The 55191-nt window shown below is 71.2% G+C and carries 54 protein-coding genes and 1 tRNA gene (2 of these 55 running past the window's edge); 22 read left to right on the plus strand and 33 right to left on the minus strand.

Annotation, left to right across the window (positions count from 1 at the left end):
- Positions 1-576: the 5' portion of a histidine phosphatase family protein gene (locus tag OG230_RS06875; RefSeq protein WP_328909226.1), read on the minus strand. It extends 135 nt beyond the left edge of the window; only the first 576 of its 711 coding nucleotides appear in the window; the start codon lies at positions 574-576; its stop codon lies off the left edge, out of view.
- A gap of 66 nt (positions 577-642) precedes the next feature.
- On the opposite strand from OG230_RS06875, the gene corA reads away from it, so the two are divergent.
- Entirely contained in the window at positions 643-1629 is a 987-nt protein-coding gene (corA, locus tag OG230_RS06880; protein WP_328909227.1) for a magnesium/cobalt transporter CorA, read from the plus strand.
- An 18-nt stretch (positions 1630-1647) separates the two neighbouring features.
- Here corA and OG230_RS06885 read toward each other — a convergent pair whose 3' ends face one another.
- Entirely contained in the window at positions 1648-2436 is a 789-nt protein-coding gene (locus OG230_RS06885; RefSeq protein WP_328909228.1) for a ferritin-like domain-containing protein, read from the minus strand.
- 240 nt (positions 2437-2676) lie between these two features.
- A complete protein-coding gene (locus OG230_RS06890; RefSeq protein ID WP_328909229.1) occupies positions 2677-3726 on the minus strand; it encodes an LLM class F420-dependent oxidoreductase in 1050 nt (349 codons plus the stop codon).
- A 141-nt stretch (positions 3727-3867) separates the two neighbouring features.
- Between OG230_RS06890 and OG230_RS06895 the strand changes: the two genes are divergently transcribed.
- The gene (locus OG230_RS06895) at positions 3868-4851 is read left to right on the plus strand and encodes an aldo/keto reductase (RefSeq protein ID WP_328909230.1); all 984 of its coding nucleotides are present in this window, start codon (positions 3868-3870) and stop codon (positions 4849-4851) included.
- Complete coding sequence (locus OG230_RS06900; protein ID WP_328909231.1) at positions 4848-7187, plus strand: helix-hairpin-helix domain-containing protein; 2340 nt, start codon at positions 4848-4850, stop codon at positions 7185-7187. The genes OG230_RS06895 and OG230_RS06900 overlap by 4 nt, the downstream gene beginning before the upstream one ends.
- Before the next feature lie 78 nt (positions 7188-7265).
- Here the strand turns inward: OG230_RS06900 and OG230_RS06905 are convergent, their stop codons facing one another.
- Positions 7266-7925: a hypothetical protein gene (locus OG230_RS06905; RefSeq protein WP_328909232.1), complete on the minus strand. Its 660-nt coding sequence runs from the start codon at positions 7923-7925 to the stop codon at positions 7266-7268.
- Positions 7926-7972: 47 nt separating this feature from the next.
- Here OG230_RS06905 and OG230_RS06910 point away from each other — a divergent pair, with 47 nt between their 5' ends.
- Positions 7973-8161 carry a DUF5703 family protein gene (locus tag OG230_RS06910; protein ID WP_185301746.1) on the plus strand — a complete coding sequence of 63 codons (189 nt, stop codon included), beginning with the start codon at positions 7973-7975 and terminating at the stop codon, positions 8159-8161.
- A gap of 70 nt (positions 8162-8231) precedes the next feature.
- Here the strand turns inward: OG230_RS06910 and OG230_RS06915 are convergent, their stop codons facing one another.
- From OG230_RS06915 to OG230_RS06925, 3 genes are all read right to left on the minus strand, one after another.
- Positions 8232-9002 (minus strand): chaplin, encoded by a 771-nt coding sequence (locus OG230_RS06915; RefSeq protein WP_328909233.1) that lies wholly within the window; start codon positions 9000-9002, stop codon positions 8232-8234.
- A 139-nt stretch (positions 9003-9141) separates the two neighbouring features.
- A complete protein-coding gene (chpH, locus tag OG230_RS06920; RefSeq protein WP_328909234.1) occupies positions 9142-9375 on the minus strand; it encodes a chaplin ChpH in 234 nt (77 codons plus the stop codon).
- A gap of 144 nt (positions 9376-9519) precedes the next feature.
- Positions 9520-10884 (minus strand): M20/M25/M40 family metallo-hydrolase, encoded by a 1365-nt coding sequence (locus OG230_RS06925; protein ID WP_443051507.1) that lies wholly within the window; start codon positions 10882-10884, stop codon positions 9520-9522.
- A 142-nt stretch (positions 10885-11026) separates the two neighbouring features.
- On the opposite strand from OG230_RS06925, the gene OG230_RS06930 reads away from it, so the two are divergent.
- Positions 11027-11114, plus strand: a tRNA-Leu gene (locus OG230_RS06930).
- A 197-nt stretch (positions 11115-11311) separates the two neighbouring features.
- Here the strand turns inward: OG230_RS06930 and OG230_RS06935 are convergent.
- Positions 11312-12361 (minus strand): rhamnogalacturonan acetylesterase, encoded by a 1050-nt coding sequence (locus OG230_RS06935; RefSeq protein ID WP_328909236.1) that lies wholly within the window; start codon positions 12359-12361, stop codon positions 11312-11314.
- Between the two features lie 200 nt (positions 12362-12561).
- Here OG230_RS06935 and OG230_RS06940 point away from each other — a divergent pair, with 200 nt between their 5' ends.
- Positions 12562-13713, plus strand: a complete 1152-nt coding sequence (locus tag OG230_RS06940) for a right-handed parallel beta-helix repeat-containing protein (RefSeq protein WP_328909237.1) — start codon at positions 12562-12564, stop codon at positions 13711-13713.
- 61 nt (positions 13714-13774) lie between these two features.
- Here OG230_RS06940 and OG230_RS06945 read toward each other — a convergent pair whose 3' ends face one another.
- The 3 genes from OG230_RS06945 to OG230_RS06955 all read right to left on the minus strand — a co-directional run bounded on the left by OG230_RS06945 (position 13775) and on the right by OG230_RS06955 (position 16089).
- On the minus strand, positions 13775-14614 hold the full coding sequence (locus OG230_RS06945) for a pectate lyase (RefSeq protein ID WP_328909238.1): 840 nt from the start codon (positions 14612-14614) through the stop codon (positions 13775-13777).
- 105 nt (positions 14615-14719) lie between these two features.
- Positions 14720-15544 (minus strand): hypothetical protein, encoded by an 825-nt coding sequence (locus OG230_RS06950; protein ID WP_328909239.1) that lies wholly within the window; start codon positions 15542-15544, stop codon positions 14720-14722.
- Entirely contained in the window at positions 15541-16089 is a 549-nt protein-coding gene (locus OG230_RS06955; RefSeq protein WP_328909240.1) for a SigE family RNA polymerase sigma factor, read from the minus strand. Before OG230_RS06955 ends, OG230_RS06950 begins: the two co-directional genes overlap by 4 nt.
- A gap of 212 nt (positions 16090-16301) precedes the next feature.
- On the opposite strand from OG230_RS06955, the gene OG230_RS06960 reads away from it, so the two are divergent.
- Together OG230_RS06960 and OG230_RS06965 are read left to right on the plus strand one after the other, a co-directional pair.
- Positions 16302-18236 carry a rhamnogalacturonan lyase gene (locus OG230_RS06960; RefSeq protein WP_328909241.1) on the plus strand — a complete coding sequence of 645 codons (1935 nt, stop codon included), beginning with the start codon at positions 16302-16304 and terminating at the stop codon, positions 18234-18236.
- Between the two features lie 136 nt (positions 18237-18372).
- On the plus strand, positions 18373-19311 hold the full coding sequence (locus tag OG230_RS06965; RefSeq protein WP_328909242.1) for an RluA family pseudouridine synthase: 939 nt from the start codon (positions 18373-18375) through the stop codon (positions 19309-19311).
- A 170-nt stretch (positions 19312-19481) separates the two neighbouring features.
- On the opposite strand, the gene OG230_RS06970 is transcribed toward OG230_RS06965, so the two are convergent.
- From OG230_RS06970 to OG230_RS06985, 4 genes are all read right to left on the minus strand, one after another.
- Positions 19482-20111: an MBL fold metallo-hydrolase gene (locus tag OG230_RS06970; protein ID WP_328909243.1), complete on the minus strand. Its 630-nt coding sequence runs from the start codon at positions 20109-20111 to the stop codon at positions 19482-19484.
- Positions 20111-21196 carry an S-(hydroxymethyl)mycothiol dehydrogenase gene (locus OG230_RS06975; protein WP_328909244.1) on the minus strand — a complete coding sequence of 362 codons (1086 nt, stop codon included), beginning with the start codon at positions 21194-21196 and terminating at the stop codon, positions 20111-20113. The genes OG230_RS06970 and OG230_RS06975 overlap by 1 nt, the downstream gene beginning before the upstream one ends.
- Positions 21197-21313: 117 nt before the next feature.
- On the minus strand, positions 21314-22957 hold the full coding sequence (locus tag OG230_RS06980) for an amidohydrolase (protein WP_328909245.1): 1644 nt from the start codon (positions 22955-22957) through the stop codon (positions 21314-21316).
- A gap of 55 nt (positions 22958-23012) precedes the next feature.
- Complete coding sequence (locus OG230_RS06985) at positions 23013-24569, minus strand: APC family permease (RefSeq protein ID WP_443051577.1); 1557 nt, start codon at positions 24567-24569, stop codon at positions 23013-23015.
- 51 nt (positions 24570-24620) lie between these two features.
- On the opposite strand from OG230_RS06985, the gene OG230_RS06990 reads away from it, so the two are divergent.
- A complete protein-coding gene (locus OG230_RS06990; RefSeq protein ID WP_328909247.1) occupies positions 24621-25352 on the plus strand; it encodes a TetR/AcrR family transcriptional regulator in 732 nt (243 codons plus the stop codon).
- Between the two features lie 15 nt (positions 25353-25367).
- Here the strand turns inward: OG230_RS06990 and OG230_RS06995 are convergent, their stop codons facing one another.
- Complete coding sequence (locus OG230_RS06995) at positions 25368-26069, minus strand: FadR/GntR family transcriptional regulator (RefSeq protein ID WP_328909248.1); 702 nt, start codon at positions 26067-26069, stop codon at positions 25368-25370.
- Between the two features lie 131 nt (positions 26070-26200).
- Between OG230_RS06995 and OG230_RS07000 the strand changes: the two genes are divergently transcribed.
- Entirely contained in the window at positions 26201-26710 is a 510-nt protein-coding gene (locus tag OG230_RS07000) for a gluconokinase (protein ID WP_328909249.1), read from the plus strand.
- An 11-nt stretch (positions 26711-26721) separates the two neighbouring features.
- Complete coding sequence (locus OG230_RS07005) at positions 26722-28119, plus strand: GntP family permease (protein ID WP_328909250.1); 1398 nt, start codon at positions 26722-26724, stop codon at positions 28117-28119.
- On the opposite strand, the gene OG230_RS07010 is transcribed toward OG230_RS07005, so the two are convergent.
- The 4 genes from OG230_RS07010 to OG230_RS07025 all read right to left on the minus strand — a co-directional run bounded on the left by OG230_RS07010 (position 28120) and on the right by OG230_RS07025 (position 32124).
- Positions 28120-28791: a cytochrome b/b6 domain-containing protein gene (locus OG230_RS07010; protein WP_328909251.1), complete on the minus strand. Its 672-nt coding sequence runs from the start codon at positions 28789-28791 to the stop codon at positions 28120-28122.
- Positions 28733-29458: a molybdopterin-dependent oxidoreductase gene (locus tag OG230_RS07015; RefSeq protein WP_328909252.1), complete on the minus strand. Its 726-nt coding sequence runs from the start codon at positions 29456-29458 to the stop codon at positions 28733-28735. Before OG230_RS07015 ends, OG230_RS07010 begins: the two co-directional genes overlap by 59 nt.
- 75 nt (positions 29459-29533) lie before the next feature.
- Entirely contained in the window at positions 29534-31102 is a 1569-nt protein-coding gene (locus tag OG230_RS07020) for an APC family permease (protein WP_328911330.1), read from the minus strand.
- 35 nt (positions 31103-31137) lie between these two features.
- Positions 31138-32124 carry a hypothetical protein gene (locus OG230_RS07025; RefSeq protein ID WP_328909253.1) on the minus strand — a complete coding sequence of 329 codons (987 nt, stop codon included), beginning with the start codon at positions 32122-32124 and terminating at the stop codon, positions 31138-31140.
- 202 nt (positions 32125-32326) lie between these two features.
- Between OG230_RS07025 and OG230_RS07030 the strand changes: the two genes are divergently transcribed.
- The gene (locus OG230_RS07030; RefSeq protein ID WP_328909254.1) at positions 32327-32761 is read left to right on the plus strand and encodes an ASCH domain-containing protein; all 435 of its coding nucleotides are present in this window, start codon (positions 32327-32329) and stop codon (positions 32759-32761) included.
- A 36-nt stretch (positions 32762-32797) separates the two neighbouring features.
- Here OG230_RS07030 and OG230_RS07035 read toward each other — a convergent pair whose 3' ends face one another.
- Positions 32798-33910 (minus strand): hypothetical protein, encoded by a 1113-nt coding sequence (locus OG230_RS07035; RefSeq protein WP_328909255.1) that lies wholly within the window; start codon positions 33908-33910, stop codon positions 32798-32800.
- A gap of 125 nt (positions 33911-34035) precedes the next feature.
- The gene (locus OG230_RS07040) at positions 34036-35691 is read right to left on the minus strand and encodes an FAD-binding dehydrogenase (protein ID WP_328909256.1); all 1656 of its coding nucleotides are present in this window, start codon (positions 35689-35691) and stop codon (positions 34036-34038) included.
- 150 nt (positions 35692-35841) lie between these two features.
- Here OG230_RS07040 and OG230_RS07045 point away from each other — a divergent pair, with 150 nt between their 5' ends.
- The 5 genes from OG230_RS07045 to OG230_RS07065 are packed head-to-tail and all read left to right on the plus strand — an operon-like array spanning position 35842 to position 38608.
- Positions 35842-36471 carry a TetR/AcrR family transcriptional regulator gene (locus OG230_RS07045; protein WP_328909257.1) on the plus strand — a complete coding sequence of 210 codons (630 nt, stop codon included), beginning with the start codon at positions 35842-35844 and terminating at the stop codon, positions 36469-36471.
- Between the two features lie 55 nt (positions 36472-36526).
- Complete coding sequence (locus tag OG230_RS07050; RefSeq protein ID WP_328909258.1) at positions 36527-37300, plus strand: glucose 1-dehydrogenase; 774 nt, start codon at positions 36527-36529, stop codon at positions 37298-37300.
- A 50-nt stretch (positions 37301-37350) separates the two neighbouring features.
- The gene (locus OG230_RS07055) at positions 37351-37860 is read left to right on the plus strand and encodes an NUDIX hydrolase (RefSeq protein WP_328909259.1); all 510 of its coding nucleotides are present in this window, start codon (positions 37351-37353) and stop codon (positions 37858-37860) included.
- A gap of 44 nt (positions 37861-37904) precedes the next feature.
- Positions 37905-38297 (plus strand): YidH family protein, encoded by a 393-nt coding sequence (locus tag OG230_RS07060; RefSeq protein WP_328909260.1) that lies wholly within the window; start codon positions 37905-37907, stop codon positions 38295-38297.
- Positions 38297-38608, plus strand: coding sequence for a DUF202 domain-containing protein (locus tag OG230_RS07065; RefSeq protein WP_328909261.1), 312 nt, complete (start codon positions 38297-38299; stop codon positions 38606-38608). Before OG230_RS07060 ends, OG230_RS07065 begins: the two co-directional genes overlap by 1 nt.
- Before the next feature lie 56 nt (positions 38609-38664).
- On the opposite strand, the gene OG230_RS07070 is transcribed toward OG230_RS07065, so the two are convergent.
- Positions 38665-39600, minus strand: a complete 936-nt coding sequence (locus OG230_RS07070; RefSeq protein WP_328909262.1) for an NADP-dependent oxidoreductase — start codon at positions 39598-39600, stop codon at positions 38665-38667.
- A 67-nt stretch (positions 39601-39667) separates the two neighbouring features.
- On the minus strand, positions 39668-40957 hold the full coding sequence (locus OG230_RS07075; RefSeq protein ID WP_328909263.1) for a glucarate dehydratase family protein: 1290 nt from the start codon (positions 40955-40957) through the stop codon (positions 39668-39670).
- A 143-nt stretch (positions 40958-41100) separates the two neighbouring features.
- Here OG230_RS07075 and OG230_RS07080 point away from each other — a divergent pair, with 143 nt between their 5' ends.
- Positions 41101-42123: a phosphotransferase family protein gene (locus OG230_RS07080; protein ID WP_328909264.1), complete on the plus strand. Its 1023-nt coding sequence runs from the start codon at positions 41101-41103 to the stop codon at positions 42121-42123.
- Positions 42124-42131: 8 nt separating this feature from the next.
- Positions 42132-43346, plus strand: coding sequence for an acyl-CoA dehydrogenase family protein (locus OG230_RS07085; RefSeq protein WP_328909265.1), 1215 nt, complete (start codon positions 42132-42134; stop codon positions 43344-43346).
- 100 nt (positions 43347-43446) lie between these two features.
- Here the strand turns inward: OG230_RS07085 and OG230_RS07090 are convergent, their stop codons facing one another.
- On the minus strand, positions 43447-44781 hold the full coding sequence (locus OG230_RS07090; RefSeq protein ID WP_328909266.1) for a M28 family metallopeptidase: 1335 nt from the start codon (positions 44779-44781) through the stop codon (positions 43447-43449).
- 468 nt (positions 44782-45249) lie between these two features.
- Here OG230_RS07090 and OG230_RS07095 point away from each other — a divergent pair, with 468 nt between their 5' ends.
- Positions 45250-46281, plus strand: coding sequence for a helix-turn-helix transcriptional regulator (locus tag OG230_RS07095; RefSeq protein WP_328909267.1), 1032 nt, complete (start codon positions 45250-45252; stop codon positions 46279-46281).
- Positions 46282-46366: 85 nt separating this feature from the next.
- Here the strand turns inward: OG230_RS07095 and OG230_RS07100 are convergent, their stop codons facing one another.
- From OG230_RS07100 to OG230_RS07125, 6 genes are all read right to left on the minus strand, one after another.
- On the minus strand, positions 46367-47938 hold the full coding sequence (locus OG230_RS07100; RefSeq protein WP_328909268.1) for a class I tRNA ligase family protein: 1572 nt from the start codon (positions 47936-47938) through the stop codon (positions 46367-46369).
- Between the two features lie 320 nt (positions 47939-48258).
- Positions 48259-48591 (minus strand): glycosyltransferase, encoded by a 333-nt coding sequence (locus tag OG230_RS07105; protein ID WP_328909269.1) that lies wholly within the window; start codon positions 48589-48591, stop codon positions 48259-48261.
- A gap of 170 nt (positions 48592-48761) precedes the next feature.
- Positions 48762-48908, minus strand: coding sequence for a hypothetical protein (locus OG230_RS07110; RefSeq protein WP_328909270.1), 147 nt, complete (start codon positions 48906-48908; stop codon positions 48762-48764).
- 86 nt (positions 48909-48994) lie between these two features.
- Positions 48995-49588 (minus strand): TetR/AcrR family transcriptional regulator, encoded by a 594-nt coding sequence (locus OG230_RS07115; RefSeq protein WP_328909271.1) that lies wholly within the window; start codon positions 49586-49588, stop codon positions 48995-48997.
- Between the two features lie 37 nt (positions 49589-49625).
- On the minus strand, positions 49626-51293 hold the full coding sequence (locus OG230_RS07120; protein WP_328909272.1) for an AMP-binding protein: 1668 nt from the start codon (positions 51291-51293) through the stop codon (positions 49626-49628).
- Positions 51290-52054: an SDR family oxidoreductase gene (locus OG230_RS07125; RefSeq protein WP_328909273.1), complete on the minus strand. Its 765-nt coding sequence runs from the start codon at positions 52052-52054 to the stop codon at positions 51290-51292. Before OG230_RS07125 ends, OG230_RS07120 begins: the two co-directional genes overlap by 4 nt.
- 174 nt (positions 52055-52228) lie before the next feature.
- Here OG230_RS07125 and OG230_RS07130 point away from each other — a divergent pair, with 174 nt between their 5' ends.
- Positions 52229-53494, plus strand: a complete 1266-nt coding sequence (locus OG230_RS07130) for an exo-beta-N-acetylmuramidase NamZ family protein (RefSeq protein ID WP_328909274.1) — start codon at positions 52229-52231, stop codon at positions 53492-53494.
- Between the two features lie 182 nt (positions 53495-53676).
- Positions 53677-54288 carry a hypothetical protein gene (locus OG230_RS07135; protein ID WP_328909275.1) on the plus strand — a complete coding sequence of 204 codons (612 nt, stop codon included), beginning with the start codon at positions 53677-53679 and terminating at the stop codon, positions 54286-54288.
- 18 nt (positions 54289-54306) lie between these two features.
- Here the strand turns inward: OG230_RS07135 and OG230_RS07140 are convergent, their stop codons facing one another.
- Both OG230_RS07140 and soxR read right to left on the minus strand, forming a co-directional pair.
- A complete protein-coding gene (locus OG230_RS07140; protein WP_328909276.1) occupies positions 54307-55083 on the minus strand; it encodes a hypothetical protein in 777 nt (258 codons plus the stop codon).
- 79 nt (positions 55084-55162) lie between these two features.
- Positions 55163-55191, minus strand: the end of a protein-coding gene (soxR, locus tag OG230_RS07145) for a redox-sensitive transcriptional activator SoxR (protein WP_328909277.1). 487 nt of this gene lie beyond the right edge of the window; 29 of the gene's 516 nt are visible here — the last part of the coding sequence; the start codon falls outside the window, past its right edge; it ends in the stop codon at positions 55163-55165.

Genomic DNA, 55191 nt, shown 5'->3' on the forward strand with positions numbered 1-55191 from the left:
GAGCCGGGTGTAGCGGATCGCGGTGACCGAGCAGGGATCGGCGTGGACCCGCTGGAAGAGGTCGAGATGCATCCCGAGCGCGTCGGCGACAAGCGACTTGATGATGTCGCCGTGCGAGCACATCACGTACGTCGCGTCGTCGCCGTGCTCGGCCTCGATACGGGCGTTCCAGTCGCGGACGGCGTCGACCGCCCTGGCCTGCATCGCCCGCATGGACTCGCCGCCGGGGAAGGCGGCGGCGGAGGGGTGCTGCTGGACGACGGCCATCAGCGGCTCGTCGGCCAGTTCCGCGAGCTTGCGTCCCGACCAGTCGCCGTAGTCGCACTCGCTGATCCGGTCCTCGGTGCTGAACGGCAGGCCGGGACGGGCGTCGAGCAGGGGCTGAAGCGTTTCGCGGCAGCGCTCCAGCGGACTGCTGACGGCGGCGGCGAGAGAGAGCGCGGCCAGCCGCCCGGGCAGCGCGGCAGCCTGTTCGGCGCCGCGTTCGTCCAGGGAGACACCGGGGGTGCGGCCGGCGAGCACTCCCGCGGTGTTGGCGGTGGAGCGACCGTGGCGTACGAGGATCAGCGTGGGCATGGAAGCCAGCGTAGAGGGCAGCCGGGCAAAGGTGCGGAGCCGACGGAGGCAAGGAAGAATGCGCGCGTGATTGTCGACAGTGCCATCTACCGGGACGGGCGTCGTACCGACGGCCCCGCCGACCTCTCCCACGCCCTGGACGAGGCACGGGCCACCGGGGACGCGTTCCTCTGGATCGGGCTCCACGAGCCGACGGAGAAGGAGTTCGCGCTCGTCAGCAGCGAGTTCGGGCTCCACCCGCTGGCGGTCGAGGACGCGCTGCGGGCCCACCAGCGGCCCAAGCTGGAGGTCTACGACGACTCGCTGTTCGTCGTCATCAAGCCGGTCGTGTACGAGCCGGAGAGCGACACGGTGAGCGCCGACGAGCTGATGGTCTTCATCGGTGATTCGTTCGTCGTGACGGTCAGACACGGCGAGAGCGCGCCCCTGGCGGCCGTACGCCGACGCCTGGAGTCCGAGCCCGAGGTGCTCAAGCACGGCCCCACCGCGGTGCTGTACGCGGTCAGCGACGCGATCGTGGACCACTACATCGACGTGGCCGCGGAGCTCCAGGTGGACCTGGAGGAGCTGGAGACGCAGGTGTTCGCGCCGAGCGGCACCGTCGACGCGTCGAATCCCGCGGCCCGCATCTACACGTTCAAGCGCCAGGTGCTCGAGTTCCGCCGGGCCACCGGTCCGCTGACCTCGCCGATGAACCGCCTCGCGAGCGCGGGGGTGCCCTTCGTCCACGAGCACGCGCAGCCGTTCTTCCGGGACGTGAGCGACCACCTGACGCGCGTCAACGAACAGGTGGAGGGACTGGACCGGCTGCTGTCGGACATTCTCTCGGCCCATCTGGCGCAGATGGGGGTGCGCCAGAACGACGACATGCGGAAGATCTCGGCGTGGGCGGCCATGGCCGCTGTCCCGACCATGGTCGCCGGCGTCTACGGCATGAACTTCGACCACATGCCGGAGCTGCACTGGGTGTGGACGTATCCGGCGGTGGTCGTGCTGATGGCCGGTGCGGTCTTCGGCCTGCACCGCCTGTTCAAGCGCCGCGGCTGGCTCTGAGCCCGCCGCCGCGCGGACTCAGGCGAACTCGGGCTCGACCGTGGCGGGGCCGCCCAGGGCGTCGCGCCGCGAGGGGGCTTCCAGCGTCACCATGCGGCGCCAGCCGATCAGCCGCTCGTACGCGTACACGGCGTGGATGCCCGCAGCCAGCAGCGCCGACTTGGCCCTGGGCCAGCGCAGGAGCGCGCCCATGTTCGCCATCACGGCGAGGCTGACGTCCCGGTAGACCCGGATCTCGGCGTGGGCGCACTCCCGCAGGGTCCGCTGGATCGCGCGGCCGTGCCCGGCGCGGGCGAAGCGCAGCAGCTCCTCGTGGCAGTACGCGAGGTGGTTGTCCTCGTCGTTCGAGATCATCTTCACCGCGCGGCCGAGATCGGGGTGGTCGGCGAAGTGCTTGCGCAGCAGCTGCATCTGCTCGGAGGCGCGCTGCTCGGTGACCCTGCTGTGCGCCAGGTAGGTGATGACGTCCTGCTCCGAGAGCGGTTCGTCGCGCTTGAGCCGGTCGTGGGAGAGCCCGATGCCCTGTTGCTCCAGAAGCATCGTGTAGTCGGTCTCGGAGGGGACGTCCGACGGCCTCAGCCCGCGCTTCCTCAGCAGGGCGTTGAAGATCCGGCCGTGCTTGTCCTCGTCGGCGCCGTGCCGGACGATCTTGGGAGCCAGGTCCAGCTGGCTCGGGGGGACGAGCGCCGCGATTCGGCCGTTCTCCCAGCCGCCCTGGGCCTCGCCGCCGGCAGCGATGGAACAGAAGAGCCGGTACGCGTCGTCGTCGTCGAGAATCTCCTGGAACAGACTTTTTGCCGAGAGCATCACTGCCACCTCCGTACCTGTGTCCGCAGAGACAAAGTCAAATGCGGTACGGGGAAGTAGGCAACACGAGAACCGCCCGGCGGAGGCCGAACGGTCACCGTGCGAAACGAAGTGTCTCCGTTGCGTAACCGAGCGGCACGTGGCGCGTTGTTCCACGTAACGGCCGTGGCGGGGAAGACCCCCGAGCCCCCACCACGGCCGTAGTGCTGCCCCTGGACCGCCCGGACGGGGCGGACGGGGTTACGCGAGGCCGGCGCGCTCCAGGGCGTCCGTGCCGGCGCGCAGGGCCGTGATCCGCTCGTCGAGCGTGAAGCCCGCGGGAGCGAGGGTCAGCGTGGTGACACCGGCCGCCTCGTACGCCTGCATCCGTTCGGCGATCCGCTCCACCGAACCCAGCAGCGTGGTCTGGTCGATGAGCTGGTGCGGTACGGCGGCGGCTGCGCCGCTCTTGTCGCCCGCCAGGTACTTGTCCTGGATCTCGGCGGCTTCCTTCTCGTACCCCATGCGCTGGGCGAGCTGGTTGTAGAAGTTCTGCTTGCGGCTGCCCATGCCGCCGACGTACAGCGCGGTGTACGGGCGGAACATGTCGGCGAGGCCCTTGACGTCGTCGCCGACGGCGAGCGGCAGCGTCGGGCAGACGTCGAAGCCCTCCATGGTCTTCCCGGCCTTCTCGCGGCCCGCCCGCAGGTACTTCAGGGCGGTGTCCTCGAGGTGCTCGGCGGACGGGAAGATCAGCAGCGCCCCGTCGGCGATCTCGCCGGTCTGCTCCAGGTTCTTCGGCCCGATGGCGGCGATGTACAGCGGAATGTGCTCGCGCTCCGGGTGCACGGTGAGCTTGATGGGCTTGCCGGGGCCGTCGGGCAGCGGGAGCGTCCAGTGCTCCCCCTCGTACGAGAGGCGCTCGCGCGACATGGCCTTGCGGACGATCTCGACGTACTCGCGGGTGCGGGCCAGCGGCTTGTCGAACTTGACGCCGTACCAGCCCTCGGAGACCTGCGGGCCCGAGACGCCGAGGCCGAGCCGGAAGCGGCCTCCGGAGAGCGAGTCGAGGGTGGCCGCGGTCATCGCGGTCATCGCGGGCTGCCTGGCCGGGATCTGCATGATCGCGGAGCCGACGTCGATGGACTCCGTCTGGGCGGCGACCCAGGACAGCACGGTGGGGGCGTCGGAGCCATAGGCCTCGGCCGCCCAGCAGACGTCGTAGCCGAGCCGGTCGGCCTCCTGGGCGACGGCGAGGTTGTCGCCGTCCATTCCCGCTCCCCAGTAACCGAGATTGATGCCGAGCCGCATAACCGCTCCCATACTGATCAGTAACGTCCCTGTGGTTCCGGACTCTAGCGCGCGGGACCTCGCTCCGGCAGGGCCCGGCCCCTCGTCACGTTGTCCACAGGCTTCCACTCCATGGGGTGATGGCCAGTAATCTCAGCGCCCATGGAGCAGAGGCATCTCGGCCGTACCGGCCTTCGCGTGTCCCGGATCGGGCTCGGCACTCTCACCTGGGGCCGGGACACCGACGAACACGACGCCGCCGACCAGCTCAAAGCCTTCTGGGACGCGGGCGGCACGCTGGTCGACACGGCCGATGTGTACGGCGGCGGGGAGGCCGAATATCTGCTCGGGCGATTCGTCGACAGCCTGGTGCCGCGGCAGGATCTGGTCATCGCCACCAAGGCAGGCAGCGTGCCCGATCCCTACCGCCGCTTCGACGGATCGCGCGGCCATCTGCTCGCCGCGCTCGACGCCTCGCTCGACCGTCTCGGCACGGACTACGTGGACCTGTGGCAGATCCACGCCTTCGATCCGGTGACCCCTCTCGAAGAGACGCTCCACGCCGTCGACCTCGCGGTGTCGTCCGGACGCGTCAGATACGCGGGGGTGTCGAACTTCTGCGGCTGGCAGCTCGCGAAGGCGGCCACCTGGCAGCTCGCGGCTCCCGGCATACGCAGTCGGCTGGCGAGTACGCAGATGGAGTACTCGCTGCTCCAGCGGGGCGTGGAGCGGGAGGTGCTGCCGGCCGCGCTCGACCTGGGAGTGGGGCTGCTGCCCTCGTCCCCGCTGGGGCGTGGCGTGCTGACGGGCAAGTACCGGCTGGGCACCCCCTCGGACTCGCGCGGCGCCTCGGAACACCTGGCTCCGTTCGTCGAGCCGTATCTCGACGACCCGGCGAGCCGCATCGTGGACGCGGTGGCCACGGCGGCCGAAGGACTCTCCACCACCGCGCTCCACGTGGCACTCGCCTGGGTGCGGGACCGCCCCGGAGTGGTGGCCCCGATCATCGGCGCGCGCAACGCGCAGCAGCTCACGGAGGCTTTGTCAGTGGAGGCGCTTAGTCTTCCTGACGAGATCTGCCAGGCGCTCGACGACGTGTCGGCGCCCGTGCACCGCTATCCCGACCAGGACTGGAGCACGCTGTGACTGCGCTTCCCCGGGGGGAAACCCCAGGCCCCTCGGCCGAAGACACCGAGGAGGGTGGCCTCACCGCCGCCGGTACCCCGGCCGCCGACGACTCGGCCGACGTCTCCGGCGACGTTTCCCGTGAGGACTCCGGAGCGGACGGCGCCCCGGACAACGACGCGGAAGCCGACTCGGACGACGCGGAAGCCGAGAGCCCCGGTCCGGAGGCCGCCGGTGCCGCCGAAGGCACCGAAGAGACCGCTGCCGGTACCGAAGGAGCCGGAGAGGCGAAGCCCGAGCTCTCCGAGGCCCAGGCCGAGCTCGCCGCCCAGCGCGAACTGCGCGAGCGCATCGAGAAGCGCAAGGCCGAGAAGGAAGGCCCCATCCCCGCCGGTACGAAACTGAGCGGCACCGCCGCGGATCTACTGGCCGCCGTGCGTGCCGTCGAGAGCGGCGAGAAGGCCGGCGCGGCGTTCTACGACGCCCCCGCATCGCCTCCCGCGCCCAGCCGCGCCGCCCAGCCCACCACCCCCGCACCCGCGCGGCCCCGGGCACCCGAACCGTCCCGCTCCGCGCAGGGAGCGTCGCCCGAGGCCACGGCCGCGGCGCAGGCCGTGCTCGCCGAGGGCGGGGCGCCCGAGGCGCTGGCACGCCCGGCGGCCGAGACCCTCGGGGAACAGGCCGCGGACGTCCTGCGCGAGGACCCCTGGCAGTTGCTGGCCGTGCCCGGAGTCCGTCCCGAGCAGGCCGACGGATTCGCCCGCGCCCTGCTGGGCGCCGGATGCGGACCGGACGACGAGCGGCGCACCGCGGCGCTCGTCGGCTGGCTGCTGGAGCGTGCGGCGCTCCAGGGCCACACCGCGCTGGACGCGTCGGCGGTACGCACGGCCCTGGCCGAACGGGCGGTGACCGACCCGGACGCGGCCGTGGAGCATGCCGTGGCCGAGGGTGTGGTGCTCCTCTTCGAGGAGGGCATGGACCCCACCGGGTCCGCCGCCCCGGCCGAGCCCGACGAGGACGACCAGGCCGAACAGCCCGGCGAGAGCGCCGGGGAGGACGCCGACGACGCACAGCAGCCGGGTCCGGTGCTGCTGGGACTCGACCGGTACGCCCTGGCGGAGGAAAGCCTCGCGGACGGTCTGGCACGCCTGTTGAACGCCTGCGAGAAGGGTGCCGACTGGTCGCAGGCCGCGTCCGCCGCCCCGTCCCCCTCCGCTGCCGAACTCATCCGTACGGCCGCCACCGGCGGCCTGGTCGTCCACTCGGGCGGCGAGACGGCACGGGCCGAACCCGCGGCCCTGATCGCGGCGGCGAACGGACTGGGACTCCGGGCCGTGGGAGCGGCCCACAGCGTGGACGGCCGCCGACGGCTCGCCGAGGCGGTGGGTGATCCCCTGTCGGCGGTCACGCTCTCCGGACTGCTCTCCGGGACGGAGGGCCCGGGCCGGGACGAGGAGGGTGCGCTGGCGCTCGATCTGCTGGTGGTGCTCGACGCCCCGCAGCTGGACGTGGAGACCGCCGCGATCCTGGTGGAATCCCTCGCCGACGGCACCCGGCTGGTCCTGAGCGGCGACCCCGGAGTGCTGGGTTCCGCCGGCGCGGGGCGGGTGTTCGCCGATGTACTGGCCTCCCGCGCCTGCCCGCAGGTGGTGTCCCGCACCCCCGACCCCGGTCCGATCGGCGAGCTCGTCTCCGGCATCGGCATCGGTGAGCTGAGCCAGGTCGAGGCTCCCGGCAGGGAAGTCGTGATCGTTCCCGTGCGCGACGCGGGCGAGGCGGTGCACCGCACCGTGCAGCTGGTCGCCGACTCGGTCCCCCGGGCCATCGGAGTGCCCTCGGCCGACACCCAGGTGATCACCGTGGGGCACGGCGGCGCCGCCGGCACCAGAGCACTGAACACGGCGCTCAAGCAGCGCCTCAATCCGGGCCCCGGACGGTTCGCAGGCTTCGACCCGGGCGACCGCGTCGTCCACGTCCCCGCGCCCGGCCGTACCGTCCCCGGTTCGGTCGTCTCGGCCGACGCCGAGGGCCTTCATCTGGACTGCGCGGGCACGCCCGTGGTCGTGCCCCAGGACCGGGTCGAGTCGTCCGTCCGGCACGGCTGGGCGCTCAGTGCCCACCAGGCGGCCGGCATGCGCTGGCCCGCCGTGGTCGTCGTGCTGCCCGGGGACGCCGCGCAGGGGCTGAGCAGGCCGTGGGTCTACACCGCCTTCAGCCGCGGTGAGCGCCATCTCTCCGTCGTCCACGGCGTGGACCAGGCCCTCCCTCGCGCCGTGGCGGAGATCCCCGCCCAGGAGCGGACCACGCGGCTGCGCCCCCTCCTGGAGGCGCTGCCGACCCCGGACGCCTCGTCCTAGGACCGGTCCGGACGGCCCTGTGGCCCCGGTGCGTCGCACCGGGGCCACAGGAACCGCACACGCCGCGCCGGGTGGCGGTCAGGAACTGTCGGCCGTCAGGTCCTCCAGGTCCTCGTCGAGGTCGTCCTCGTCGAAGACCGAACTGACGTCGAACCGGCACACCACCAGCTGCGGATCGGCCTGGTCGAAGGGGGCTCCCAGCCACTCCCCCGGCTCCGGAAGCTCGTCGGCGGCGGCGACCCAGAGCGTCGAGTCGCCCTCCTCCAGGCCGAACTCCTTGTGCCGCGAGGCGATCTCGTCCGCCTCGTACTCCCCGAAGATCACACCGAGCGCGGCATGGACGCTCGTACCGACCACCCCGGCGACATCGCCGCCGCGCTCGTCCGGGTCGAGGTCGGCGAGCCGCTGCGCCTGGGCGAGGAGCCTCGGAGGCTCCGCCACGGCGTAGTCGCGCCGGATCAGCACACTCAGCGCATGGGGCTCGTCCGGGCCCGCGTAGGGCGGCAGTGAGTCGTCCGCACCGGGAATCTCGAAAGGGGTGACCTCGTCGTGACGGTCGTAGAGCAGTTCGTCGTAGACCTCGGCCGCAGCGGCCAGTGCGTTGAACGCTTCGTAGACGGCGGGATCGTCGTCCCCGGTACGGCGTTCGACCGCGTCGAGGTGACGGTCGAGCGCGGTTTTGACCGCTTCAGCGGCGGCGCGTACCTCGGCAGCGGTGGGCTGCGCAGCATCAGACATGGTGCAGACGCTATCCGTACACGGGCTCTGCCCGCACAATAGATGCGATGCCGGAATACGAATTTGTCGACGTGTACGTGCCGCGCGGGGTGTCCCGCAAGGAAGCGACCCGCCTACTCACCGACCATGCCGAGTACGGACACTGGGAGTTGGACCGACTCACGCTGCGCCTGGACGGCAGCCGCAGAGTGCGGTTGCGGCGACGGATCATCCGCCAGCTACGGGCTACCTGGTGAGGCGGAGCGGGCCGCGCGGAGTCGCGCGGCCCGCTCCTTCTCACACGTGTACGCCGGTTTCGTCGTGCCGTTACGCGGCGCTGCGGGAGCGGCGGTAGAGCACCGTGCCCGCGCCCGCGAGCAGCAGGCCCGCGCTCGCCGGGATCAGCAGGTCGAGCCCGCCCGCACCGGTCTGGGCGAGCTGCTCGTCCGCGATGATCTGGGTCTCCGGAGCGTTGGGCTCGGAGGGACCGTTCACGGGCGGGTGGACCGGCTTGCCCGGGGTGACGGGCGTCTCCGGGTTCTCGGTCGGCGGGCTGACCTGCGCGTCGTTGCCGCAGTCGTTGCCGAAGACCGGGTTGAGCAGTCCACCGATGGTGACGCTGTTGCCGCAGACGTTCACGGGAATGTCGATCGGGACCGCGATGTGGTTGCCGGAGCCGATGCCCGGCGAGCCCTTGGCCTCTCCCTCGGCCGTGGCCGAGGGGGCGCGGTGCCGGCCGGTCCCCGGGCTCCCCGCGGTCCGGTCGGTCTCGTGGGCGGTGGATCCGTCCGCGGCGGGGCCGCCGGAGCCGTCGCCGCCAGGAGCACTGTCGTACGCGTCCTGCTCCGCGCCCGCCGATCCGTTTCCGCAGTCGTTTCCGGCTGCCGGGTTGAGCAGTCCGACGACGCTGACCGAGTTGCCGCAGACATTGACCGGTACGTCGATCGGGACCTGGACGGAATTCCCCGACAGCACCCCCGGGGAATTCGACGCGGAGCCGGCCGCTCCCGCGTCGGCGTGTGCGTAACCCCCACTCAGCGCGAGCACTCCGCCCGCCGCTGCCATGGTGATCAGGCCCTTACGTGTGACCTGTCGCATAGGTTCGTTTCCTGCCTTCTGCCTTCCGAAATACCCCCGGACGCGACCGCGCGAGGGCCGAATGCCCAGCGGCCCCGGAGTGCATGGCGCGCACTCCGGGGCCGACCGAGCTCAAACCCTTACGGGTTGACGATCAACGTCACGCGTTGACGCAGGTGTTGCCGAAGGCGGGGTTCAGGAGCCCGATCACGGAGACGGTGTTTCCACACACGTTCACCGGGACGTGGACGGGGACCTGGACGACGTTGCCCGAGAGCACGCCGGGGCTGCCGATGGCAGCACCCTGGGCGCCCGAGTCAGCGGCGGCCATACCCGCACCCGCGAGCACGAGACCACCGGTAGCGGCCGCGATGGCGGCAACCTTCTTGATCATTATTCCTCCTAGTTGGCAATGCGGTCCCAGCCGCGGACCGCATCACTTGTAACGAGGAGTACCTATGGGGGCTACGAGCGCCTGCCCGCTTTCACTCTTTCTGGTTATGTACGCACAGGCAGGCGAATCCCCGCGGAATTGGCTTCAGGAGTTGTCGATGAAGCGGTCGAGCACGCGCACCCCGAACTTCAGCCCGTCGACCGGGACACGCTCGTCGACACCGTGGAACATCCCCGCGAAGTCGAGCTCCGGCGGCAGCTTCAGCGGAGCGAATCCGAAGCCCCGGATGCCCAGGTCGTCGAAGGACTTCGCGTCGGTGCCGGCCGAGAGCATGTACGGCACGGCACGGGCGATCGGGTCCTCGGCCACCAGCGCCGTCTGCATCGCGTCGACCAGGGCGCCGTCGAAGGTGGTCTCCAGCGCCTTGTCCGCGTGCACGTCCTCGCGCTTCACGTTGGGGCCGAGGATCCGGTCCAGGTCGGCGAGGAACTCCTCCTCGTACCCCGGCAGGAACCGCCCGTCCACGTGCGCGGTGGCCTGTCCCGGAATGACGTTGACCTTGTAGCCCGCACCGAGCTGCGTCGGGTTGGCGGTGTTCTGGAGGGAGGCGCCGATGAGCTTGGAGATGCCGCCCAGCTTGGCGAGCGTCTCGTCCATGTTCTCGGGGTCGAGCTCGGTGCCCAGGGCGTCCGAGAGCTCGTCCAGGAAGTGCCGCAGGGTCTTGGTCACCCGCACGGGGAACTTGTGCCGCCCGAGGCGCCCGACGGCCTCGGAGAGCTCCGTGATGGCGTTGTCCTTGTGGATCATCGAGCCGTGACCGGCGGAGCCGTCCACGGTCAGCTTCATCCAGTGCATGCCCTTCTGGGCCGTCTCCACGAGGTAGAGCCGCAGCTTCTCGTTGACCGTGAAGGAGAACCCGCCGACCTCGCTGATGGCCTCGGTGACGCCCTCGAACAGTCCGGGGTGCTTGTCGACGAGGAATCTGGCGCCGTAGGTGCCGCCCGCCTCCTCGTCCGCGAGGAAGGCCAGGACGATGTCGCGCGGAGGCTTGCGGCCACTGCGCATGCGGTCACGGACGACCGCGAGGGTCATGGCGTCCATGTCCTTCATGTCGACCGCGCCGCGGCCCCAGACGCAGCCGTCCGCGATCTCGCCGGAGAACGGGTCGTGCGTCCAGTCGGCCGCGTTGGCCGGCACCACGTCGGTGTGCCCGTGGATCAGGAGCGCGGGCCGGGACCGGTCCTCGCCCTCGATGCGGGCCACGGTGGAGGCGCGACCCTTGTGGGATTCGAAGATCTGCGGTTCGAGCCCGACCTCGGCGAGCTTCTCCGCGACGTACTCGGCGGCGAGCCGCTCCCCCGGCCCCGAGTGGTCCCCGTAGTTGCTGGTGTCGATCCGGATCAGGTCACGGCAGAGGTCCACGACCTCGTCCTCGCCGGAGACGGTCCGCGCCGTGTTGGTCTCGCTCACGCTGCTTCCTTCCACTGTCGCTGTGGTGCTCCCCCACATCCTCCCGCGCCCGCCCCGTGGGCCCAAGGGCGCCCACCCGGGCGTCCGCCCTTCGCGCCGCCCCTGGCGTGATCGAGCACCCCCGAATGTTTGCTATGGTTTTCCACGTCGGAACGGGCCGGGCCCGCGAGACAGACACCTTGTCCGGGTGGCGGAATGGCAGACGCGCTAGCTTGAGGTGCTAGTGCCCTTTATCGGGCGTGGGGGTTCAAGTCCCCCCTCGGACACCACGGGTAATCCGCGGGTTACCGGAGAGTGCTGGTTGAGATTCGTCTCGACCAGCACTTTTTTGTTGTCCTGAGTGGGCTGCTTCGTGGGCTCCCGGCACAAGCCCCCCTTCGGACACCCGCAGGACGAATCACCGGTCGGGCTTCCGGGATCACCGGTGATTCGTCGCCCACCCGGCCTGATGGGCCTCCCGGGTGCGTCAGCGGATCGCGCGCCGAGGAACGAGCCCCTGGGCGCCTAGTTCGTCCAGGACGAGTGCGGCGTACTCGGTGGCCCCGCGCGTGGAGGTGTGGGTGTTGTCGCGCCGCTCGTTGTAGAGGTAGAGGGCCTTGGAGCCCTCCGGGCCGAGCTCCTCCACCCGCGCCCTGGTCAGGGCGGTGAGGTCGACGAGCGGGGTGTCGTGCTCGATGGCGAGCGCGCGTATCTCGGCGGGCAGGTCCACCCCCAGGCCGTTGACGAGGAGCGCGGTGCCGTTGTCGAGGGTTCCGTCGGCGTTGAACCAGCGGCGGACGATCGGCGTGACGAGGACGGGCTGCCCGCCCTCCGCCCGTACACCCCGGATCATCGCGGTGAGGTTGGCGCGGTAGGTCTCGCGGTCGGTCTGCTTGTCGTTGTGGGCGAGCTGGATCAGGACGAGGTCGCCGTGGCCGATCCGGGACCGGAGTGCGGGGAAGAGCGCCGGGTTGTCGAGGAAGGACTGCGAACCCTCCCCCGAATCGGCGTAGTTGGCGACGGTCAGCCGGTCGGTGAGGTACTGGGGAAGCTGTTGCCCCCAGCCGGAATAGGGGTCACCGGGCTGGTCGCAGACGGTGGAGTCGCCCGCGAGGAGGATCTGCGGCGTACGGACCGGAGTGACACGGAGCGCGGCGAGCTGCGGGGCCGTACCACCGAAGGTGAGGTCGAGCCCGGGGCTTCCGGCGGGTCCGGTCGGCTCGCCCTCCGGGTCGCGCACATCCACGGTGAAGCTGCGGCGCACGGTCCGGCCCGCGGCGTTCGGGGTCTCGGCGAGCATGGTTCTGCGCGTCTCGGCAGTGACACCCGTGGAACCGGCCTCCACGCCGCCGCCGAGAAGCGCCGAGACGCGGTAGGTACCGGGGGCTACGTCGAAGTGGCAGACGAACGGTGCGGTGCCGGTGCAGTGGCCCAGGCCGGTCGGGTCACCGTCGGCCCGTGCGGGGGCCGCGGTCAGGGCGGTCAGGGCGGCGGCCGTGGTGCAGGCGGCCAACAGGGCGGAAGCTGCTCGGCGCATGGAGGCGCTCCTCGGATCGAAGTCGGATTGAATGGATTCAACCGCAGGACCATACGACGAGTTGGTAAGCGCTATCTACAGGGCGGCGTGCGGCAACTCATCCGGTGACCGGTGGCGACAAGGGGATGGAGGCCGCCCTGCGGACGCGAGAAGCCGGGCCGCCTCCGCGCCAGCACCTCTCCAGGAAAGGACCGACTGCCGTGAGCAGCACCGGACGCCACCGCAGGACCCGTACCGTCGCCATCGCCGCCGCTGTCGCCGTCACGGCGGGCGCGGGAGGCGTCTGCCTGGGCCTCGCCCCGGATGATGCCGATGCCGCGGGAAGCACCGTCGTCGTATCGACGACCGCGGCGCTGCAGAGCGCGGTCGCCGAGGCCACGGCCGGCACCGTCATCCAGGTCCGCGGGGGTACGTACTACCCCACCGGCACTCTGAAGAGCACGGCGAACGGCACCTCCGCCGCGCGGATCACCCTCATCGCGTACGGCGGCGAGAAGGTGCGGATCGACGGCTCGAAGCTGGCCGCCGGATCCTGGCTGGCCGGGATCTACGGCGACTACTGGACCGTCCAGAACGTCACCTTCCAGAACTCCCCCGCTCAGGGCTTCGTCGCGACCTCGTCCGTCGGCGGCCTCTTCAAGAACGTGGTCACCGCGAACAACGGCGACTCCGGATTCACCCTGCGCGGCGACGGCACGACCGACAACCTCGTGCAGAATCTGGACAGTTACGGCAACTACGACGCCGCGAACCACGGCCAGAACGCCGACGGACTCGCCGTCAAGTTCGGTTCGGGCGAGGGCAACAGGATCACCGGGGCGCGTCTGTACAACAACGCGGACGACGGCATGGACCTGTGGCAGTTCGCGGGCCCCGTCACGATCGAGCACACCTGGGCCTTCGGCAACGGCAGGAACCGCTGGAACGACTCCGCCTTCGAAGGCAACGGCAACGGCTTCAAGCTCGGCGGCGGCGGTGCGGTCGCCGCGCACCGGGTGAACAACAACGCGGCCTGGGACAACACGCTCCACGGCTTCACCGAGAACAGCAACCCGGGCCAGATCCTCCTCAACCGCAACACCGCGTACGCCAACAAGGAATCCGGCTACTACGTCGCGACGGGCAGGGCCAGGCTCGCCGGGAACCTCGCCGTCGCCAACGGGGCAGGCCCGGCGGAGCTGGGCGGTTCCACGGTCTCGGCCGCCAACAACTGGGACGGCGGAGTGGCGACGCCCGCCTTCAGGTCCACCGATGCCGCCACCGTGTACGGCGCCCGCGGGACGGACGGATCGCTCCCCGCGACGGCCTTCCTGACCACGGGCAGCGACACGATCGGATCGACCATGAACTGAGTGGCACGCACCGCAGCGCCCCCGCCGGGTCCCGCCGGCGGGGCGCGCGAGTGTCATGCGATTACTGGTAGCTGATGTCCGAGGCCGTGAAGCGGCAGTACGTGCCGTCGGGGCCCGTACCCGTCTTCGGCGGCTCGGCGCCCGTGTTGTTGCCGGTGAACCGGTCACAGGTGGCGATCTTCTTGCTGCTGTCTCCGTGGATACGGATGTTGCGCAGCGCCGCCGTGTCACCGTAGTTGGTGTTGATGCCGACGATCGACTTGCCGGGGGCGGTGATGTCGACGTCGTTGACGATGATCGTCCGCTTGTACTGCGTCGAGCAGTTTCCGCAGGAGCGGACCAGCTTGCCGAAGTCGGACACCTGGAACTTGGTGACGACGAGCTTGCCGGCTCCGTTGAACTGGAAGACCTTGTCGGACGCCTTCCTGGCGCCGCCGCCGTACACCGTGTAGACGGAACCGGCGGACTTGCCCTTGAAGGTCGCGGCGTCCTCGCCGACGTCCTCCCACCAGACGTTCTGCAGCGTGCAGCTGCCGGCGCAGTGGATGCCGTCCGCGGCCGGGGAGCCGAGGACGACGTTCTTCAGGACCGCGCCGTCCTTCAGCTGGAATATCGGGTCCTGACCCTCGTCCTGGCCGTCGCCGCCCAGCTCTCCGCTGCCGTAGAAGCGCTTGAGGCCGCCGTCGTACGTGCCCGACACCTCGATCGTCGCGGACACCGCCTGCTGGCCCTTGGGGGTCGGCCAGGCAGCGGCGGCGCCGGCCGGCGACAGCATGACGTTGGTGGCGATCGCGGCACCGGTCAGCCCGACCGCGGCGGTCAGTGCCCCGATGGCGCGGCGCCGCGTCAGGCGCCGCTTGCGTCCCTTGCGCAGTTCGGATCGTCGACTCAGTTGACTCATGTGGTCCATTCCTCGGGTGTGGGGGTGACCTCTCGTTCACTGGTCGCCGCCGCCCGGCCCCGGGGTTGCCGCGGAATCGAGAATTCCTGGCGGCGCCCCCGGGCCTCAGTCCGAGGTCGGTGCGAAGTCGCCCCGCACGTCGTCCCGTTCGACCGGAGAGCCAGCGGCGGCGGCCTCGACCGCGTACACGTCGTCGCCCGCGTCCCGCTGTCCCTCGGCGTGGTTGTACTGCCCGGCGAAGACGTGCGCACCGGCCGGCACGGTCCGTCCCGGCCTGAGGGACCATCGGTAGACAAGGAAGCCGTCGTCCTCGTCCACCGACACGTCGAAGTCCTCGGAGGGCAGCGAGCGCCAGTTGCCGGTGTCCGCCACCCCGCCGGTCCGTGCGATGCGCAGCTCGACGGAGAGCGAGGTCAGCGGCTTCTTCGCCTTGACGGTGACATTGCTCTGCGCCCACTGCGAGCTGCTGCCCGGGTCGATCGAGCCGTCCGCCCACAGCAGGTCCGCAGCGGACGGGCTCGGCGAGGGCTCGCTCTCCGGGGTGACGGACGGGCGCTGTGTGTGCGGAGTCCTGGTCGGCCGCGGCGTGGGCGGGGCCGGCGGGCGGGACGTGCGGCGGGGCTCGGGGGTCGCCGACGGAGTCGTCGGTGCGGCCACGGGGGCGGTGGTCGTCGCCACGGTCTGCGGGCGCGGGTCCTCGTCGCTCACGGCGGAAGCGACGGCGTACCCGCCGACGGCGAAGAGGCCGGCCACGGACGCGGTCGTGCTCACGACACGCAGCCAGGACATCGCCGGCCTGTGGTCCCGGTGCGCCGCCGGGACCTCGCGTCCGCTCATGCCACGCTCCACCCGGGCACGCATGCGCTCCCGGTCGGGCCGGTGCAGGTACGCCGCGCCCCGCAGGCGGCGGCGCAGGTCGTCGTCCTTCATGCTGTCCTCCCTCCCGGGGCCGTGGCCCGGACCCGTGCCACTCCGGGGAGCGGGGTCAACTGCCGCTGCAGTTCGGCCATTCCCTTCGAGGTCTGGCTCTTCACCGTACCCACCGAGATCCCCAGCGCGAGAGCCGTGTCCTTCTCGGAGAGGTCGAAGGCGTGCCTCAGAACCACGCAGGCACGCTTGCGGAAGGGCAGTCCGCTCAGCGCCTTCTGTACGTCGACCACGGCAGGTACGTCCGGACCGTCCGTCACCTCGCTCTGGTTCGACCAGAACAGCGTGACCCTTCTGCGTTCGCGCACCGCGCCACGGATGCGGCTCCGCGCCATGTTGGCCACCACTCCACGGGCGTACGCGACGGGATACTCGGCGGCGCGCATCCGGTCCCAGCGGCGCCAGAGCGCGAGCAGGGCATCCGCTGCCAGGTCGTCCGCACCGGCGGCGTCGCCGGTCAGCAGGTGCGCGAGGCGCGAGAGTTCGGCGAAATGTGCCTCGAAGAAGGCATCGAACTCCCTGGTCGCGTCATCCACGGCCGCACACATGGGCACCTCGCTCACCCGAACCTGCGCTGTTCGTTATTTCGTACAACATCTGGAATGCCGAACGGCGAACGATAGGGGCGTGCACATCAGAGGTCAAACAGCCGACGGGGCACCGCTGTCCGGGCTGCGCCGACTCGGCAGGGGCGGCAACCTTCCGGCGGCCGGCGGCGACCAGGAGACGTATCCCCCACACCGAGGACGACGAGGTCACCATGTCCGGATCCCCGCATGTCTCCCGCCGGCGCCGCCGCCGGGGCCGCACGTTCGCCGGCGGAGTGCTCGCCGCCGCGCTCACCGTGACGGCGGGCGTTCTGGCGGCCGGCCGGCCCGCCGGGGCGGTCCAGGAGATCTCCGCGCCCGCCAACAGGGCCACGGCGGCCCTGGCCGCCGCCCGCGTGGCCGAGAAACTGGACCGCGGGCCGGTCGCCGTGCCCGCGAGCGGGGGCGTGCTGGTCACCTGGCGCATGCTCGGCAGCGACCCGGAGAGCGTGACCTTCCGGCTGTACCGCGGTTCCGCGCTGATCGCGGAGACCGGAAAGACCAACTTCCTCGACACGGAGGGAGGTTCCGGGTCCTCGTACGAGATCCGGGCCGTCGTGAACGGTGTCGAGCAGCCCGGCGAGAAGACCGGTGTCTGGGCCTCGGGCCGTCTCGACATCCCCCTCGACAAGCCGGCGGGCGGAACGACCCGGGACGGCGTCGCCTACACCTACTCCGCCAACGACGCCTCCACCGCGGACCTGGACGGCGACGGCGCCTACGAACTGGTGCTGAAATGGGTGCCGTCCAACGCCACGGACGTGGCCAACTCCGGTACCTGTACGGGGCCGACGGTCTACGACGCGTACGAGCTGAGCGGCAAGCGGCTGTGGCGCGTCGACCTCGGGACGAATGTGCGCAGCGGTTCGCACTACGACTCGTTCCAGGTGTACGACTACGACGGCGACGGCAGGGCCGAGATGGCCGTGCGTACCTCCGACGGCTCCAGGGACGCGGCGGGCACGGTCATCGGCGACCCGGCGGCCTCGCACCTCGCCGCCGACTGCGCGGTGCTGAGCGGGCCCGAGTTCCTGTCCGTCTTCGACGGGCGGACCGGCAGGGTGATGGACTCCGTCCCCTTCGCGCCCGCCCGGGGCGCCGTCTCCGACTGGGGCGACACCTGGGGCAACCGGGAGGGCCGGCTGCTCTCCGCGACCGCATACGTCAGCGGTTCCGCACCGAGCATGATCTTCAGCCGGGGCATCTACGAGCGCATCGCGATCGCCGCGTACGACTGGAACGGCACCGACCTCACCCGCCGCTGGACGTTCGACACCAACAGCTCCACCAACGCGGGCAAGGGCTACGACCGGCAGGGCAACCACAACCTCGCGGTCGCCGACGTGGACGCGGACGGCAAGGACGAGATCGTCTACGGCGCCATGGCCGTCGACGACAACGGAAGCGGGCTGTGGACCACCGGGCTGGGGCACGGCGACGCCCTGCACGTCGGCGACCTGGACCCGGCCCGGCCCGGCCTGGAGTCCTTCAACGTGCACGAGCACACCGACGCCGCCTACGGCTACGAGATGCACGATGCGAAGACCGGCCGGATTCTGTGGGGCACCCGGACCGGAACCGATGTCGGGCGCGGCATCTGCGCGGATCTGACCCGGAGTTACGCGGGTGCCGAGTGCTGGTCGAGCGGCGGCGGGTTCTACGCGGCCGACGGCACGAAGATCGGCGACGCGGTTCCGTCCTTCGGCGGCGCGGCCTCGTACAACTCCGCCATCTGGTGGGACGGCGATGCCAACCGTGAGCTCCTGGACCACCGCTGGTCGGGCACGGCGGGCTCCGGCTACGCCCAGGTGCTGAAGTACGACGGCTCCACCGACCTCAGCCGCATCTGGTACGACCAGGACGCCAAGTCCAGCAACTGGACCAAGGGGAATCCCGCCCTGTCGGCCGATCTCCTGGGCGACTGGCGCGAGGAGATGCTCTGGCGCAACGCGGACTCCACCGCGCTGCGGCTGTACACCACCCCGCACCCCACCGAGTTCCGGCTGCCCACACTGATGAGCGACCCCGCCTACCGGCTCGGGGTGGCCTGGCAGAACACCGGGTACAACCAGCCGCCGCAGGTCAGCTACTACCTCGGCACGAGGTAGTAGCACACGCGGCGCGCGCGGGGGCCGCGGCTCATTGAGATGATGGGCCGTAGCCACACCCCGCCCACGAGAGGGACAGACCAGTGACCGCCCCAGCCGGCCGGAGTCCGCACCGCGAGCCTTCCGGCAGCTTCCGGTGAGGGGGCGCGCGAAGCCGCCCGCCGCCCCGCTGCCGCAGCGGGACGGAATCGATCCGGTGCGCATCCGGCTGCCGGACGACCCCGAGGCCGTGCGCGGGACGGTCCGGGATCATCTGCTGGCGCGGTTCGGGGCCGCCATCGGGGCGGAGCGGGTGGACGCGATGTTCGCCGAGGGGCGGTTCGTCGGGGCCGACGGTGTCGCGGTGGGGGCCGACGAGGCGTACACGGCGGGCCGGTTCCTCTGGTTCCACCGTGACTTCGCCCCGGAGGAGCCCGTGCCGTTCCCGGTGGGTGTGGTGTACCGGGACGATCATCTCGTCGTGGCCGACAAGCCGCACTTCCTCGCCACCACCCCGCGCGGACGGCACGTCACCGAGACGGCGGTCGCCCGTCTGCGCCGTGAGCTGGGGGCCGAGCGGCTGCAGCCCGCGCACCGGCTGGACCGGCTGACCGCGGGCCTCGTCCTGTTCGTCGTACGGCCGGAGGAACGGGGCGCGTACCAGACGCTGTTCCGGGACCGGCTCGTACGCAAGGAGTACGAGGCGGTGGCACCGTACGACCCGCGTCTGGTCTTTCCCCGGACCGTACGCAGCCGGATCGTGAAGGAACGGGGGGTGATCGCCGCCCGTGAGGAGCCGGGTGAGGAGAACAGCGAGACCCGGATCGAACTGCTGGAGCACCGGGAGGGGTTCGGGCGCTACCGGCTGCTTCCGGCGACCGGGCGGACCCATCAGCTGCGGGTCCATATGAACGCGCTGGGGCTGCCGCTCCTCCACGACCCGGTCTACCCGGTGGTGGAGGAGGAGAGCGGGGCCGACGACTACACCCAGCCGCTGCAACTGCTGGCCCGGGTGCTGGAATTCACCGATCCGGTCACGGGCGGGACGCGCCGCTTCGAGAGCGGGCTGCGGCTCTCCGCGTGGCCGGACCGGTGAGCGCGGACCCAGGGCCTCTCGTTTGGATCATGCCGGGCTCGCGTGCCCTGGCGCGCGCATCCGCGGCGTTGTCGTCGGTCGCCGACGCTCCGCGTCGACTCCCTCCTCCGCCTTGCAGCTGCCCGCACCGGACCCCGCTCCCTGATCCGGCCTGATCCAAACGAAAGACCCTAGTGGCCGCGGGTGATCCACTCCTGGAGGTGCGGTGCCTCCGCGCCGATGGTGGTGGTGTCGCCGTGCCCGGTACGGACGGTGGTCTCCGCGGGCAGGGCGAGCAGCCGGTCCCGGATCGACGCGACGATCGTCGGGAAGTCGGAGAACGACCGGCCGGTGGCGCCCGGTCCGCCCTGGAAGAGCGTGTCGCCGGTGAAGACGGTGCCCAGCTCGGGGGCGTACAGGCAGACCGCTCCCGGCGCGTGACCGGGGGTGTGCAGGACCTGGAGGCGGATGCCCGCGATCTCCAGCTCCTGGCCGTCCGCGAGCTCGCCGTCGGGCGCGCGGTCCGGGTGGGTCTGCTTCCACAGCGGGAGGTCGTCGGGGTGCAGCAGGACCGGTGCACCGGTGGCGGCGGCGAGGGCCGGGGCGGCGTCGATGTGGTCGTTGTGGGCGTGGGTGCAGATGATCGCCCGCAGCGTACGGCCGGCGAGGGCCGCCTCGATGGCCGCGGCGTCGTGGGCGGCGTCGATCACGACGGCCTCGGTGTCGTCGCCGACGATCCAGACGTTGTTGTCGACGTCCCACTCGCCGCCGTCGAGCGCGAAGGTGCCGGAGGTGACCAGGTGGTCGATGCGCGCGGTCATCAGAAGACCACCACCGAGCGGAGGACGTCGCCGTCGTGCATCCGGGCGAACGCCTGCTCGATGTCGCCGAGGCCGATGGTCTCGGTGACGAACGCGCCCAGGTCGATCCGGCCCTGCTGGTGCAGGTCGATGAGCATCGGGAAGTCGCGCGAGGGCAGGCAGTCCCCGTACCAGGAGGACTTGAGCGAACCGCCGCGGCCGAACACGTCGAGCAGCGGGAGTTCGAGCTGCATCTCCGGCGTGGGGACGCCGACGAGGACGACCGTGCCCGCGAGGTCGCGGGCGTAGAACGCCTGCTTGTACGTCTCCGGGCGGCCGACCGCCTCGATGACGACGTCCGCGCCGTTGCCGCCGGTCAGCGCGCGGATCGCCTCGACCGGGTCGGTGGAGCGGGAGTTGACGGTGTGGGTGGCACCCATCGTCTTCGCCGTCTCCAGCTTGCGGTCGTCGATGTCGACCGCGATGATCTTCGCCGCGCCCGCGAGCCGGGCACCGGCGATCGCGGCGTCACCGACACCACCGCAGCCGATCACGGCGACCGAGTCGCCGCGGCCGACCTGGCCGGTGTTGATGGCCGCGCCGATGCCCGCCATGACACCGCAGCCGAGGAGCCCGGCGACGGCCGGGGAGACCTCCGGGTCGACCTTGGTGCACTGGCCCGCCGCGACGAGGGTCTTCTCGGCGAACGCGCCGATTCCGAGCGCGGGCGACAGCTCGGTGCCGTCGAGCAGCGTCATCTTCTGCGTGGCGTTGTGGGTGTCGAAGCAGTACCAGGGCCGGCCGCGCAGGCACGCGCGGCACTGACCGCAGACGGCCCGCCAGTTGAGGACGACGAAGTCGCCGGGCTCGACGTCCGTGACACCCTCGCCCACGGACTCGACGATGCCCGCCGCCTCGTGGCCGAGCAGGAACGGGAAGTCGTCGTTGATGCCGCCCTGCTTGTAGTGCAGGTCGGTGTGGCAGACACCGCACGCCTGGATCTTCACGACGGCCTCGCCGGGGCCGGGGTCCGGGATCACGATGGTCTCGACCCGTACCGGCTCGTTCTTCCCCGGTGCGATGACCCCTTGCACCTGCTGCGCCATACCGTGGTCTCCCTGTCTGCGAGGTTGTGAAGATCGATCACGGACAACCGTACGCCCAGGGGAATGTACCTCCGGCCCCCGCGGTGCGTGCCGCTCCGCGGGGGCCGCGCGTCGTTCTCAGTCCTCCGCGTCGTGGACCTTCCGGCCGCCTACGTAGGTCCGCAGGACCCGGGTGGCGCCGATCTCCTCGGCCGGGCCCGCGTACGGGTCGCGGTCCAGGACCACCAGGTCGGCGAGGGCCCCGGCGCGCAGCGAGCCGGTGTCGTCGAGGTGGTTCACGTGGGCCGAGCCCGCCGTGTACGCGGCGATGGCGGCCGTCAGCGAGATGCGCTCCCCGGGGAGGAAGACCGGGCCGTCGGAACCGGGAGAGGTCCGGTTGACCGCCGTGTGGATGCCGAGCAGCGGATCGGCGCTGCTGACCGGCCAGTCGCTGCCCGCGGCGACGGTGGCGCCGGAGCGCAGGAGCGCGCCGAACGGATACTGCAGGGCGGCCCGCTCGGCCCCGAGGAAGGGGATGGTCAGCTCGTCCATCTGCGGTTCGTGGGCGGCCCACAGCGGCTGGATGTTGGCCGTGGCGCCGAGCTCGCGGAACCGCGGGATGTCGTCGGGGTGGACGACCTGGAGGTGGGCGAGGTGGGGGCGGGTGTCGGTACGCCCGTTGGCGGTGCGGGCGGCCTCGATCGCGTCCAGCGCCTCGCGGACGGCCCGGTCGCCGAGAGCGTGGAAGTGGGCCTGGAAGCCGAGGGCGTCCAGTTCGGTGACGTACCTGCGCAGGTCCACCGGGTCGACGAAGCTGGTGCCGCTGTTCGTGGTGGCGCAGCCGCAGGCGTCGAGGTACGGGCTGAGCAGGGCCGCGGTGCCGGTCTCGGCCACACCGTCCTGCATGATCTTCACCGACCCGGCGCGGAACGGACCGGTGGTCAGCTCGGCCCGCCTGGCGACCAGTTCGGGTATCTGCTCGGCGCCCCGGTCGCGGTCCCACCACAGGGCGCCGACGACCCGGGCGGTGAGGGAACCGTCGCGGGCGGCGGCGAGATAGGCGTCGGCCGGATCGTCCATGGGGCCGTAGGCGCCGACGATGGCGTCCTGCCAGGCGGTGATGCCGAAGGAGTGGAGAATCCGCTGGGCCCGCAGCAGGGCGGCGAGGCGGTCGGCGGCGGTGGACCGGGGGGTGAGGCGGGCGACCAGGTCCATGGCGCCCTCCTGGAGGAGGCCGGTGGGCTCGCCCCGGTCGTCGCGCTCGATGCGCCCGTCGGCGGGTTCGGGAGTGTCCCGGGTGATGCCGGCGAGCTCCAGGGCCCGGCTGTTGACCCAGGCACCGTGGTGGTCGCGGTTGACCAGGAAGACGGGACGGCCGGGCACGACGGTGTCGAGCAGGTCGCGGGAGGGGGCGCCGCCCTCGAACGCCTCCATGGACCAGCCACCGCCGGTGATCCACTCCTGGTCGGGGTGGGCCGCCGCGTAGGCGTGCACGGCGGCGACGGCGGCCGTGGCCGTCTCGCAGGCCGTCAGGTCGCACTGGGCGAGTTCGAGACCGGCCCCGACCGGGTGGACGTGGGCGTCCTGGAAGCCGGGGACGAGCAGCCGCCCGGCGAGATCGACGACCTCGGTCTTCGGGCCGATGAGCTCGCGGACCTCGTCGTGGCCGACGGCCGTGATGCGATCGCCTGTGACGGCGAGGGTGGTGGCGCGGGTGCGGGCCGCGTCCATGGTGAGGACGGGGCCGCCGGTGAGGACGAGGTCGGCGGGTGCGTGGCGCATGACTGGTGACGTTCCGTTTCCGTGCGGTGGTCGTGGAGGAGGCAGGGGTGGGCCGTCAGGCCGCTTCGACGACCTCGGCGGGTCGCGTGGAGCGTCCGGTGACGAAGTACGGGGACTTCCTTACCCACTTGGCCCAGGCCGCCGCGATGACGCCGGTCAGCACCATGACCGCGGGGCAGAACAGCATGAACCAGCCGTTGTCCGGGCTGATCTCGAAGTGGTCGGCGGATGTGTAGAAGGTCCAGCACAGGTATCCGCCGAGGCCGAGCAGGAAGAGCGCGCTGAGGACGGGGAAGATCACGGCCCGCAGTGCCTCGGACCAGCTCTCGCGCAGGGCGCCGCGGAAGCGGCTGGCGGCTGCCAGGGCGGTCAGCGCGTAGTAGAGGGAGACCACGACTCCGATCGCGTTGACGGAGGCCATGATGAGGTCGCCGACCTTGGGGAGGACGAGGGAGAGGACGGCCAGGGCGGCGGCGACGCAGCCGATCGCGATGGTGCCGGCCGCCGGAGTCCCGTATCGGGGGCTGACCTTGGTCCAGAGCGGGCCGAGTGTACGGTCGCGCCCCATCGCGAACATGCCGCGGACCGTGGGGATCACGCCCGACTGGAGGGACGCGATGGCGGAGAAGGTGAGGGCGATCAGGGGAAGCGCGGCCAGCGGCTGGTCGGCGAGCCGGTCGCCGAAGTAGGTGAGTCCCTGGGCGCCGTGGCCGGTCAGCTCGTCGACGGAGAGCACGCGCTGGAAGGCGAAGGAGCCGAGCAGGAAGAGGCCGAGCATGGTGAACAGGGTGATGAGCCCGGCCCGGGAGGCGTCCTCGGGGTCGCGGACCTCCTCCGTGACGCTGAACGAGGACTCGAATCCCCAGTAGCAGAACACGGAGAGCAGGAGCCCCTGGGCGAGTTGCTGCCCCGACGGGATGGTGAACGGGTTGAGCCAGTCCAGGCTGAAGGGGTGCGGGCCGACGACGAGTCCGTATCCGCAGAAGCCGAGGAGTACGACGTACTCGAAGACCAGCAGGTACTTCTGGAGGCCGGCCGCGGAACGGGTTCCGATGATCGCGGTGAAGGTGACGGCCACCAGGATCACGATGCCGAGGGCCGTCGACTGTGCCGTGGAGTCGGGGTCGAGGGTGAGCCCCAGGACCTCGTGGAGGCCGCCCTCGGCGGCGAGTTGGAGGAGGGCGGAGCCGGTGACGGTCGTGGTGTACGAGAGGAAGACGACCGTGGCGACGATGCCGATCCAGCCGACGAGGAAGCCGAGCCAGGGGCTGAGCGAGCGGCCGACCCAGACGTAGCCGCTGCCCATGTTGGGCTCGACCCGGTTGAGCCGGGAGTAGGCGCTCGCGATGCCGAGGATCGGGACGAACGCGAGCAGCATGATGATCGGCAGATGCAGGCCCACGGCACCCGCGGTGACACCGAGGCCGATGCCGATGCTGGTGGTGGCGGCCGTGGAGGAGGCGGCGATGGCCACGCCGTCCAGGACGCCGAGGCTCTTGCGCAGGCTCTGCGGAGGCTGAGGGGACGGCGGGTCGCTGCCGTGCGGGGTGTGTGGGACGGTCACGGTCACTCCTTCACCTGGGGGCACCGTTCGGGCCCGATGGCGGCACATCGAACTCTGCGACGGGTTCACACGTCAACGTTGTTGTCATAAGGTGCCGCCATGAGTGCGAGGGAGCGGGTGGTGCCGGAGGGGGCGCGACGGCGCCGGCGTCCCACCAAGCAGGGCACGGTGCTCTCCGAGCAGCTGATCGTGGAGACGACGCTGCGGCTGATCGGCGAGCACGGGGCGGCGGCACTGACCGTGCGGCGGCTCGGCGCCGCGCTGGGGTGCGATCCGAGCGCGGTCTACCGGTACTTCAGGGACACGGACGAGCTGTTGCTGGCGGTGGCCGACGAGCTCATCGGCCGCACGTTGAACAACTGGCGCCTCACCGGGGACTGGCGTGCCGACCTTCGGGCGCTGGGTCTGATGATGCACGCGGACTACCTGGCGCATCCGCAGGCGGCGATGCTGGCCTGCGCCCGGGTGACCGGGCGGACGCACGAGGTGCGGTCGGTGGACGCGATTCTGGGGGTGCTGCGGGGCGCGGGGTTCCCGGACGCGGAGGCCGTGCGGATCTACCACGTGTTCATCGACCAGACGCTGTCGTTCGCCGCGCTGGACGCGTCGACCCTGGTGCTGCCGGTCCGGGCCCAGGAACTGGAGGCGCGGGCGTGGCGCGAGACGTACGCCCGGGTGCCGGCGGACACGCATCCGCACATCGCGGCGACGGCGGGGGTGCTGGTGTCGGAGATGGACCGCAGCGGGTATCCGGCGGCACTGGAGATGGTGCTGGCCGCGGCTGCGGGGCGACTGGCGCACGTACGGGGCGCCGGGGGCGGAGCGGTCTGAGCGCCGGCCCGGCTCCTACGGTGCCAGGACGTCGAGTTCGTGGAGGGCGCCCACCGCGATCTCCTTGGTGAGGCGCTCCGCGGCCTCCGCGTCGCCCTCGCGGACCGCTTCGGCCAGCCGGACGTGCAGGGTGACGGCGGCCGGGTCCGGGTCCTCGAACATGACCTGGTGGTGGGTACGGCCCGCCAGGACCTCGGCCACGACGTCGCCGAGCCGCGCGAACATCTCGTTGCCCGAGGCGTTGAGCACGATCCGGTGGAACGCGATGTCGTGCCGCAGATAGCCCTCCAGCTGCTGGCCGCGTGAGGTCGCGACCATGCCGAGGGCGCACTCCGTGAGGGCGGCGCACTGCTCGGGCGTGGCGTGGCGGGCGGCCAGGCCCGCGGCCACCGGTTCGATCGCCGAGCGCAGCACCGTGAGGGAACGCAGCTGGCGCGGGCGGTCGGAGCCCGCCAGCCGCCACCGGATGACCTGCGGATCGTAGACGTTCCACGCCTCGGTGGGCTGTACGGTCACGCCGACCCGGCGCCGGGACTCGACGAGGTGCATGGATTCGAGAACGCGGACCACTTCGCGTACGACCGTGCGGGAGACCTCGAAGCGCTGGGCCAGCTCGTCCGTGCGCAGCACACTGCCGGGCGGGAACTCCCCTGCGGCGATCTCCAGACCCAGGGTGTCCAGCACGTGTGTATGCAGCCCCTGGCCCTGTGTGGTCATGGCCACAAGCCTACGGGGCACACCCTGGGAACAATAAGTACGACGTTTATGTCACAGCCTCTTGAATAAGTCGTACGTAATAGGTTTCAGTAGCGCGACGGACCGATGTCGAAGAAGACAGCGAGGCACCAATGAGCACCCCCCACGTCGTCGTGGTGATGGGCGTAGCAGGGACCGGCAAGACCACGATCGGACCTCTGCTCGCCGCCGAACTCGGCGTTCCGTACGCCGAGGGCGACGACTTCCATCCCGCGTCGAACATCGCCAAGATGTCGGCCGGTACCCCGCTGGACGACTCGGACCGCTGGCCCTGGCTCGACGCGATCGGGCAGTGGGCGCACAGCCGGGCCGGTCTCGGCGGAGTCGTCAGCAGCTCGGCGCTCAAGCGCTCCTACCGCGACCGCCTGCGGGCGGAGGCTCCCGGTGCCGTCTTCCTGCACCTGACCGGCGACCGCGATCTCATCGAGCGCCGGATGGCGGACCGCAAGGGCCACTTCATGCCGACCGCGCTGCTCGATTCGCAGTTCGCCACCCTGCAGCCGCTGCAGGAGGACGAGGCGGGCGTCTCCGTCGACGTGTCCGGCACCCCCGAAGAAATATCCGACCGAGCCGTCGCCGCGCTGCGCCGGCTCGATATCTAAGGATCCTCACCGTGACCAGTCTCAGCGTCGAGACGCTGGCAGCGGACGCCGTCGAACCGATCACTTCGGCAGGCAACGCGCAGTTGGGCATCGCAGTCCTGGCGGGTATCGCCGTCATCGTTCTGCTCATCACCAAGTTCAAGGTGCACGCATTCCTGGCCCTGACCATCGGCTCGCTGGCGCTGGGCGCCTTCGCCGGGGCTCCGCTGGACAAGACGATCACCAGCTTCTCCACCGGTCTCGGCTCGACCGTGGCCAGTGTCGGTGTGCTCATCGCGCTCGGCGCGATCCTGGGCAAACTGCTCGCCGACTCCGGCGGCGCCGACGAGATCGTCGACACGATCCTCGCCAAGGCCAGTGGGCGCGCCATGCCCTGGGCCATGGTGCTGATCGCCTCGATCATCGGTCTGCCGCTGTTCTTCGAGGTCGGCATCGTGCTGCTGATCCCGGTGGTGCTGCTGGTCGCCAAGCGGGGCAACTACTCCCTGATGCGGATCGGAATCCCGGCGCTCGCCGGACTCTCCGTGATGCACGGGCTCATTCCGCCGCACCCCGGTCCGCTGGTCGCCATCGACGCCCTCGACGCCAACCTGGGTGTCACGCTGGCGCTGGGAGTGCTCGTCGCGATCCCCACGGTGATCATCGCGGGACCGGTCTTCTCCCGCTACGCGGCCCGCTGGGTCGACATCCAGGCGCCCGAGAAGATGATCCCCCAGCGTCCCTCCGAGGACCTGGACCGCCGTCCCGGCTTCGGCGCCACGCTGACGACCGTGCTGCTGCCCGTCGTGCTGATGCTGGCCAAGGCCCTCGTCGACATCGTCGTGGACGACCCCGAGAACCACGTCCAGCGGGTCACCGACGTGGTCGGTTCGCCGCTCATCGCCCTGCTCGCCGCCGTGATCCTCGGAATGTTCACGCTGGGCCGGGCCGCCGGATTCACCAAGGAGCGGCTCTCCACCACCGTCGAGAAGTCCCTCGCGCCGATCGCCGGTGTGCTGCTGATCGTCGGTGCGGGCGGCGGCTTCAAGACCACCCTGATCGACGCCGGTGTCGGCCAGATGATCCTGGAGTTCTCCGAGAACTGGTCGATACCCGCCCTGCTGCTCGGCTGGCTGATCGCCGTCGCCATCCGCCTCGCGACCGGTTCGGCCACGGTGGCCACCATCTCGGCGGCCGGTCTGGTCGCCCCGCTGGCAGCCGACATGTCCACGTCCCACGCGGCGCTGCTCGTCCTCGCCGTCGGTGCCGGTTCGCTCTTCTTCAGCCACGTCAACGACGCGGGCTTCTGGCTGGTGAAGGAGTACTTCGGCATGGACGTCGGCCAGACGGTCAAGACCTGGTCGGTGATGGAGACCATCATCTCCGTCGTCGCCCTGGGCTTCATCATGCTGCTGTCGCTCGTGTTGTAACTAGGGCGTGTCCTCGGGCTCCCGCCACTGCGGGTGCTCCCGGTCGGCCCATCGGCGCTCGACCGACCCGGTACGCATGCCACGGCGTGCCTCCGGGTCGGCGAGCGCCATCGCCATGTGTCCGGCCAGCGCGATGCCGATGGCCAGGGCCAGCCAGTCGTGTACGAACGTCGCGCTCGTGCGCCACACCAGCGGCGCGAGGCCGGTGAACCACATCAGCAGCCCGGTCCCGAGCATCACGAGCACGGCGCCGGCGATCCAGGCGGCGTAGAGCTTCTGCCCCGCGTTGAACTTCCCGGAGGGCCGGGAGACGGCCCGGTGGTCACGGCGCAGAGCCGCGCGCAGCCACTGCCTGTCGTACGGCCCGAAGCGGTTGAGCCGGGAGAGATCGGCGCGCAGCGCCCGCGACGCGAGGCCCGCGAGCAGGGGTACGGGGACGAGCAGCCCGGACCATTCGTGGACGGTGACCACGAGGTGGCGGCGGCCGACGAGTTCGGCGAGCTGGGGAACGTACAGGCAGGCGGCGGTCGCCACGCACAGGAGCGTCAGCCAGGCGGTGACGCGGTGCACCCAGCGCTGGGCCGGGGTGAACCGGCGGACGCGCCCGGAGGGTTCAGACGGTGGGGGCGTCGTCGCGGCCGTTGGACCGGCCGACCCAGGCGTCGACGTCATAGCCGAGCTCCTCCCAGTATCCGGGGCGCACGGAGTCGGTGACGGTGATCCCCGAGAGCCATTTCGCCGACTTGTAGAAGTACATCGGGGCCACGTACAGCCGAACCGGCCCTCCGTGGGAGTGGCTGAGCGGCCGGTCCTGCATCCGGAGCGCGACCAGCACGTCGTCACGCCGGGCCTGCTCGATCGTGAGGCTCTCGCTGTAGGCACCGTCGAAACAGGTGAAGCGGACGGCCTTCGCGCCGGGCCGTACACCGGCCGCGTCCAGCAGCGCGGCGAGCCGCACCCCTTCGAAAGGGGTCTCGGGCACCCGCCAGCCGGTGACGCACTGGACGTCGCGGACCATGCGGGTCTGCGGCAGCGCCCGGAGCGAGTCCAGGGTGTACGTGGCGGGGCGGTCGACGAGTCCGTCCACGGTGAGGCGGTAGTCGGCCGCGCTCTTCTTCGGTACGGAGGAGGCCACCGAGTAGTAGCGGAACCCACCGCCGTTGGGCAGCAGCCCGGTCAGGCCGGTGGGGTCCTTGTCGGCGACCGCGCCGAGACCGGTCTCCATGACCCGCTGGAGTGCCGGCGCGGCCACCACCGCGGCGGCGCCCGCGCCGAGCACGGCAAGGACCAGACGGCGGCCGACGGGCGGGCCTTCGGCATCGGGAGGGCGAGTGTTCACGCCCCCAATAGATCACCCGCGGTCTCCTGTCACCAGGGGCCGCGGGTGTCCGTCACTCTTCGGTAAGAACGTCCCTCAGCGCTCGGAGCCGGCCTCGGCGGCCTTCTCCAGCTGGAACGCCTCGTTGCCGAGGCCGATCCTGGCGTGCACCTCCGGCTTGGTGGAGCGCAGCACGGCGCCGTACACGAGGCCGCCGACGAGCGCGACACCGATGATGCCGGGCAGCAGCCAGTTGAGGACCGAGCCGGGGCCCGAGCCGACCAGCACGTCGAAGTCCTTGACGGTCAGGACGGCGATGGCCAGCAGGGCGAGGCCGGCCAGCCCGGAGGCCACCAGACGGGGCGCCTGCGCGCGGCCCGCACCGCGACGCACGAAGAAGGCGATGACGGCGAAGGCGGCGGCGGCCATCAGCAGGATGACGCCGAGCGCGCCGACGTTGCCCATCCAGGTGAACAGGTGCAGCACCGGTGCGGTGGGGTCGCCGATGGGGTTCTCGTCGGTGAGGGCGAAGGCCAGCACCACGGCGAAGGAGAGGACGGACTGGAGCAGCGAGCCGGTGGCCGGGGCGCCGCTGGTCCTGCTCGTACGGCCGAAGGCGGCGGGCAGCAGGCCCTCGCGGCCCATCGCGAACGCGTAGCGGGCGACGACGTTGTGGAAGCTCAGGAGCGCGGCGAACATGCCGGTGACGAAGAGGACGTGGAGTACGTCGGTGAACGTGGCGCCGAGCCGCTCCTCGGTGAGACCGAAGAGCATCCCCGGGCCCTCCTTGAGCGAGGTGTCCGCGATGAACCCGGGGCCGGTGGCGACGGTCAGCGCCCAGGAGCTGACGGCGAGGAACAGGGCCGCGTACCCGACGGCGAGGAACATCACGCGCGACACGACGATCTGCGGGCGGCTGGTCTCCTCGGCGTAGACGGGGGCCTGTTCGAAGCCGACGAACGCCGCGATGCAGAAGCAGAGCGCGGTGCCGAGACCCGCTCCGGTCAGGGTGTCGGGGTTGAACGCCTGGAAGGACAGGCCCTCGGGGCCGGGCTGGCTGACGGCGGCGACGTCGAAGATCACGACGAGGGCGCACTCGACGACCAGCAGCACGCCGAGGACCTTGGCGTTGAGGTCGATCTTGAGCCAGCCGAGGACGCCGACGATCAGGACGGCGACGAGGGCCGGCAGCCACCAGCCCATCTCGATGTCGAGGTAGGTGGCGAAGAGCCCGGCGACCTCGAAGCCGAGGATGCCGTAGATGCCGACCTGCATGGCGCTGTACGCGACCAGGGCGACGAGCGAGGCGCCCGCACCGGCCGTCGGGCCGAGCCCGCGCGCGATGTACGCGTAGAAGGCACCGGCGTTGTGCACGTGTCGGCTCATCTCCGCGTAGCCCACGCTGAACAGCATGAGGACGATGCCGAGGATGACGTAGAGCAGGGGCTGGCCGACGATGCCCATCACGCCGAAGACCGTGGGCATCACACCGGCGACGACCATCAGCGGGGCGCTGGCGGCGAGGACCGAGAGCAGGAGCCCCGGTGTGCCGAGCCGGTCGGCCCGCAGTGCGCGCTCCTCGCCCTTGTAGGTGCTTATCCCGCCGGTGTCGCCGGCCGCCGTTGCGGCGCCGGCCCGTCTCGTATCTGAACTGCCCGTCGACATGGCGGGGTTGTTCCCTTCGGTGAGTGGTGCGCGGGTCACGGGGCACCGAGCGCGAAGCGGCGCGCGGCAAGAAATTCGGGGTACGGATCGCGGCCGGAGTACGACCAGGGAGCCGGAGTGACGTGCGGGCCGATGCGGTGGAAGAGGGCGGCGGCCTCGGCGGGGCGCCCTTCGCAGACCTTGGCGTGGGCGAGGAAGTTGAGGTCGGCGCGGTGGCGGGGGTGGTCCTCGCGCTCCCACTCCAGCCACCAGTCGAAGGCCGCCTTCATGACCTGTCTGGCCCGCCGCCCCGACCAGTGCCCCGATCCGGCCGGGTCGTCGGACTCGCTGCCCGCGGCGACCAGGACGCGGTAGCGCTCGGCGTGGGCGACCACGGGGAGCACGGCGAGCGGCGAGTCCGCGGGGGCCTGTTCGGCGGCCCAGGCGGCGAAGTCGTAGACCTCGTGCAGCGGGTCCTGGCCGCTTTCGGGGTGGCACTCGGCGAGCTGGGCGGTCATCAGGTGGTGCGCCTGGTGGTGCTCGGGGTGGCGGGCCCGGATCTCCTCGAAGTGCCGGGCGGCCTCCTCCCGCGCGCCCTCCTCCCCCTGCGAGCCGCGGGCGCCGTCGAGCATCAGGAGGGCCAGCCAGGGCGTCGGGTCGGCGGGGTCGAGCCGGATCGCGGTCAGGCAGGCTTCGCGGGCCTTTCCGGAGGCGCCGGAGGGTGCCTTGGGGCGCAGGGCGCGGGAGACCGAGGCCCAGGCGAGGAGGGTGGCGGCGTCGATGCTCTCGGGTTCGGCGAGGAGCCAGTCACCGGCCCAGCCGAGGGCGGACGGAGCCTCGGCGAGGGCGACGACGCGATGGCCCCTGCGGTCCCAGTCGGTGCCGGTCGCGGCGAGCAGGGTACGCACTCTGGTCCACCGGCCCTGCTCGAACTGACCTCGCACTTCGACGAGTTCGCTGTCGTCGAGAGCCGGGTCGAAGGGGTGGTCCGAGCGACCGCCCCGTCGGCGGGAGCGGCCCAGGGGCGGCGGAGGCGGGGACATCCGCAGGCTTCTTTCGATGCGATGTGCGAGCAAATGATCGCGCACAGCAAACCGGCAGGGAACACTCCGAGTCAAGGGGAGACCTTCTCCAACTCCTCTCGCTTCCGACACAGTTGGCCGATTGCGTCCCGGTCGGAAGAGGTTCGCGCAGCTCACCGTGGGTGCCGGGGGTACCAGGAGTGACGCGTGCCACACTGGCGTCATGGAGAATCGTGAACCCCTCAAACCACTTCTCTTCGTCTTCCCGGGGCCGCTGCGCGACCAGTTGGTCGCCGCGGTGCTCGCCGGTGCGAAGGTGTCCACGTCCGGTCTGCTGGCCGAATACGAGGTGGAGAAGGAGGAGCTGCCGCCGGTCGGCGAGCGCTCCGCGCTGATCGACTCGGACGGACGGGAGGTCGCCGTGGTCGAGGTGACGGACGTCCGGGTGGTCCGCCTCGGCGACATCGGCCTCCAGCACGCGATCGACGAGGGCGAGGGCTACACGACGGTCGCCGAATGGCGGGCCTCGCACGAACAGTTCTGGCACAGCGAGGAGATGCGGGAGGCGCTCGGCGACCCGGAGTTCACCGTCGACGACGACACGCTGATCGTCGCCGAACGCTTCCGGGTCGTCGAGCTGCTCGATCCGCTCGGCTGATCCGCCGGGGCGGACCTGTCCGCACCGGCGGCAGGTTCAGTTCTGGCGCAGTGGCGGCATGGGCACCGGGATGTCGTACGCGGTCGCGCCCGCCCCGACCCCGCCCTCGCAGGTGTTGGGCGGCTGTGTGCCCGTCCCCCGCGTCGAGGGCCGCTCGGCGGCCCAGAACATGTAGCCCAGCATGCCGGAGGTCGTCCCGGCCCCGTTGGGTGCGACGGACTGCTCGAACGTCCCCGTCGACTTCTGCAGCGAGTTCGCGAAGTCCGTGCACTCCGGCAGCGACTTGGTCTGGTCACCGATGTAGAAGGCCCCGGTGAACTTGGCGGGGGCGAGCGGCGGCACCGGCGGCGAGTAGGTGGGCTTGCCGTCCACGTGTTCCTGCCAATTGGCGATGGCGGACGAGGCGGAGGGCTGACGCGCGGGCACCATCGCGTTGGCGTAGTCGAGGACGGGGGCGTCCGTGCGCAGCCAGTCGGCGGTGGCCTTGCGGTTGATGCCGATCAGCCAGCGGTCACCGGCCGCGGTGTCGATGGTGAGGCGGGCCGCCGGGTCCGTGCCGGCCGCCTGGTAGGGGTGGACCGAGCGGTAGGCGTCGATGAACGACTGCAGTCCGGCGAGGTTCGGGCCGGTGTTCTGTTCGTAGTCGATCTCGATCCCGACGCCGAGTTCGCTCGCGACGGCCGCGGCGTTGAGGCCGAGCCGGGTGGCGTCCTCGGTGAGGGCCGCGTCCCATTCATCGGTGTAGGTGATGCCTCCGATGGAGAGCATCACGCGAATCCCGTGCGAGGTGAAGTACCGCACGATCTCCGGTGTCATGCCCTTGGGCAGGCCGTTGACCGTGGTCGCGTCGTTCGTACGGTGCAGGAGCCGCTGGGGCTCGACGAAGCTGAGGACGACCAGGTTGACGGCCGGCCGGCCGTCCCCCCGGTCGATCAGCCAGTGGTTCATCGAGTCGAATTCGGCGGTGCTGCGTACGGTGCCCCAGGTACAGGCGTCGTCGCTGCAGTGCCAGGCGCCGTAGATCTGCGGCGGGGTGGGGGCGGCGGCCGAGGCGGCCGGCGCCTGGGGGACGAGCAGAGCCACGAGCAGGCCCAGGGTGCCGAGCAGCCTCGCGGTGAGCGTGCGGGAGACAAGCGGTCTGGGGCGCATACGGACCTCCGGAGAGGGAGCAGCCGACAGGACGGGGGGCGCTACGGGGGTGGCGCAGGCAGCGTGACAGGTCCAGACCAAGTCGGCAAGAGGCGGAGGCGGCCGTTCCCGCCTCCGCCGGACCCCTAGGCCACGGCCTCCGCCGCCGCCCGGCCCGCGGCACGGCCCGAGAAGATGCAGCCACCGAGGAAGGTGCCTTCGAGCGAGCGGTATCCGTGGACTCCGCCGCCGCCGAAACCGGCCGCCTCCCCCGCCGCGTACACCCCGGGCAGCGGGGTGCCGTCCGCCGCGAGGACCCGGGAGGAAAGGTCCGTCTCCAGGCCGCCCAGCGACTTGCGGGTGAGGATGTTGAGGCGCACCGCGATCAGCGGGCCCGCCTTGGGGTCGAGGATGCGGTGCGGCTTCGCCGTACGGATCAGCTTGTCGCCGAGGTAGGCGCGGGCCCCGTGGATCGCGGTGACCTGGAGGTCCTTGGTGAAGGGGTTGGCGATCTCGCGGTCGCGGGCGGTGATCTCGCCGCGCAGCGCTTCCTCGTCGATGAGCTTGTCGCCGGTCAGGGCGTTCATTCCGCGCACGAGGGCGCCGAGGTCGTTCTCGACGACGAAGTCCACTCCGTTGTCCATGAACGCCTTGACGGGCGCCGGGACATCGGCGCGCGCCCGGCCGATCACGTCACGGATCGACTTGCCGGTGAGGTCCGGGTTCTGCTCGGAGCCGGAGAGCGCGAACTCCTTGCCGATGATCCGCTGGTCGAGGACGAACCAGGTGTAGCCGTACCCCGACTTCATGATGTGGTCGAGGGTGCCGAGCGTGTCGAAGCCGGGGAAGAGCGGGACCGGGAGCCGCTTGCCGCGCGCGTCCAGCCAGAGGGACGAGGGGCCGGGGAGGATCCTGATGCCGTGCTTGGCCCAGATCGGGTTCCAGTTCTCGATGCCTTCGGTGTAGTGCCACATCCGGTCGCGGTTGATGTGGTGCGCGCCCGCCTCCTCCGCGATGCCGAGCATCAGGCCGTCGACGTGGGCGGGGACCCCGGAGAGCATCTTCTCGGGCGGGGTGCCGAGCCGCTCGGGCCACTGCGACCGTACGAGGTCGTGGTTGCCGCCGATGCCGCCGGAGGTGACGATCACGGCCTGGGCCTTCAGCTCGAAGGTGCCGGCGGCCTCACGGCTGCTCGCGGTGCCGCGTTCGGCGCCGCTCGGTTCGAGGATCTCGCCGGTGACCGTGTCGACCGCCCCCGCCGAGCGGCCGAGGCCGGTGACCCGGTGGCGGAAGGCGAACCGGACGAGGCCCTTGGCGACGCCCTCGCGCACCCTCCGCTCGAAGGGCGCGACGACTCCGGGGCCGGTGCCCCAGGTGATGTGGAAGCGGGGGACGGAGTTGCCGTGGCCGGTGGCGTCGTATCCGCCGCGTTCGGCCCAGCCCACGACGGGGAAGAACCGCATGCCCTGGGCGTGCAGCCAGGACCGCTTCTCGCCGGCCGCGAAGTCGACGTACGCCTCCGCCCACTTCCGTGGCCAGTGGTCCTCCTCGCGGTCGAAGCCCGCCGTGCCGTACCAGTCCTGGAGGGCCAGCTCGTGGCTGTCCTTGATCCGCATCCGGCGCTGCTCGGGCGAGTCGACGAGGAAGAGACCCCCGAAGGACCAGTGCGCCTGACCACCGATGGACTGCTCGGGTTCCTGGTCGAGCAGGATCACCGAACGTCCCGCGTCGACGAGCTCGGCGGTGGCCACCAGCCCCGCGAGCCCTGCCCCGATCACGATCACATCAGCGTCGTACGCCATGGATTCCATCCTTGTCACGAAGTTACTCGTGCGTCAGATCTTGGGTTCGGGCCGCGGCCACGTCAACCGTCCGGCGCCTCCCGCCTGCGGCGGTGTCATCGGCAAGCCCCGTGGTGGATTATTAATAATGGCCAGCATTAGAGTGGGGTCATGGCGAGAACGGCAGGAACCGACACCAGGGACAAGCTGCTCCGCGCCGCCGAGGAGCTCTTCGCGGCGCAGGGGATCGACGGTGCCCAGATACGGGACATCGTGCGGCTGGCCGGACAGAGCAACCCGTCCGCCGTGCAGTACCACTTCGGCTCACGGGCCGGGCTGCTCGACGCGGTGATGGCGGGCCGCCAGGAGCGGGCCGAACAGGTGCTGGCCCCGCTGCTGGCGGAGCTGGACGAGGACGCCGGGGTACGGGAGCTGCTCACGGCCCTGGTGACCTCCGAGGCGGCCCTGCTGGCCGATGACCGGGGGCGCCGCTGCCTGCGCGTGTCGGCGCAGCTCAGTCATGAGACCGGGCTGCGTACGGGCGTCCCGCACCCGGCACTGGACGCCACCGCGTACGGGCGGCTGATCGCCCGGATCGGCGCGTGCCTCGGCGCCCTGCCCCGCCCCGTACGCCTGGAGCGGCTCGACCTGGCCCTCACCCTGATCGGCGCGGCGCTGGCCGACCGCGCCCGCCAGTACCTCGACGGCACCGAGCCGCTGACCGGCGAGGGGCTCTTCCGCGCCGATCTCGTCGAGACCACCACCGCGTTTCTGCACGCCCCCGTGGGCCGAGACGCGTAGGACCGGCCTTCCTCACCGGCCGGTCCACCCCACCCGCACACAGAAGGACAGCGCAATGAGCGACAAGACCGACCTCACCGACAAGACCGTCGTCATCACCGGCGGCGCCCGGGGCCTCGGCGCCGAGGCGGCCCGCCTGGCCGTCGCGGGCGGCGCCAACGTGGTGATCACCGACGTCCTCGACGAGGAGGGCGAGGCCACCGCGGCGGCGCTCGGGGCGAAGGCCCGCTTCCAGCACCACGACGTGACGTCCGAGGAGGACTGGCAGCGCGTGACCGCCTTCGCGCTCGCCGAGTTCGGCCGGATCGACGGCCTGGTGAACAACGCGGGGATCTCCACCGGTCAGCCGCTGGAGACCGAGACCGTGGAGCACTTCCGCAAGGTCATCGACATCAACCTCACCGCGGTCTTCATCGGCATGAAGACCGTGATCCCGGTGATGAAGGCGAACGGCGGCGGTTCCATCGTCAATATCTCCTCGGCCGCCGGCCTCATGGGTCTCGCACTGACCTCCAGCTACGGCGCCTCCAAGTGGGGCGTACGCGGGCTGACCAAGATCGGCGCGGTGGAACTCGGCACGGACCGGGTCCGGGTGAACTCCGTCCACCCCGGCATGACCTACACCCCGATGACCGCCGCCGTCGGCATCCAGCAGGGCGAGGGCAACTACCCGAACACCCCGATGGGCCGGGTCGGCGAGGCGGCGGAGATCGGGGAGGCCGTGGTCTTCCTGCTCTCGGACGCCGCTTCGTACATCACGGGCGCCGAACTCGCCGTCGACGGCGGCTGGACCACGGGCCCGACCGTGAAGTACGTCATGGGCCAGTAGCCCGGGCCGTGCAGCGATCACGGCCGGCGGCGTGCTGTTGGATGGACGGCATGAGTGCTGCTGACGAGATCCTGGACATCGTCGACGAGAACGACGAGGTCGTCGGACAGGCCCCGCGCGGGGAGGCGACCGCGCGGGGCCTGCGCCACCGCTGCGTCTTCATCGAGGTGCGGGACGCGGAGGGCCGGCTGTTCGTGCACCGCAGGACCGCCACCAAGCTGGTCTTCCCCTCGCACTACGACATGTTCGTCGGCGGGGTCGTGGGCGCGGGCGAGTCCTACGACGAGGCGGCGCTGCGCGAGGCCGAGGAGGAGCTGGGAGTCACCGGACTCCCCCGCCCCGAACCCCTCTTCACGTTCCTCTACGAGGGCGGACGCCACACCTGGTGGTCCGCCGTCTACCAGGTACGGTGCGAGCTGCCGGTGCGTCCGCAGGTGGAGGAGGTCGCCTGGCACACCTTCCTCACCGACGCGGAGCTGGAGCACCGGCTCGGCGACTGGACATGGGTGCCGGACGGACTGGAGACGTATCAGCGGCTGAAGGGCTTCAGGGCGCGCTGACCCGGCCCCGCAGAACGCCGCATACCGGCAGATAAGGTTCCGACGTGAACGACTTTGTGCAGGGTCTCCGGCTGTGGTTCGCGCCGCAGCGGATCCGCGAAGAGGGCGACACCCCCGACTACCGCTTCTCCCTCGCCAATGAGCGCACCTTCCTCGCCTGGCTCCGCACGGCTCTCGCGCTGATCGGCGGCGGTTTCGCCGTCGACCAATTCCTCCCGGATCTGGTCCGGGCCGTGCGGACCGGTTTCTCGCTCGCCCTGCTCGCCGCCGGTGTGCTCTGCGCGCTCCGTGCGGTGAACCACTGGGTCCGGTGCGAGCGGGCCATGCGCCGCGGCGAGGACCTGCCGGTCTCCCGCTTCCCGACCCTGCTGAGTCTCGCGGTCGCCGCCGTCGCCCTGGCGATGGTGGTGGTGGTCCTCTTCGGCTGGGAGTCCTGATGTCCGGCCCCGAGCGGGATCCCGGCCTCCAGCCGGAACGGACCAGGCTGGCCTGGCGCCGCACCACCTTGTCCTCCACGGTGGTGGCCGTCCTGGCCGGCCGGCAGGCGCTGCACGGCGGGGCGACTCCGGCGGCGGTGATCGCCGTGGCGCTGAGCGTGCTGGCCTGGCTCGGCTTCCTGCGGGTGGCGCATCTGCGGGTGATGGCCATGGGGGCGGCCCGACCGGAGATGATGTCACCGCGCAGCGCGCTGATGTCGGCCGCGTGCACGGTCGCGCTGGCGGTGTTCGCCGCCGCCATGCTGTTCTGAGCAGGGCGCTCCAGGGAGGGCCGACGCTCAGGGCCGGGCGGTCAGGGCCAGGGCGCTCAGGTCTCCCATTCCACGGCGACGACGATCTTTCCGCGGGTGCGGCCCTCCTCGTTGAGCCGGTAGGCGTCCGCGGCCAGTTCCAGCGGGAAGACCCGGTCCACATGGACCCGGACGATGCCCTGTTCGGCCAGCTCCGCCAGCTGCGCCAGATCCGTGGCGTCGGGCCGCACGAACGCGTACTTGCCTCCGTACGACAGGACCTCGGCGTCCGCGATGGAGGCGAGCCGGCCGTCGGGCCCGAGCGCGTCGGCGGAGGCCCGCAGGGCCTCGCCGCCGACGGTGTCGAAGGCCGCGTCGATACCCTCGGGCACCAGGTCCCGCAGCCGGTCGGCGAGCCCCTCGCCGTACGCGACGGGCTCCGCGCCCAGCTGCCGCACATGGTCGTGGTTGTGCGGACCGGCCGTGCCGATGACCCGGCAGCCGATGTACCGGGCGAGCTGTACCGCCATCGAGCCGACGCCGCCGGCCGCCGCATGCACGAGCACGGTCTCCCCGGCCCGGACCCGCAGCGTGCGGTGCAGCACCTGGTAGGCGGTGAGGCCGGTCAGCGGCAGGCCGGCGGCCTCCTCGAAGCTCAGGCTCAGCGGCTTGCGGGCCAGGGTGCGCACGGGTGCGGCCACGTACTCGGCGAACGTACCGCGGGAGAGGAAGTCCTCGCGGACGTAGCCGATGACCTCGTCGCCCACCGCGAACTCGTCGACGGCGACTCCGGGTTGGACGACCACTCCGGAGACGTCCCAGCCGGGGATCACCGGGAAGACGGCTTCGAGGCCGCCCTGGAGATAGCCTTCGCGGGCCTTCCAGTCGACGGGGTTGACGGACGCCGCGCGCACCTTCACCAGCACCGCGTCGGGGCCGACCTTCGGGTCCGGCCGCTCGCCGTACTCCATGACGTCGGCCGAGCCGTACCTGCTGTAGCTGATCGCCTTCATCCTCCGACCATCGGCGCAGGTCAGGGTCGCCGCAACTCGGGCCGGGCGACCGTCCCCCGTACCGTTCTCACCAGCGCGGGACCGACGGCGTCGTCCACTCCGGCTCGGCCACGCGCATGGCCGCCGCGTCGTCGCGCTCACGCATCGTGCCGTCGTCGTCGAGCCAGCGCCTGTGCAGTACGGCGAGGCGCTCGCGGTCCAGTTCGACGCCGAGGCCGGGGGCGTCGGAGACCGTCAGCCGTCCGCCCTCGAAGACATGGCGGGTGGTGACGACGTCCTCGGTCTGCCACGGGTAGTGGCTGTCGCAGGCGTAGTCGAGGTTGGGGACGGTGGCCGCGACCTGGGTCATCGCGGCGAGGCTGATGCCCAGGTGGGTGTTGGAGTGCATGGAGAGCCCGACCCCGAAGGTGCGGCAGATCGCGGCGAGCTCCCGGGTGCGGTGCAGTCCGCCCCAGTAGTGGTGGTCGGAGAGGACGACCTGGACGGCGTCGCGGGCGAAGGCCGCGGGGAGTTCGGCGAGGGTCGTGACGCACATGTTCGTGGCCAGCGGCACATCCGTCCCGGCGGAGACGGCGGCCATGGCCTCCGTGCCGCTCGCCGGGTCCTCCAGGTATTCGAGTACGCCCTTCAGCTCGCCGGCGACGTACAGGGAGGTCTCGACCGACCAGGCCCCGTTGGGGTCCAGACGCAGCGGCTGCCCGGGGAACGCCTCGGCGAGCGCCCTGATCGCGGCGATCTCCTGGTCGGGCTCGAAGACGCCGCCCTTGAGCTTGAAGGAGGAGAAGCCGTAGTCACGGGCGAACCGCTGCGCCTGGCCGACGATTCCGGCCGGGTCCAGCGCGGCGCCCCAGTCGTCCCGCTCACCGGCTCCGGGGTGGGCGGCCCAGCGGTAGAAGAGATAGGCGCTGTACTCGACGGTGTCGCGGACCTTGCCACCCAGCAGCGCGTGCACGGGCAGGCCGAGGGTCTTGCCGAGCGCGTCCAGGCAGGCGACCTCGAAGCCGGAGACGACGGAGAGCCGCAGCTTGTCCACGGTCTGGACGCCGCGCAGGCCGCCCGCGTCGACCCGCTCGTCGGCGGACCGTGAATCGCCGCACACCTCGTCCGCGAGAGCGAACAGCCCGTTCACGTCAGTGACCGACCGGCCCTGCAGTGCCTGGGCGAGCGGCCGGGCCAGCTCAAGGTACTTGCCGTCGCCGTAGGTCTCCCCGATGCCCGTCACGCCGCCGCGTGTGACGACTTCCACGATGAGACGTGGGGTGTACGGCTGGTGGACGCCCTGAGTGTTGAGGAGCGGCGGATCGGCTATCAGGATCGGAGTGAGGCGGACTTCGTCGATCAACAGGGCTGTATCCATACGTGAACCCTATTCACGCATGCGGCTGAATGCCAGAGTCCGTCCCGGGTTCGCGCACATCGATTACGGGAGTTCACTGGACGACATACCGACTGGTCGGCATCATGGTCACCGATCGTCCTACCGCCCCGGAGGTGCGCACCATGAGCTCAGTCCACCCGCCAGGTCTCGACCCCGACCTGCTGCGCGGCCATCTCGACCGCGAGCGGCCGGGGCTGGTGAGCGGACCGCTCGAAGCCCGGCTGATCGAGGGAGGGCGCTCGAACCTCACGTACATCGTGAGCGACGGCACCCACCGCTGGGTCGTTCGCAGACCTCCGCTCGGTCATGTCCTGGCCACCGCGCACGACATGAAGCGCGAGCACCGGGTGATCAGCGCCCTGCACCCCACCGCCGTGCCGGTACCGGAGCCGGTGCTGCTCTGCGAGGACGATTCAGTCATCGGCTCCCCCTTCTACGTCATGGAGTACGTCGAGGGGACCCCCTTCCGTACGGCCGAGGAGCTCGCCCCGCTCGGCGCCGCCCGCACCCGGGCCGCGATCCTCGGCCTGGTCGACACCCTGGTGGATCTCCACGCCGTGGACCCCGAGTCCGTCGGGCTCGGTGACTTCGGCCGCCCGGAGGGTTTCCTCGACCGGCAGCTGCGCCGCTGGGGCAAGCAGCTGGACGCCTCCCGCAACCGCGAACTCGCCGGGATCGACGAGCTGCACTCCGCGCTCGGCCGCGCACTGCCCGCCTCCCCCGCGCCCACCGTCGTGCACGGCGACTACCGCCTGGACAACGTCCTGATCGGCCCGGACGACGAGATCAGGGCCGTCCTGGACTGGGAGATGTCGACCCTCGGCGACCCGCTGACCGACCTCGGCCTGCTGGTGATGTACAGCTCCGACCTCGACCTGCCCGAGTCGCCGGTCTCCACCACGAGCGGCGCCGCCGGCCACCCGACACCCGCGGAGCTGATCGAGCGCTACGCCGCCCGCTCCGGCCGGGACACCTCCGCCATCTCCTGGTACACGGCGTTCGCCTGGTTCAAGCTCGCCGTGATCCTGGAGGGCATCCACTACCGCTACACCCTGGGCCAGACCGTCGGCGCCGGCTTCGACCGCATCGGCGATCTCGTCCCCGTCTTCATCGAGCACGGCCTCACCACCCTCCAGGAAGGCTGAGTTACCCCATGGACTTCGCATTCGACGCCCGCACCGAAGAGCTGCGCGCCAAGCTGCTCACCTTCATGGACGAGCACGTGTACCCGGCGGAGAAGACCGCCGAGGAGCAGCGCGAGCACCTCGCGTCGCCGTGGGACACCCCGCAGATCGTCGAGGACCTGAAGGCCGAGGCGCGCAGGCAGGGCCTGTGGAACCTCTTCCTTCCCGACGCCGGGTACGGTGCCGGGCTGACGAACCTCCAGTACGCCCCGCTCGCCGAGATCCTGGGCCGCAGCCCGCAGTTGGCGCCGACCGCGCTGAACTGCGCGGCCCCGGACACCGGGAACATGGAGGTGCTCCACCAGTTCGGCACCGACGAGCAGAAGAAGCAGTGGCTGGAGCCGCTGCTCGCCGGTGAGATCCGGTCCGCGTTCGCGATGACCGAGCCCGAGGTGGCGTCGTCGGACGCGACGAACATCGAGACCCGGATCACGCGGGACGGCGACGACTACGTCATCAACGGCCGCAAGTGGTACATCTCCGGGGCGATGAACCCGGACTGCCGGATCTTCATCGTGATGGGCAAGACCGACCCCGACGGCTCCGACATCCGGCGCCAGCAGTCGCAGATCCTCGTCCCGCGCGACACCCCGGGGCTCGAAGTGCGGCGCGCCATGCAGGTGTACGGATACGAGGACCACTACCACGGCGGTCACGCCGAGGTCGTGTTCACCGATGTGCGGGTGCCCGCCACGAATCTCGTCGGCGAGGAGGGCGGCGGCTTCGCCATCGCCCAGGCACGGCTGGGCCCGGGCCGTATCCACCACTGCATGCGGCTGATCGGGATGGCCGAGCGGGCCATCGAGCTGATGTGCCGGCGGGCCGTGTCCCGTACGGCCTTCGGCAAGCCGCTCGCCCAGCAGGGCGTGGTCCAGAACTGGATCGCGGACGCCCGGGTCACGGTGGAGCAGCTACGGCTGCTCGTCCTGAAGACGGCCTGGCTGATGGACACCGTGGGCAACCGCGGTGCGCACACCGAGATCCAGTCCATCAAGATCGCCACCCCGCGCGCGGTCGTCGGCATCCTCGACCAGGCGGTGCAGCTGCACGGCGCGGGCGGGGTCAGCCAGGACTTCCCGCTTGCCGAACTGTGGGCGGCGGCACGGACGCTGCGTCTGGCGGACGGCCCGGACGAGGTGCACCAGCGGTCGCTGGCCCGCCGCGAGATCAAGAAGTACCTCTAGGCCCTCTCGTTTGGATCATGCGGATCATGCCGGGCTGATCCAAACGAAAGACCTTAGGTACTGCTCGGGGAGGCGCGCGGTGCGCGCCTCCCCGAACGGCTCAGAAGGTGAGCTGCCAGCTGTCGACGTAGCCGGTGTCCTGCGCGGCGACGTCCTGCACCCGGAGCTTCCAGGTGCCGTTCGCCACCTCCGCCGAGGCGTTGACCGTGTAGGTCGTGATCACGTTGTCGGCCGAGTCGCTGCTGCTCGAATTCTTCAGCCGGTAGGCGGTGCCGTCGGGGGCCAGCAGGTCGACGACCAGGTCGCCCCGGTAGGTGTGCTTGATGTCCACACCGACCTGGAGGGCGGAGGGCGCGTTGCCGGTGCGGCCGGTCACCGCGAGCGAGGAGCTCACCGCAGCCCCGTTGTCGGGCACGCTCAGATCGGTGGTGGTCGAGTAGACGTCACCGGCCGGCGGGGTGACCGTACCGGCGGAGAGGGTCCAGATCGCGTGGGCGACGGCGTCGCTGTTGCGGTCCAGGGCGGTGTCGTTGATGTTGGCCGTGGTGTCGCACGAGGAGTGGTAGCAGCGGTCGAAGGACTGCCCCGCGGTGCCGCCCCACTTCTGGGCCTGCGCGGCGCTCTTCGTGTTGCTCGCTCCGGTGAACAGACCGCCGACGGGCACGCCCGCGCTCTTGAACGGGGCGTGGTCGGAACGGCCGTCGCCCTCGGTCTCTATCTCGGTGGGTACCGACAGACCGGCGAAGTAGTTCTTGAAGGTCTGCTCGATGACCGGGTCGTCGTCGTAGACGAAGTAGCCGGGGTTCGGCGAGCCGATCATGTCGAAGTTGAGATAGCCGGAGAGCTTCGAACGCTCCGTCGTCGGCAGGTTGTTGACGTAGTACTTGGAGCCGACGAGCCCCAGTTCCTCGGCGCCCCACCAGGCGAACCGGAGGTGCTTGTCCGGTGCGAGCTGGGCGCGGGAGACGGCGAGAGCGGTTTCGAGTACGGCGGCCGAGCCCGACCCGTTGTCGTTGATGCCGGCGCCCGAGGTCACCGAATCGAGGTGCGAGCCCGCCATCAGGACCTGGTTGGGGTCGCCGCCGGGCCAGTCGGCGATCAGGTTGTAGCCGGTGGCACCGCCCGAGGTGAACTGCTGGAGGGCCGTGGTGTACCCGGCCGCGTCGAGCTTGGCCTTCACGTAGTCGATCGACGCCTTGTAGCCCGTCCTGCCGTGCGCCCGGTTGCCGCCGTTGGCGGTGGCGATCGACTGCAACTGGGTCAGATGGGCCTTGACGTTGGCGAGCGGGATGTCGGGGGCGGCAGCTGCCTGCGGGGCCGCGGCCCCGCTCGGGTCCGCCGCCTGCGCCGCCGGGGCGGCGGTCGCGAGCAGAGCGACGAAGGCGAGTGCGGCGGCTGCCCGGGATCTGCGCAGCGCAAAGCGGTTGGGGATCATTTCGAGGCTCCGGATTCCGTTCGGGGACTGACGGAACGTGCGGGGGGTGACCCGGCCACGCCGTGCCCGACCGGGTCCTGGAGCTGCTGGTGCGACGTGCGTGACCGATGTTCAGCGAGATGACCGCGCACCGTCAAGAGCGGGAACCGGACATGCACGTTCTATAAACGGACGGCACCGGGCGGAGGCGGGAGCGGCCCGGCTCCCACGATCATGAAGACCTGGGGAGTGTCCGCAAAATATCGTCGTCCACCCGAAGGGTGGGGCCGGCGGCATCTGGTGCGTGCTCTCGCAAGGCGCCGGAGTGCCCTTGTAGCGGAGCTACTCGGGCATTTCGGCAACGCCGCGAGAGTGCGTGCCAGACACCGCCGGCCAGACGAGACTTTGCGGACACGACCTAGGATGGACGGCGCGACGAACGGATCAACAAGGGGGAATCCGCCCGTGGTTAATGCCGTCAACCGAGCCGTGACCCGATCGACCGACCATGCGCTCGCCCTGTACCAGGAGCTGCGGGCCCGGGGCGCCTCCAGCGTCGACGTCGTCCTCACGGACGCCGGCCTCACCCCGGAGGAGCGCGAGCGGTACCGCGACGAGCTGCTGGCTCTCGGGCTCATCGTCGAGACGGACAACAAGCACGACGACCGCAGGGCGCTCCGTGAGGGCGGCCGGCCGGAGGCGGAGACCGACGACGTCGCCGTCATCGACCCCGAGATCGCCCTGCTGCGGCTGCTGGAGAAGGAACGGACCAGGCTGGGCGAGCATCTGCGCCGGGCCGACGAGGCGTACGGCACGCTCGAAGCACTCGCCGGCCGCTTCCTGAAGGCCGGGACGCTGTCCGGGGCCGAGGCGGAGTTCGAGGTGATCACCGACTACCGGCGCATCCAGCAGGCACTGGAGGACATCACCGACGTCGTCGAGGACGACCTGTGCTCGATGCACCCCACCTCGCTGGTGCGGGAGATCTCCGAGCGCTCACTGAGCCGGGACCGGCGCCAGCTCGAACGGGGCGTACGGGTCCGCTCGGTCTACAACCAGAACCTCGCCGCGTCGCCCGGGGTGGCCGAGCACCTGCGCCGCAAGGCCGAACTGGGCGTGGAGGTACGCCTGTCGCCGGTGGTGCCGATGAACATGATCGTCGCGGATCACCGCTTCGCGGTCCTGCCCGTCGACCCCGAGGACCCCGCCGCCGGCGCCGTCCTCGCCCGCGGCGCGACGCTGGTGCGTTCCTACCGGGCGCTGTACGAGTACTGCTGGCAGACGGCCTCGCCGTACGGTGCGCAGCAGTCTCCCGCACCGGGCGCCGACGGGCTGACGGACCAGCAGCGGGCTGCGCTGCGGATGCTCGCCTCCGGAATGAAGGACGAGAAGATCGCCCGCGGCCTCGGGGTTTCGCTGCGGACCGTGAGCCGGCTGCTGTCCGAGGTGATGCACGAACTCGGCGCGTCGAGCCGGTTCGAGGCCGGGGTGCGCGCGACCCGGTCCGGCCTGCTCGACTGAGCACGGACGGACCCGGGAGCGCCCGGACGGCCTTGTGGGCCTGAGTCCGGTGTGTGCCCGGTCCGTCCCGCACCGCACCCGTCCCTCAGAAACCGAAGACCGGCCCGGTCGGCGAGGCCAGTGGCGTTCCGGCGGGCGGTACGGCGAGCGCGTCCAGAGTCACCGGGCGGCCCGGCGGCACCCCGAGCACGGCGGCGAGCCGGTCGGCGCCCTCCGGCATCACCGGCCGCGCCCAGGCGCTGAGCGCCGCCGCCACACTCAACTGGGCCGCGAGCACACCGAGGTACGCGTCGCCGCGCCCCGGCCGTGAACGCTCGTAGGCCGCCTCCTCACCGAAGCCGGCGACCGACCTGACGACCTCGTCGAGCACGGCGACCGCCCGGCGCGGGTCGAAGGCATCGGGGCCGTACGCCTGTCGCAGGTCGCCGACCGCCCCGGTCAGCCTGCGCAGCTGGACGTCCCAGCCGGCCCCGTCCGGCTGCGCGGCGGGCACCAGGCCGCCGTTCTCGGCCCGCACGGCGCCGAACAGGCCGTTCAGCCAGGTGTTCCAGGTGTCGTCGAGGACCTGGCGGCTGCGTGTCAGGCGGTCGCGGCGGAACCCGGAGCGACGCTCGGCGGCGCGGGTCTCCAGGACGTGACGGCGCAGGGTGTCGGAGCCGAACTCGTTGAGCAGGTCCAGCGCCCACAGGCCCGTCCCGTCCTCCTCCGTCAGGCGGTAGGTCTCGCCGACGACGTGGACGTGCGCGGGCTTCACGCCCTGTTCCAGCAGGAGCGCCGGAAGCAGCACGGCCTCGTGGAACGCGTGCCCCGCACCGCTGAACCGGACCGCGCGGCCGGGCAGTTCGTCGGCCACCGTGCCGTGGCCGGACAGCTGCAGCGCCACGGCCTCGAAGCCGGCGTCCACGACGTGGTCGTCGAAGCCCTCCACCCGCACCGGTACGCCCCAGCGGCCGGGCTGGGACACGGCCACGTCCGGCAGCCCGTCCTCGGCCAGGCTCTCGCACAGCGCGGCGATCCTGGGCGGCATTCCGGCGGTCGCCCAGTAGGAGACGAGGTCGTCGCGGAAGGGCTCCAGCGGCAGGTACAGACGGCGCAGCCTGCGCGGGTGCGCCGCCGTCCCGCACAGGACGCACCGGGGTACGGCCAGGTCGCCCCCGTCGTTGGGCCGCCCGCAGGTGCGGCAGGTGCCCGCGGACGCGGGGGCGGCACAGTGCGGACACCCGCCGGTGACATGGGCGCCGTGGAGCCAGCGCCCACAGGGCTCGCAGTACGGCAGGGGGCGTACGCGTGGGACGACGATGCCCTCGGCGTGCAGCCTGGACACGACGTCCTGGACCCAGCGGCGGTATCCGGCCGAGCGCCGGGGCCGGGCGATCTGGTCGAACTCGACCCCGGCCCGGCGCAGATCGGCCTCGATCGCCGCGCGGTTGCCCTCGGCCACCGCCGCGGGCGGCCTTCCGGTGCGCAGGGCCCGCAGTTCGACCGAGGCCGCATGGTCGGCGGTTCCGGTGGTGAACAGCACGCTCTCGCCGTCGGCGCGCAGGAAGCGGGTGAGGGCGTCGGCGGCGACGTAGGGGCCGGCCAGATGTCCGAGGTGGAGCTCGCCGTGCGTGGCGATCGGTGTCGTGGTGATCCACAGGGACGCTGTGGTTCGCATGGGTGTCCGTTCTGCCGAGTCGTGTGAGGATGCGCGCGAACGCCCGGATACCGTCCGTGTGTTGGCGGTCATCCGTCCTCACCAGCGTGGCAGGGGAACGGTCGTGGGGACGTGTGCGGGAGCCTGCGGACTCACGCCGTGACGTGGATACGCCACGCGCGTCGGCGGGTGCCGCCGTCCGGGTATGCGGCCGAGCGGACCGCTGCCGCCGCCGGATGTCCGGCGGCGGCAGCGGCGTTGAGCTTCGGGGGCGTCCGGCCCGTCGTGGCTCGGGACCTACGTGGGGCGCGGGCGGTGTCCCGACGGGCGCGAGGCGACCGTCAGACGCGGACGAGTGCGTCGTACCGCATCCAGCCCACGCCGTCGGCCGCCGCCGCGGTACTGACGCGCGCGTAGGTCACGTTGTAGGAGTTGTCGACCCAACTGGCGTATTCGCAGCCGGGGCCGGGTGCGCCGACGATGTCACCGGCCTGCTTGGTCTTCACGATCACGCTGTAGGGGTTCGGTTCCTCGTACACGCCTGCCGTCGGCCACAGGACCTTGTAGTCGCAGCTGGACTGCGTCGCCGCGACGGCGCCCTGCGCGGTCACGAGCACACCGGCGGCGGAGAGTGCGGTGGCAACAGCCGCGAGGGTGAGAAGTCTTGAGCGCATGGGTGCGCGTCCTCCCTGGTTGATGGTGAGTCAGGGCGCACAGACTGACAGGCCGCTCGGCACTGCCGCCCACCGGCCTCCCCTGCCACCGGTCCGGCGAGGTGAACCCGCAGGAGCAGGAGAGGGCCACCCGTCACCGGAAGCGCCGGCCGACCTGAACCCGGCAGGCCCTAGTAGCCGCCGGAGGACTCGTGGTCGGCCAGGGCGAGCTCTCTGAGGAACGCCCGCAGGCGCAGCAGCAGCCGCGCGCCGAGGCGGACGGCCCGCGCGTGGTGCGGTCCGTACGCCGCGTTCCAGAGAGCGGGAACGTGGGTCATATATCCAGCTTCGACCCTTTCGCGGAAATCGTCACCCGCGAGGGTCGCGCCGCCCCCGCCGTACGGCGCGACTCCGGGCGGACGCCCTAGGGACGCAGGGCGCGCAGCAGCAGGTCGGCCAGGTGGTCGGCGACCTCCTGCTGGCTGAGGGGGCCGTCGGGGCGGTACCAGGTGGACAGGTGGTGGACCGAGCCGAAGTGGTAGTCGACCACGAGGTCCGCGGGGGTCGCCGTGGAGAACACCCCGGCCTTCTGGCCCTCTTCGATCAGCGCCCGGAAACGCTCGTGGTAGCGGCGTCGCTCCACGCGCACCTGCTTGTTCTTCTCGGGGCTCAGATGGTGCATCGAGCGGAAGAAGATCGAGGCGTCGTCGAGGTTCTCGATGGTCGTGACGACCACGTCGGCCGCCGCGTCGCGCAGTCTCCGCTCGATCGGCGCGTCCGCGTTCGCGTAGGCGTCGAGCCGCTCCTGCTGGAGCCGCAGCACTCTGGCGTACACCTCGTGGAGGAGGTCTTCCTTGGAGCCGAAGTAGTGGTAGAGGGCGCCCTTGGTGACCCCCGCCGCCTCGACGATCTCCTGGACCGAGGTGCGGTCGTAACCGCGCTCGGCGAAGAGCCGGGTGGCGGCGGCCAGCAGCCTCTGAGGGACGGGAGTGCCGTTCCCGTCCGTCGCCTTGGCCATTGCCGCCACCTGCCTTTCGTACGATGCGTGAACTGTCCTAACGGGGGGAACGCAGTTCCCGCCTGAGGATCTTCCCACTTGCCGTCTTCGGGAGCTCCGTCAGGATCTCCACCTCGCGCGGGTACTTGTACGCGGCGAGCCGCTCCTTGCAGTACGCGCCCAGGTCGCCGGGCTCGACCTCGGCGCCGGGCCGCAGGCTGACATAGGCCCGGACGGTCTCGCCGCGGTACGGATCGGGGACGCCCACGACCGCCGCCTCGCGGACCGCCGGATGGGTGTAGAGCACGTCCTCGACCTCGCGCGGCCACACCTTGAAGCCCGAGGCGTTGATCATGTCCTTCTTGCGGTCGACGACGTAGAGCCAGCCCTGGGCGTCCATGAAGCCGATGTCGCCGGTGCGCAGCTCGCCGTCAGGGAACGCCGCCGCGGTGGCCTCGGGGAGGTTCCAGTAGCCCCGGACGACCTGGGGCCCGCGCACGGCGATCTCGCCCTGCTCCCCGAAGGGCACCTCCTGGCCGTTCTCGTCGATGATCCGGACGACCGTGTCCGGGCCGGGAACGCCGACCGAGAGCGTCCCGGAGACCGGGTCGACGGGGGCTTCCCGCTCCGGCGGCACGGAGGCGCAGGGGGCCGTGCACTCGGTGAGTCCGTAGCCGTTGCGGATGTACGGGCCGAAGCCCGCCCGGAACTTCTCCACCAGCGCGGGCGGCAGCGGTGCGCCGCCGGAGGAGATCACCTGGAAGGAGGCGAAGTGCCCGGGCGTGACGCCGGGGTGGGCGGCGAGCGCCATGAAGGCCGTGGACGGGCCGACGGTGTAGGCGGGGCGGTGCTCGGCGAACGCTTCGAGGACGACGCTGGTCTCGAAGCGGTAGGCGAGGACCAGGGTGCCCGCGTTGGCGATGCAGGCGGCGAGCTGGCACACCATGCCCGTGATGTGGAAGAGCGGGGCGAGCGCGAAGTAGGCGGAGCCCTCGGCGACGGGGTGGCCGGTGCGCTGCCGCTCGGCGTTGACCATGATGTTGCCGTGGGAGTTCATGGCTCCCTTGGGGGTGCCACTGGTCCCCGAGGTGTAGCTGATCAGGGCCACGTCCTCGGCCCCGAGCTCCCGCCCGGCCGGGGCGGCGAGACCCTGCCGGGCGACGGTCACGAGGTCGTCGGCCAGGTCGTCGGCGCCCGGCGCGGGGAGGCGCTCGAACCCCAGGACGCGCGGGTCGTTCTTCGTCTGGAGGTCCAGCTCGCAGGCGGTGAGGGCGATCCGTACGCCCGGGGCCGCCTCCGCGGTGGCCCGCAGATAGGAGTCCCAGGCCCGGTCCGAGCAGATCAGCGCGGTCACCCCGGCGTCCTTCAGTACGTGGCCGACCTCGCCGGACTTGTACATCGGGTTGAGGGGCACGACGGTGGCGCCGGCCTTCCAGGCGCCGAGCAGCGCGATGACGAACTGCGGCGAGTTCTGGAGCATGATCGCGACGCGGTCGCCGCGCACCAGCCCCCGGGCCGCGAGGTGCCCGGCCACGGAGTCCGAGAGCGCGTCCGTCTCGCGGTAGTCGACACGTCCGTCGAAGTAGGCGAGCGCCGTGTGGCCGGGGGCCCGGGCGACGGCGGCGCGGAAGGCGTGCACCAGCGTCTCGGCCGGGGCGACGGGGGCGAGCTGGGCCTCGCTGAGCAGGGCCAGCCAGGGCTTGGCCGCGTAGATCGACTCGGTCATGCGCCGGTCTCCTCCCACTTCCGCTGGAGGTGGTTCATATTGCCCAGCCAGTGGTCGGGGTCCTTCGCACGGGCCCGGTAGTAGCCGGCGACCTCGGGGTGCGGCAGGACGAGGAAGCGGTCCTCCTCGATGGCGTCGAAGAGCGCGTCCGCGACGGCCTCCGGCTCGATCGCGCTGGGGGTGAGCACGAGCTCGCCCGCCGAGCCCGCAGCGGTCAGCATGTCCGTACGGACGCCCTGCGGGCAGATCGCGTGGACCTTGACCCCGCGGTGGCGGTAGGTCAGCGAGAGCCACTCCGCGAAGGCGACCGCGCCGTGCTTGGTCACGCTGTAGGGCGCCGCGCCGATCATCGTCAGCAGTCCCGCGGCGGACGCGGTGGACACGAAGCGGCCGCTGCCGCGCTCCAGCCAGTCCGGGAGCAGTGCCTTCGCCGCGCGTACGTGGGCCATCACGTTGACGTCCCAGGCCGCGGCCCAGACCTCCTCGTCCGCGAAGGCGTCACCGGGCGAGGCCAGGCCGGCGTTGGCGCAGTACACGTCCACCGTCCCGTCGAGCGCGTCGCGGGCGGCGTCGACGATCTGCGAGGCGTCGCCCGCGACCGCGGTGCCGCCGATCTCCTCGGCGAGCGCCTTGATCCGGCCGACGTCGAGGTCGTTGACGACGACCCGCGCGCCCTCCGCGGCGAACCTGCGGGCCAGGGCGGCCCCGATACCGCCTCCGGCTCCTGTGACCACCACGCCCGCGCCCTGCACCGAACTCATCGGATCCCGCCTCTCTCAGCCGACTGCAACGGCAGACTAACCAGTCGGTATGTGATCCGGGAAGGGGTGGGTGGCAGGACGGGGAATCTACGCGGGTCCGGGTCGTTCCGTGGGGCCCGTGCCCGCGCTAGCGTGCGTGACCATGACAGTCGGCGCGATCATGGAGGTTGACGAATGAGCCTGTCCAGACGTGGATTGCTGACGGCCGGCGGTGCCGTGGGAGCCCTCGCGGTCACAGCGGCCGGGACCGGAAGCGCGGCTGCCCTCACGGGACAGGGCTCCGGGCGCGGTGGCGTCCGTACCGGTTTCGACCGGCTGGCCGCCGACGGCTACCGGCTGCTGAAGGGGCAGAAGGTCGGCATCGTCACCAATCCGACCGGGATCACCTCGGACGTGCGCCACATCGTCGATGTGATGCACCCCGACGAGCGGGTGAACCTGACGGCGGTCTTCGGCCCCGAGCACGGCTTCCGCGGCACCGCGCAGGCGGGCGGCTCCGAGGGCCGGTACGACGACCCGGCGACCGGACTCCCGGTCTACGACACGTATCTGAAGAGTGGTCAGGCGCTCGCCGACATCTTCACCGCTTCGGGCGTGGACACGGTCGTCTTCGACATCCAGGACGCGGGCGCCCGCTTCTACACCTACATCTGGACGCTGTACGACTGCATGCAGGCGGCGGCGCTCGCGGGCAAGCGGTTCGTCGTGCTGGACCGGCCGAACCCGGTGACCGGCCGGGCGGCGCTCGGGCCCGTCCTGGAACCGGCGTTCGCGACGTTCGTGGGCCGCAGGGAGATCGCCCAGGCGCACGGCATGACGGTCACCGAGCTGGCCCTGCTCTTCAACGCGGAGTTCCTGGCGGACCGGCCGGTGGAGCTGGACATCGTCACGATGTCGGGATGGCGGCGCTCGGACTTCTTCGACGAGACCGGGCTGCCGTGGGTGCCGCCGAGCCCCAACATGCCGACGCCCGAGACGGCGCTCGTCTATTCGGGGACCTGCCTCTTCGAGGGCACCAACCTCTCCGAGGGCCGCGGCACGACCCGGCCGTTCGAACTGCTCGGCGCCGAAGGGGTGGACCGCACCTGGGCGGCTGCCGCCAACGCCCTGGACCTGCCCGGGGTGGCGTTCCGCGAGGCGTACTTCGCGCCGACGTTCTCCAAGTTCCAGGGGAAGACGGTCGGCGGCGTCCAGGTGCACGTCCAGGACCGGACGGTCTTCGACCCGGTCCGGACGGGCATCGCGCTGCTCGTGACGGCGAAGCAGTCCTGGAGTGGTTTCGCGTGGCGCGCGGACAACTGGATCGACAAGCTGACGGGCAACACCCGGGTCCGCACGATGATCGACGCGGGCGCCGGTACGGACGAGGTCGTGGGTGCCTGGGCAGCGGACCTGGCGGCGTTCCGGGCGACCCGTAAGCAGTACCTTCAGTACCGCTGAACCGCGTCCGCGGTGCGGGCCCGCTCTGCCGGGCCCGCACCGCGGTCGCCGCCCCCGGACACGTACCGCCTCACCTCGGCCGTCTCAGGCTGTGGACGCGTCACTTTTGAATGGAGCCGAATCGGGCAGCCGTACGTCCCATTACGTGACGCCGAAGTACGAGCGACGGAGGTGGCAGTGACATGGCCGGTTTCCGGAGTCTTGCGAGACAGGTCCGCGATCCGCGGGGCGATCTGGCACTGCGGAGGTATTCGCTCCGCAAATGCCTCGAACGATTCGCCCCTTACGGCCACCGGGCGACCTGGGACCACCTGTGCGCCCGGCACGGGATCGAGCCCGAGGACCGGGCTCCCGACCCGGCCCGCCTGGTGGGCGCGCTGAAGGAACTGGAAGAGGCGCGGGCCGTCTGGCTCGCGTACGAGTCGGGATTCGCCGAGCGGCGGCGGCGGGAGAAGCGCGACGGGCTGCGCCGCCCGGCCTCCTTCGACGACTGGCACCGGCGGACCTGGGGCGGCAACGGGATCGCGCGCTGCGAGGACCCGGACGTGCACCCCTCGGCTCCGCTCGCCGAGGTGCTGGGGCGGCTGATCTCGGCCCTGGGGTCGGCGCCGGGGACGGTGTGTCCGGTCTGCACGGAGCAGGGCATCGCCTGGCGGCAGGAACTGGAGCAGGAGCCGTGGTCGGGCCCGGTGTGCACCGGCTGCGGGATCGTGGTGCCGCAGCACGTGCTGACACCGGGGACGCTGGCCAGAGCCCGGCGGATACGGCTGCCGGATCTGGCCTCGGCGGCCTGATGCGTGCGGGGGCGGCACTCAGCCGGTCGCGGAGGTGGTGTTCTCCCAGACCTCCAAGGCGGGCCAGCGGTCGTCGTAGGGCAGGTCCAGCAGGTCGATCCGGAAGAGCAGCCCGGGGTCCGCGTCCTGGGCGCGCAGCCGGGCGGGAGCCTGCTCGCACAACCACGCCTGCACCTCGGCGACCGGCTCGTCACGGCTGTAGTCGCACCACCAGCCGAGCGGCCACTCGTTGTTGACGAGGTCGTCGGCGTGCAGTTCCACCCATGCCGCCAGATGGGCGTCGGCGACGGAACCGAGGGGCTCCGCGGCCCACAGGGCGAGAAACGGCGTGACGGTACTGAGGGCGGACACGCAGGTACGGAGCACCTGATCGAAGTCGGTACCGGCGGGTGCGTCCTCGCCACGGCCCGGCGGCGGGGTACGCAGCGCCTGGACGAACCACGCCTCGAAGAAGGCGAAGACGGCCTCGCGCTGCTCGGCGGGCCAGTCGCCCCAGGCGATACTGCCCATCGAGTTCAGCCCGCCGTACTCACCGTCGAACTCCCCGCGCGCGATCAGCACGACGAGATCGGGCAGCAGCCTGCGTATCGACGCGTCCCGGTCGTCGAAGTGGCTGGGTACCTCCCTGCCGAACATGCTCAGCACCTCCGCGGGCACCGGCACGTCCGGCGTGCGCAGCAGTTCGATCTCCGAGGGCAGGTGGCACCGGCCGCAGCCGGTCTCCGTCGGGCTCGTCATTCCGGCGAACACCGTGCGTACGCGGGCGATGGACCGGTCAAGGGAGTGCGAGGTCAAGGGAGTTGTCCTGACGGGACTCCGGACGCGACTGCCGTCGGCCGAAGAGCGCGACGCTACCAGAGGACTGCGCGCCCCTCTACGCGCACCCCTCCTCCGCGGCCTCCA

The organism is Streptomyces sp. NBC_00234 (genome assembly GCF_036195325.1).
Classification (GTDB): Bacteria; Actinomycetota; Actinomycetes; order Streptomycetales; family Streptomycetaceae; genus Streptomyces.

Excerpts from the sequence above, each read along its gene's own strand:
- OG230_RS06885 (WP_328909228.1), bottom strand. The coding sequence starts at position 2,436 with ATGCTCTCGGCAAAAAGTCTGTTCCAGGAGATTCTCGACGACGACGAC.
- OG230_RS06890 (WP_328909229.1), bottom strand. The coding sequence starts at position 3,726 with ATGCGGCTCGGCATCAATCTCGGTTACTGGGGAGCGGGAATGGACGGC.
- OG230_RS06895 (WP_328909230.1), top strand. The coding sequence starts at position 3,868 with ATGGAGCAGAGGCATCTCGGCCGTACCGGCCTTCGCGTGTCCCGGATC.
- OG230_RS06905 (WP_328909232.1), bottom strand. The coding sequence starts at position 7,925 with ATGTCTGATGCTGCGCAGCCCACCGCTGCCGAGGTACGCGCCGCCGCT.
- OG230_RS06910 (WP_185301746.1), top strand. The coding sequence starts at position 7,973 with ATGCCGGAATACGAATTTGTCGACGTGTACGTGCCGCGCGGGGTGTCC.
- OG230_RS06915 (WP_328909233.1), bottom strand. The coding sequence starts at position 9,002 with ATGCGACAGGTCACACGTAAGGGCCTGATCACCATGGCAGCGGCGGGC.
- chpH (WP_328909234.1), bottom strand. The coding sequence starts at position 9,375 with ATGATCAAGAAGGTTGCCGCCATCGCGGCCGCTACCGGTGGTCTCGTG.
- OG230_RS06925 (WP_443051507.1), bottom strand. The coding sequence starts at position 10,884 with ATGTGGGGGAGCACCACAGCGACAGTGGAAGGAAGCAGCGTGAGCGAG.
- OG230_RS06935 (WP_328909236.1), bottom strand. The coding sequence starts at position 12,361 with ATGCGCCGAGCAGCTTCCGCCCTGTTGGCCGCCTGCACCACGGCCGCC.
- OG230_RS06945 (WP_328909238.1), bottom strand. The coding sequence starts at position 14,614 with ATGAGTCAACTGAGTCGACGATCCGAACTGCGCAAGGGACGCAAGCGG.
- OG230_RS06950 (WP_328909239.1), bottom strand. The coding sequence starts at position 15,544 with ATGAAGGACGACGACCTGCGCCGCCGCCTGCGGGGCGCGGCGTACCTG.
- OG230_RS06955 (WP_328909240.1), bottom strand. The coding sequence starts at position 16,089 with ATGTGTGCGGCCGTGGATGACGCGACCAGGGAGTTCGATGCCTTCTTC.
- OG230_RS06960 (WP_328909241.1), top strand. The coding sequence starts at position 16,302 with ATGTCCGGATCCCCGCATGTCTCCCGCCGGCGCCGCCGCCGGGGCCGC.
- OG230_RS06970 (WP_328909243.1), bottom strand. The coding sequence starts at position 20,111 with ATGACCGCGCGCATCGACCACCTGGTCACCTCCGGCACCTTCGCGCTC.
- OG230_RS06975 (WP_328909244.1), bottom strand. The coding sequence starts at position 21,196 with ATGGCGCAGCAGGTGCAAGGGGTCATCGCACCGGGGAAGAACGAGCCG.
- OG230_RS06980 (WP_328909245.1), bottom strand. The coding sequence starts at position 22,957 with ATGCGCCACGCACCCGCCGACCTCGTCCTCACCGGCGGCCCCGTCCTC.
- OG230_RS06985 (WP_443051577.1), bottom strand. The coding sequence starts at position 24,569 with ATGTGCCGCCATCGGGCCCGAACGGTGCCCCCAGGTGAAGGAGTGACC.
- OG230_RS06990 (WP_328909247.1), top strand. The coding sequence starts at position 24,621 with ATGAGTGCGAGGGAGCGGGTGGTGCCGGAGGGGGCGCGACGGCGCCGG.
- OG230_RS06995 (WP_328909248.1), bottom strand. The coding sequence starts at position 26,069 with ATGACCACACAGGGCCAGGGGCTGCATACACACGTGCTGGACACCCTG.
- OG230_RS07000 (WP_328909249.1), top strand. The coding sequence starts at position 26,201 with ATGAGCACCCCCCACGTCGTCGTGGTGATGGGCGTAGCAGGGACCGGC.
- OG230_RS07010 (WP_328909251.1), bottom strand. The coding sequence starts at position 28,791 with ATGACGTCGACGCCTGGGTCGGCCGGTCCAACGGCCGCGACGACGCCC.
- OG230_RS07020 (WP_328911330.1), bottom strand. The coding sequence starts at position 31,102 with ATGTCGACGGGCAGTTCAGATACGAGACGGGCCGGCGCCGCAACGGCG.
- OG230_RS07025 (WP_328909253.1), bottom strand. The coding sequence starts at position 32,124 with ATGTCCCCGCCTCCGCCGCCCCTGGGCCGCTCCCGCCGACGGGGCGGT.
- OG230_RS07030 (WP_328909254.1), top strand. The coding sequence starts at position 32,327 with ATGGAGAATCGTGAACCCCTCAAACCACTTCTCTTCGTCTTCCCGGGG.
- OG230_RS07035 (WP_328909255.1), bottom strand. The coding sequence starts at position 33,910 with ATGCGCCCCAGACCGCTTGTCTCCCGCACGCTCACCGCGAGGCTGCTC.
- OG230_RS07040 (WP_328909256.1), bottom strand. The coding sequence starts at position 35,691 with ATGGCGTACGACGCTGATGTGATCGTGATCGGGGCAGGGCTCGCGGGG.
- OG230_RS07045 (WP_328909257.1), top strand. The coding sequence starts at position 35,842 with ATGGCGAGAACGGCAGGAACCGACACCAGGGACAAGCTGCTCCGCGCC.
- OG230_RS07050 (WP_328909258.1), top strand. The coding sequence starts at position 36,527 with ATGAGCGACAAGACCGACCTCACCGACAAGACCGTCGTCATCACCGGC.
- OG230_RS07055 (WP_328909259.1), top strand. The coding sequence starts at position 37,351 with ATGAGTGCTGCTGACGAGATCCTGGACATCGTCGACGAGAACGACGAG.
- OG230_RS07065 (WP_328909261.1), top strand. The coding sequence starts at position 38,297 with ATGTCCGGCCCCGAGCGGGATCCCGGCCTCCAGCCGGAACGGACCAGG.
- OG230_RS07070 (WP_328909262.1), bottom strand. The coding sequence starts at position 39,600 with ATGAAGGCGATCAGCTACAGCAGGTACGGCTCGGCCGACGTCATGGAG.
- OG230_RS07075 (WP_328909263.1), bottom strand. The coding sequence starts at position 40,957 with ATGGATACAGCCCTGTTGATCGACGAAGTCCGCCTCACTCCGATCCTG.
- OG230_RS07080 (WP_328909264.1), top strand. The coding sequence starts at position 41,101 with ATGAGCTCAGTCCACCCGCCAGGTCTCGACCCCGACCTGCTGCGCGGC.
- OG230_RS07085 (WP_328909265.1), top strand. The coding sequence starts at position 42,132 with ATGGACTTCGCATTCGACGCCCGCACCGAAGAGCTGCGCGCCAAGCTG.
- OG230_RS07090 (WP_328909266.1), bottom strand. The coding sequence starts at position 44,781 with ATGATCCCCAACCGCTTTGCGCTGCGCAGATCCCGGGCAGCCGCCGCA.
- OG230_RS07100 (WP_328909268.1), bottom strand. The coding sequence starts at position 47,938 with ATGCGAACCACAGCGTCCCTGTGGATCACCACGACACCGATCGCCACG.
- OG230_RS07105 (WP_328909269.1), bottom strand. The coding sequence starts at position 48,591 with ATGCGCTCAAGACTTCTCACCCTCGCGGCTGTTGCCACCGCACTCTCC.
- OG230_RS07110 (WP_328909270.1), bottom strand. The coding sequence starts at position 48,908 with ATGACCCACGTTCCCGCTCTCTGGAACGCGGCGTACGGACCGCACCAC.
- OG230_RS07115 (WP_328909271.1), bottom strand. The coding sequence starts at position 49,588 with ATGGCCAAGGCGACGGACGGGAACGGCACTCCCGTCCCTCAGAGGCTG.
- OG230_RS07120 (WP_328909272.1), bottom strand. The coding sequence starts at position 51,293 with ATGACCGAGTCGATCTACGCGGCCAAGCCCTGGCTGGCCCTGCTCAGC.
- OG230_RS07125 (WP_328909273.1), bottom strand. The coding sequence starts at position 52,054 with ATGAGTTCGGTGCAGGGCGCGGGCGTGGTGGTCACAGGAGCCGGAGGC.
- OG230_RS07130 (WP_328909274.1), top strand. The coding sequence starts at position 52,229 with ATGAGCCTGTCCAGACGTGGATTGCTGACGGCCGGCGGTGCCGTGGGA.
- OG230_RS07135 (WP_328909275.1), top strand. The coding sequence starts at position 53,677 with ATGGCCGGTTTCCGGAGTCTTGCGAGACAGGTCCGCGATCCGCGGGGC.